The organism is Rickettsia sp. MAE-05 (genome assembly GCF_057319745.1).
The window spans coordinates 1-57,465 of record NZ_JBLTIO010000001.1 but is presented as its reverse complement, the minus strand read 5'-3'; the positions used below and the strand labels follow the sequence as shown (position 1 = coordinate 57,465).

Here is a 57,465-nt window from a genome sequence, read left to right as displayed (position 1 = left end):
ACTTGCTTAAAAAGCTTATGATCACCTTGATTATCTTCTAAGACATTGGTTAATATATAATTATTAAAAGGTTCTTGCACTATAAACTCAAAAACATTATCTCTAATACGCCCAATTGTATCCCAAGCAAATTCTGGAATCTTCTTAAAGCCGTCATACTGAAGCAATGCAAAAATAGGATTATTAATTGGTCATGCCTCCATATTGCAGTTACGCCTATTAAAAAGCTATACGTTCAATAAGAGTACCAATAACCTTATCATGAATATCCAATGACTTGGAAAAGCAGATTGTCTTACGTGCAAGCCTCTTGCATCTCGTTCTAAGGTTCAAGTTACTTCGTTCTATCCGTTGAGTGTATTTTTTACTGATAATATGCTTTTTAGGGTCTAATAACCTAGCATAACTCCCCCATCCATCTGTATAGTAAAAAGTCACCTTGAAATTCTCTAGTTTTTTCAGTAATGATTCTAATGTGCTATCACATCTTGTACCAAACGTATAAGCAACTACTTTTAACGAAATCTTATCCAAGGCATACCAAAGCCATCGTTGTCTGGATTTATTCTGTACATAAGACCATTGTTCATCTATCTCAGGAGCAATAATTACTTCTGTTGTACTGATAGAATGATTTATTGTTTTTAATACTAGATTTTTTTAAAACACGGATAACTGTATTGATACCCGCTTTTAATACTCTTACTGTATCTCTAACTCCAGAGCCGTTGATTGACATTTCTACTATTTGCTCCTTAACTCCAGGCTTAGATGCATTATTAATATACTCCAATTGAAAATATCGATTACACCGCTTGCATTGATATCTCTGTTGTTTTGAAATTGAATATCCTGACTTTATTACTTCTTCTGTGTTGTTACAATATCTACACTTAACATCTATTTTTGCCATAACTCCTTAACTATAATTCTCTCTTATTACTGTTTGAGGATTATAGACTATTTACTCTAAACTGCAATACGGAGGCACGACCTTATTATAAAAGTAAAAATGGAAATTAAAAAACTATAAATATGGGGTAATTAGTAGATGATAAGCTTTTTAAAAAGCTTTTAGACTTTATAAATTAACAGTTCGCCCGTTTTACGTTCTGAGATAATCATATAAGAATTTTTGGAGCAGGATACTGGTTGGAGCAGGATACTGGCGTAAAGGTAAGAGAATTTATGAGCAAGAGAATAAAATACACTGATGGGGAAATAGGGGAAGTAAAAATAGTAAAAAATTTCTTACCGCATCCTAGAGAGCTGTTATTAATAGAATTTTTTAAATCAGACCCAAGTGCGTTAACATTTCGAATGATGGTGCCAATATTTTTTATATTATCAGGGTTCTCAATTACGGCGATTAAGTTCTTGCACCTAAACTCTTTAATTTTATTAGCTCTTGTGCGAAGAGTCGGTTTAGACTTTTGTTTTTCTTCCATAATATATTAAATAGATTTATAAATATAAAAATTATAAAAGATGCTACTATATAATAACAAAAGAAATATCATTATGGCGGAGAGAGGGGGATTCGAACCCCCGACACGTTGCCGTGAACACGCTTTCCAGGCGTGCGCCTTAAACCGCTCGGCCATCTCTCCAAAATTTTTAGCATTGCCTGTATGGCTTTCTATGTTATTCTCACAAGGTATTTGCGTGGATCAATTTCACCTATGTCGTCATCCCGTGGCTTGACCATGGGATCCAGTTAAAAATATTAGTATTTTTTATTGTTTTTTTGGATCCCGTGGTCAAGCTACGTGATGACACCGAATGCGTTTTTCGTTCCACGCAACAATACCACTCGCAATGACAACTCGGTATCCATGCAGGTAATGCTAAGACTTATTCTTAGAAAAAATATTATTAGCTTCTTCTAGCTCATTTTTAGTATTAACACCAACAATTAAATCATGATCAGTAGATAATAAATATGAAACTTTTTCACCATGATTTTTACATATTTTTACTATTTCAGTTAAATAAACTTCCTTATTACCGTTAGTATTAGTAGCAAATAAAGGTAAGTATTTATTTAAAATTCCGCTACTGAAAGCCATAATACCTGAATTACAAAGTTTTATATTTTTCTCTTCTTCACTTGCGTTTTTATGTTCGATTATCTCTAAAAATCCGCCATTTTTATCAGTAGCTATTCTTCCATATTGAGCCGGATTTGCTCTCTCAAAGCTTAAAGTCACTAATGCAGAATTAGTAAGGCTTAAATAATCTATTAATTCATGTATAAGTTTTGGAGTAATAAGAGGATGATCACCGTATAAAACTAATATTGTTTTATTTTTATCAATTAAATCTATTGCTGCATGAGTAGCATGAGCTGTGCCTTTAGGTTCTTCTTGCAGTACAAAGCGACACATATTTTCATAGGGCGTTAAATGTTTTTTAAGTTCTTCTGAATAAACTATAATTACATCATTTGTGACGTTAAGCGAATTCTTTAATACCGTTTCAAGCATTGGAACTCCGCCGACTTTATGCATTACTTTCGGTAAATCGGACTCCATTCTAGTACCTTTACCGGCTGCTAAAATAATTATTTGATAATTTGCATCGTTATAAGTCATTCTTCTTCTTGTATTATTTCGTAAACATCATCAGATAATTCATAATTCCCGAAAACTCTTTGCACATCATCGCTTTCTTCTAAAATTTCCACAAGCTTTAGTAACTTTTCAGCTTTTTCCTTATCATCTATAATTATTGTATTTAATGGAATCCAGCCTATATAAGAGTCTTCAGGTATACCGTATTTGCCGGTTAAAAATTCTAGAACTTTAGAAAAATTTTCAATATCCGTATAGATTGTATGGAATATTTCATCAGATACGATATCATCCCCTCCGGCTTCTATTGCTGCCTCGAAAATATCTTCATTCGATGCTATGTTTGTTGGATACTGAATAACTCCGCAATGTTTGAATAAATAATTAACGCTACCTGTTTCACCTAAGCTGCCACCGTATTTGGTAAAACCGGAACGCACTTCAGCAGCAGTACGGTTTTTATTATCGGTTAAAGCTTCAACTATTATAGCAATACCATTCGGTGCATAACCTTCATATCTAATTTCCGTATAATTTTCGGTATTAGCATCGTCAGCACTATTAATAGCTTTGTCTATTCTTTCTTTTGGGAGATTTTGACTGCGTGCGGCGGTTAAAGCGTTTCTAAGACGCGGGTTATTTTCAGGGATATTAGAAGAACCAGTTTTAACTGCAGTAACTATTTCACGAATTAATTTAGTGAAAACTTTTGCTCTTTTTTTATCTTGAGCCCCTTTACGATGCTGAATATTCTTAAACTTTGAGTGACCGGCCATTTTGCTATTAATTATATTATGTATATTTTAGGAATTAGATTTTATTTTGATGGGTGAGTACACGGAGCGTACATTTTAGTACGTGAGTATACGAATCCCTGAAAAAATGAAACAATAATTCTTAAAATATACATAATATTAACCTTGTTTTGCTTTAAATCTTTTGTTCTTTTTATTTATCACAAAAATTTTGCCTCTTCTTTTAACGATTTGACAATCTTTATCACGTTTTTTTAGTGATTTTAATGAGCTAACGACTTTCATAAAATATACTTAATTACATTTAATTTGGACTAATAATAAACATTTTTATTTAATCAGTCAATTACCAATTTAAAGCATTTTTAAACAAAATACCATGTTTCGTGGTTTTTTATTGACATATATTAATAAAATAATGTATTATGTATTTATAAAAAGGTCAAATTATGAAAAAATATTCGCCATATGATTTTAATCAAGCAACTATAAATGAAATCAAACAAAATGGAAGAAAATGGAGTTTAGACAAACCATATTATGATGAATTTCTTGTTGAATTACCGAAATTAGTTCAAAAATTTGATCTATCTGAAATAATTACAAAAGTAGATTATCCAGATAAACATGTATCCATATTTAATGCAGTAGGGGAGCTAGCATCCTATGCTCAGCTTGCTAAATGGGCTGAGAATGCTATTAAAGATGAGCAGCAAGGTGAAAATGAAAAAGCTAATAATCAATGGAAAGCTATAAAAGCAGTGTTAGAGTATGCTAAAACATCAGGTATAGATTATTGTAGTTTAATAAGAGGTTGGGAAAATAATAAAGGAGCAGCACAAGGCGTTCAGATACTGAAACTACTAGAGAACAATTTACAAGAAACCAAAAACCATAAAATTAAATCAGAAATATTTAGTCTTATATTAGAAGAAGCAAATAAAGGAGAATATGGTTTATACGCTATTCCTAGTAATTATAAAAATAATGAAAATGTAAAACATGCAGCTGCAAAACATCAAGAATTTGTTAATGATGAGCTTGAAACATTAGCAGTATGTTGGGCTACTATAGAACCTACAGAAGTGTTATTTGAAGATGAATCTCTTGAAGAAGAATCAAATATTTCTCATAACGATTTTACTCCACCGCCGGAAATGCCGCAATATATAGACCTTCTTGCAGCATTATTTAGTCAAGCAACAGCTCTCGCTAATAAAGCAACTTCAACACCTGGAAATTATCAAGCATGGCAAAATCATGCCGGTTCAATATTAAATAATGCAGAATTAGGTGAACAACCTTCTACTAGTTCAAATACCGCTAGCTCTAATAGAGTAGAGTTTAATGTTAAAGAAAGTATTAATGAAATCAATAAGTTAATAAAAAATTACAAAATAGTAATCAGTGAAGAATATATAAATAGAGTCTTAGAAACCGAAGATGCAGAGATAATAGATCAAGCTTTAAATAAGCCTCACTTTATTAAACAAGAACTTCTCATAATAGTAGAAAATCTTACGAAATCATTAGGTAATCATTACGCTTCTCTGAATTTTGTAAGTAAATCTTTATTTGTAGAGTCAGATGAGTTTCAAAATTTAGCAGAATTTATAGAAGATTTACTACCTATATTAGATAAAAGTAAAGCTCTAAAAAATGAATATTGTAAAGTAATAACAGAAGGAACAAGTAATCCATTTACAAGTATTAGGTTCTATGTTTGGTGGAGAACCATTAAATCCATTAAAAACAGCAGCAGAAACATATATGCCAAAATGGTATGAAGAAAATTTTTCTAGAAGTGAAAATTTTGAAACTACCGAATAATTTAAACAACCATGGAAGTCGATTCTTTAGGCGATACTTTACAGGCTAGTCTTGATTTAAAATCAAAATCTCAAATCTTGAAAATATCACCTTTTTTTACTTCGCAAAGAGATTATGATACTTGCCGCTTTTTCTTAAAAATAATTAACAATTTCTACACATAAACCTTATATTTATTGACAAAATTTTACAAATTCTATATATTCCCGTTTTCAAAAATTCAGAATCCATATTCCATGGTTTTTTAAGATTTGAATTTAATTTAAATAAGGATATATTTTTGTGAAAGAGTCATTAGTTGAAAAATTAAAAAAAGATACAGTAAGACCACTAGAGACGACAGATTATTTGAGCATACTTATCGAAATTAAAAAGTTTATTGAAGCTAGTAATATTGATAATATAGCGTTAAAGGCAAGGCTTATTTGTCTAACCGACGAGTTTCAAAGAAAGCAAAAAATAATAATGAAGCTATTATAAAGGTAAGACATATTAGAGTTACTTGCTCAAATTTACCGGTAACTAAAAGCGATCCATTAAAAGCAAAATATTTCACATAATACTAAATGGGTCATGCCTCCATGTACGGTTACGCCTATTAAAAAGCTATACGTTCAATAAGAGTACCAATAACATCATGAATATCCAATGACTTGGAAAAGCAGATTGTCTTACGTGCAAGCCTCTTGCATCTCGTTCTAGTTCAAGTTACTTCGTTCTATCCGTTGGAGTGTATTTTTTTACTGATAATATGCTTTTAGGTCTAATAACCTAGCATAACTCATCCATCTGTATAGTAAAAAGTCACCTTGAAATTCTCTAGTTTTTCAGTAATGATTCTAATGTGCTATCACATCTTGTACCAAACGTATAAAACAGCTACTTTTAACGAAATCTTATCCAAGGCATACCAAAGCCATCGTTGTCTGGATTTATTCTGTACATAAGACCATTGTTCATCTATCTCAGGAGCAATAATTACTTTTTGTTGTACTGATAGAATGATTTGTTGTTTTTAATACTAGATTTTTTTAAAACACGGATAACTGTATTGATACCCACTTTTAATACTCTTACTGTATCTCTAACTCCAGAGCCGTTGATTGACATTTCTACTATTTGCTCCTTAACTCCAGGCTTAGATGCATTAATATACTCCGTTAAATATCGATTACACCGCTTGCATTGATATCTCTGTTGTTTTGAAATTGAATATCCTGACTTTATTACTTCTTCTGTGTTGTTACAATATCTACACTTAACATCTATTTTACCATAACTCCTTAACTATAATTCTCTTATTACTGTTTTGGGAATTATAGACTATTTACTCCTAAACTGCAATACGGAGGCACGACCACTAAATGATTGTAGTGATTATTATAGAAATAATGAAGATGTTAATAATACATATCAATGGCTTAAAGAAGTTGGCGTAAGATTTAGTGTAGTTAGAACTGCAAGTTTAAACGAAGAAACATTAACCTCAGAAAACTTTAACCTTAATAAAAAGTCAGCTGAGTTAGAGCCTGTAGTAATAGAACTTGAACAAATATTAGAAACATTAGGTATTACTAAAGATAATTTGGACGCTAATGATTTATAAGTAATCTTGTTTGTTTCTTATCTCATAACTTCCCTTGCTTCATAAGATAAGTTATGGTAGGCTAGTTTATCTTAATTAGTAACTCAAGTTTATTTTAGCGTTGCCGGTATGGCTCGAAAGAACATTATGTCATTCCCGCATATTATTGCGTGGATACCAAGTCGTCATTGCGAGCGACTAAAAGGAGCATGGCAATCTCATAAAATAATACTCCTGAGATTGCTTCGTCAATTACTTCGTAATTTTCCTCGCAATGACGTTAAAATCCTACTATGTTCCTTTTTCTTCTTTTCAAATCCGGCTATTGCTGATCCTGAAATCGCTGAATCCTTTAAATGTTCAAAACTTTTTCCTTACTTTGAAAAAAAATTTAACATCCCATCTAATACATTACATTCAATAGCTTTAAAAGAATCGGGAAAAAAACATACAATCCGTAAAATTAGAGTAGTATGGCCTTGGACGGTAAATGTTGAAGGAAAAGGCTATTATTTTAACACGAAAAGAGAAGCCGTAAGTTTTGTTAGAATAGAGCTTATAAGAGGGCGAGAGAGTATTGATGTCGGATGTATGCAGATTAACTTAAGACATCATTTAGGGGCTTTTAATTCCCTTGACCAAGCATTCGATCCAAATAATAACGTTCGTTACGGGGCAGAGTTTTTACGCTCAAAATATGACCAGTTAGGGAGTTGGCACAAAGCTATAGCACATTACCACTCAGCCACTCATTCTTTAGGGTTTAAATATAAGCAAGATGTAATTAAAATAGCAAGTAATATGGCTCTTTATAAAGCATCCTTACATAGTTATCTAAATAATAATGAAGGGGCTTTAGAAGATACAATTCCAGTAAATAATAACAAAATTCAAAAAAAATCACTTTTTAGTAGCAATAAAAGATACAGAAGTAGTATTATGGTACCGATTCCTGCTAAAATTAATTAAATTTTATGAGTATACTCGTTGAACTTAAAAAATTGGCTACGTCATCCTACAATTACTGCGGTACTGAACGTTTAAGTATACGCTGCATTCCTCGTCTTGTGGATTCCTTGCTCTTTTTCAAGTTGAACTTCGTATACCAGCTTTTCATTTACTTTTTAATATTAGTAAGTGCGGTAAAAGTAAATGCCGATTTTAACAATATTCAAGATAATTTTGAATATCAGGAAGAGCAGCTAACAATAGAATTACCTTGGAGCGACTGTACCGAAATTCATAAATTATTAGAGGAAAAATTATCTTTTTCAGAACAACAAATAAAAAAAGAAAATAAAATTCATGAGAAATATAAGCAATTTTATTTAAAACATAATAATCTTACTAATTTTTCTATGCAATTTCTTGAGAAAAAATCTGAGACTAATGGAGTAGAAACTTTAATATCAGGTTTTTTAAAATTTTGTGAAGATAATTTCCAAACTAGTAAAAGTAAATCTAATTCCCTAAATTATTACATTAAAAAACAACAAGATCAATGGTTTAATGATATAAGAAACGAGAATTACAAAATATATTATAGAAAAAAATACGAAGATAATATCTTTAGAAATAATTAATTTATTTCAGCACTTGATTCATATATTATTTAATTTATATTAACTATAATAATATACAAGGTTATTTATGTTAAAGAAATTTATATTAGTATTGTTGTGCATAAGTAGTTATAAATCTCTAGGAGAATCTAATAAGCCCGAGAACAATATTTCAGGGATAGAAAGAAAAAAAGTTTCTAGTAATGATAAACAACTAAAACCTGTCTACTTAGAGCATTTGGATCTAACTTCGGATTTAAATCTTTCAGAAAAAAGCCTGTTGAGTTTAGAACCTTTATCGCCTAATAATAAAAATACGAAACCTATAATTGTAGGTATTCAGGAGAATTTTGAAGGGCTAGATAGAGTTAAAGGGGATGATATTCGCACTGCAAGACAGAGAGAACTTGTTCAAAATAGTTGGTTAAGAGGAGATCTTATTTCTCGATTCCCGACTAACACTTTAGGTCAAAAGATAGAAGATAAATGGAAGGGATTATATATTCAACAGATTAAAGCTAAAAAATCACCGAAATAATGCTGTAAAGGGGATAAGTAACAGCTTATTTATCAAGCATGCAGCTAATGATATAATAAGTCGATTAGGGATGATTGATAAGGATTTTTCGGATATTCTAGAAATATCGGCTAAATGCGGTTACCTTACAAAGCTGTTAAAAACTACTTACCGAAATGCCAACATTACTGCAACGGATATGTCACCTTTATTGCTTGATTCATTTAAGCATGATCGTAAATTATTAATTAGACATCTTTCCAAACCAGCTTATAGAGAGGAATTTAAAGGAGACACGGAACGCAGCACCGCAGCGTACACGCTAGTACGTGAGGATGCGAGTACCGGATCGACGTCTAAATTACCTCTAGAAGCGAAGTTTGGAAAGATGTCTATTGATGATGAAGATTTAGAATTTCCAAACGACTCCTTTGATTTAATTATTTATTCATTAGGGTTACACTGGATAAATGATGTGCAGAGTTTTCTATCTAATATAAGAACATTTTTAAAGCCTGACGGTATTTTTATCGGTAATTTTGTCGGCGGAAATAGTTTAAAGAATTTACGTAAATCTTTAATAGATGCCGAAACAGCAAGTGGTTTTAAACACTCTCCTCATATTTCTCCCTTTATTCATTTTGACCATGTCCCAATGCTATTATCACAAGCAGGATTTGCCGAAGTAATTGTTGATTATGAAAATATAGAGCTAAAATTTGATAATCCTTTAGCTTTAATGAGAGAAATAAAAAATATCGGTGAGTCAAATTCACTAAATGCTAGTCACAATTACGCTATTTCTAAAAAGATGTTCTCTTTACTACAAAATTATACAAACGGCTTTGAAGATAATATTAATTTAATTAGTTTTATTGCTTCGCCAAATAAGAATAGTATAAGATTAAAGTTGTTATAAAGGTTATAGTGGTGTATTTTTAGCAGTATTACGTCATTGCGAGCGACTGAAAGGAGCGTGGCAATCTCAGGAATCTTACCTGAGATTGCTTCGTCAATTATTACATAATTTCCTCGCAATGACGATCCAACAATTTATTAAGGTCAAACAAATATGCAAGAATTTGATTTAGTGGTAATAGGTAGCGGTCCGGCCGGTTATACAGGCAGTATTAGAGCTGCTCAGCTTGGTATGAAAGTAGCGTGCATTGAGAAAAACGATACTCTCGGTGGCACTTGTTTAAATATAGGGTGCATACCGTCGAAAGCTTTACTTAATTCCTCCGAAAAATATGAAGAAGCTCTAAAGCATTTTGAGAGTATAGGTATTACTGCAGATGTAAAATTAGACTTACAAAAAATGCTAGCTAATAAAGATAAAGTAGTTTCTGACCTTACAAAAGGGATAGAAAGCTTATTTGCTAAGAATAAGATTACTAGGATAAAGGGCGAAGCTAAAATTATCTCTAGAGACATCATTGAGGTAAATAAAGAGCAAATTAAGGCCAAAAATATCCTAATTACTACAGGTTCCAGCGTCATAGAAATACCGAATATCAAAATAGATGAAGAGTTTATTGTTTCATCTACCGGAGCTTTAAAGCTTTCTAAAGTACCTGAGAACTTAATAGTAGTCGGGGGAGGGTATATAGGCTTAGAACTTGGTTCAGTTTGGCGTCGTTTAGGTGCTAAAGTAACGGTTATTGAGTATGCACCGAGCATTGTGCCGATGCTTGATAAGGAAATTGCCACGCAATTTATGAAGCTACAGCAAAAACAAGGTATAGAGTTTAAACTAAATACTAAAGTGCTGTCTGCTGAAGTAAAGTCAGGAAAAGTAAATCTGACAATAGAGGAGGGCGGTAAGAGTTCGGTAGTAACTAGCGATGTGGTATTAATGGCAGTAGGTAGAAAAGCCTATACCCAAAATCTAGGGCTTGAGTCTGTAGGTATTATTACAGATAAACAAGGTAGAATTGAGATTAATGACCATTTCCAAACAGCTGTTTCAAATATTTACGCAGTCGGTGATGTGGTAAAAGGAGCTATGCTTGCTCATAAAGCCGAAGAAGAGGCTGTAGCTGCCGTGGAAATTATGGCAGGGCAAGCAGGACATGTTAACTATAATCTAATTCCAAGCGTAATATATACTTATCCCGAAGTAGCAAGCGTCGGTGAAACGGAAGAACAGCTAAAAGGAAAAGGCATTAATTATAAAGTAGGTAAGTTTCCGTTTTTAGCAAATAGTAGAGCAAGAGCAATCGGTAGTACGGAAGGGATGGTTAAAATTCTTGCCGATAGTAAAACCGATAGGGTTTTAGGAGCTCATATTATAGGAGTTGATGCAGGTACGCTTATTGCCGAGCTTACCGCTTATATGGAATTCGGAGCAGCTTCGGAAGATATAGCAAGAACCTGCCACGCCCACCCGACTTTAAGCGAGGCTATAAAAGAAGCAGCTCTTAGTGTGGATAAGAGAACGATAAACATGTAATATACTCGGTGAATTTCAAAAATTGGCGTCGTCGTCTAGCAAGTTCTGTGGTGCTCACGTATTAAGTATACGCTTCGCTCCTCGCCTTGCAGACTCCTTGCTCTTTTTGAAATTGACCTTCGTATCACTATAAAACTACTTAATAATGAACAAACAAGAATTGCGGCTTTATTTCAAAGATCTTTTAATAAAAAACCAAGATAAGATTAATTCCGACTTAGTCAAAAACTCTCTAATAAATAAAATTAGCCGGTTATTAAAGGAGTTAAAAGTAAAGACAGTAGGACTTTACTATCCTCTAAAATACGAGATTAACTTACTTGAAATAACAAACTTACCTCCTGAAATAAGATTCTTCCTACCGAAAGTTATAAAAAATGAGATAAAATATTGTCCTTATCATTATAACGATCAGTTGGCTTTAGGGGCTTTTAAAACCTATGAACCTATAAATAATGATTGCGTTATTCCTGAATTAGTTATTATCCCAGGACTTGCGTTTAGTAAGGACGGTTATAGACTTGGATACGGCAAAGGACATTTTGACCGATATCTTAATAATAACCGAAATATATTGGCTGTCGGAGTTTGTTTAAAAGAGCAGTTAATAGATAATTTTCCGGTTGAATCTCATGATCGTAAACTTGATTTTATTATATGTCATTCCTGCGAAAGCAGGAATCCAGGGAAATAACTTCAATATTGATACAGAGGTTACATAATTTGATAAAATAAATATATAAAAAACTTGTTTTTATATATTTATTACTGGATTCCCGCCTCTGCGGGAATGACATACAACGAGCCACGCAACAAATACCACGCGAGAATGACATAGGATAAAATGGTTGATATAATAAAAAAAATTGTTGTATTGCTCGGTGTACCTTTTGCTTTTTTTGCACAAGCAGTTGGAGATTGGCTAGAAACAGGACAAGTATCCGGCGATACTCAGACTGGAGATATTTGCTTTCAATTAGCATTGATAGGAGTAGGGACACTTATCATCGATCAGGCATTTAGTAACTTGCCTGATGATGTATACAATGAATATGTCAAAATAGTACAAGATAGTGAGATACAAGTTACATTAATTGGCTAATTTTTTTCTATTCACATATAGGCTACAAATTATTTGATTTGTAGCTTTTTTCTTATAAGTTATTACACAAACTTATTATTTCATCTTTATATTTTTGTTTGTGTAAATATTTACTTTTTAAATTTAGATTTTTAAAATCCTTGTGATTCAATGGCGGGTATTTACTAAGCTTTATTAAATCTTCATCTAAAATAAAATGCTTACGAGGAATATTTATAGTTTGTGCATTCTCTTCACGATAAGCTGCAAGTGCTTGAATTTTACGGTTAAAACTCTCATCATCACTTCTATATTTTATTTTTTTCCACGCATTTTTCGGCTCAACCTTATAATTTCTAACGTCTAATAAAGAACTAAGAGTAGTTTGGTATTTATTAGTTAAATTATTTCTAATAATTATATTATTTAGCTCTTTATATATCTTATACAAATACTCCACATCTAACATTGCATAATTTAACATATCACTAGTGATAGGGCGTTTTAGCCAGTTAGATTTTTGGTGGGTTTTATCGATAGTAATACCAATTAACTTATAACAAAGGTCATCATAGCTTAGCTGTTTACCGAATCCGCAAATATTTGCTGCAATTTGTATATCAAAAACATTAGAAGGTAGGGTTTTAAATAAATTATAGAAAATCTCTAAATCTTCCCGAGGAGCATGAAATATTTTAGTAATATTATTATCTGCAAGTAACTTATTAAAAATATTCAGATCTAAATTGCTTAACGCATCAATTATTCCGCAATATTCTTCTGCTTTAACTTGAATTATACTAAGCTGAGCATAATAGGTATAGCGACGCTCAAATTCCGTATCTATGCTTAAGCATGTCTTATTTGCTAACCTGTTACAAAATTCTTCTAATGTTTTTTGATTATCGATAATTTGCATAGAAGCTATTTATAAAGCTCCGATAATTTTTAAGAAAAGATTAGTATGAGATAACGACAAGACAACTTCAAGACCGATTAAAATAATAATAATCCACTCAAGTTTGGTAGAATGTTTATAATTAAGGTCATTTGAAAGAATGTCTAAAAGCTCGTGAATCATATTAAGCCGATGATTCATTATATTTTGCCGTATTTCTATGTCTTGAAACTCTGCCGTCATCAGATATAGAGGCTCATAGCTCGGACGACGCCAAAAGAATTCCGGAGTATCGAATATATCGCTATGCAAACTGATTGAATAACGCTCGTTAAATAATATACCTATTTGCTGTAATATCTCCTTTTTTGAAAGCGATACGCTGCCGGTTCTAGCTAGTTCCTGCTGAATAGGAGTGGTCTGAACAATCAAGTTACTAACGGATTGCTCAAGAACGCTAAGTTTAACCGATTGTGCAAGAGCATGGGAAATAGAAAGTTTAACAAAGACTGATTTATCTGCTAAGATTATTTTATTTTTTTCTTCGTCAATAAATGTTTTCGGGGCTTCTGTATTATATTCAAAATAAATATAATCAGATACCGGCTCTTTGAGCTTATTTACTGTTACTAAATCAGTATCGCTTAAAACTATTTTTTCTTGAATTTCATCGCCGCCCCAAATAGTTACACAGCCAAACGGAAAGAAAAATATCTCTATAAAATCAGAATCTTTATTTATCTCTTTCCGAATATATAAAACATCGTCAAAATGCTGAGGCTCAAGACCAATCTTTTTTAAATTAGTAACTAGATCACTCATCTTATATTCGGAAGAAGTACAGTAAGATGAACATCTCATGATTATTAAGTTTAATTTATATAAATTTAGAGTATAGTAGTTAGGCACCTATAAAGTCAATAATATTATAATTATGTATGAAATATTAAGTAATAGAGAGATTATCAAAATAATAGGTTTAGATTCGGTAAAGTTCCTACAAAATCTCATTACTAACGATATTTGTAAGAGCAGCTACTGTTATACCTATTTGCTTAATAATCAAGGAAGATATTTATTTGATTTTTTCGTGTATGTTCATAACCTTGAGGAAATTTACCTTGATATTGATAAAAGTAATAAAGCTGCTTTGATAGAGCATTTAAACTTCTATAAATTTCGCTCAAAAATACAAATAATAGATTTTAGTGAAGAGTATAAAATTGTCTATTCACATCAAAAATTAGATATAGACACGCTAGTTACGTCTCGTGATCCGAGATATTCTATGCTTGGTTTTCGCTCAATCGTGTCATCTTTTTTGTCATTGCGAGAAGACGCCATGGGCGTCGACGAAGCAATCTCGGACAAAATTCCTGAGATTGCCACGCTCCCTATGGTCACTCGCAATGACGGTTTGGAGAACTACGCAACAACATCTCTCTGCGGAAGCGAGAATCCAGCGTCCTTATATCTAGAAGATAAATATAATTTCGCAATAATAGACGGTGTGGAAGATTTAATCACAGATAAATCCATTCCAAATATGTACGGTGCTGAGGAGTTAAAGGCAATTAGTTTTGACAAAGGCTGTTATGTCGGTCAGGAAGTTATTTCAAGGGCTAAATATCAAGGGGTTATAAGAAGAAAGATATATAAAATTACAGCAAATGAAGATTTATCCTCATTAGTTAAAGATGAAGAAATACTCACAGATAACGATAAAATCGGTGTAATATGTTCAAGTTACCGTAATAAAGCAATCGCCTTAATTAGAGAAGAAAAATATCTTGCCTGTAAAAAATCTGATATCACAGTTAAAGGAATTAAAATAAACTTATCTCTCGCACCTTGGTATTAACAATAGTTAATTTTTTAATAATTACTTGATGCTCATTAAGTTTTCACGTATTATATGTATTATAACTAGACGTAAACCATATTTCATGGTATTTTTTATAAAAAATTAATATAAATTGGATACTTTTATGACTACACCTTTTCAATTGTTAACTTCAGGAAATATACAAAACATACAATATATACCGCAGTTTTTAAATGGAACTAATGTTAATGAGCTTAACAACAGCCTTAATATTTTTGAAGCTCTTTGTAATTTAATACCTCAACAACAAGATCAGAACGTTAAAAATGCTTTAGAAAATACTGCTGTACAGATATTAAGCAAAATGATCTCCCTCCCTGAAACTAATTGGGGTAAGAAAGATGGAGCCGATAATACTATACTTGAATGGGGTATTTGGAGCGGTTCTTCTGAAATTATGAATGTATTTCATAAAAATCCATATACAACAACGAAGTTTATAGCAATTGAAAAAGCACAAATGCAAAATTTTACACGTGTTTTAAAATCAAACCATCTTGCCTCTACCTTCCAAAACGAGCAAATCGAAAAATTTAAACAAATAGGTCTTGATATTAATATTCCTGATACACGTACACCTTTTGAATTACTTAATACCGGACGTATACAAGATATAATGTCTGTACCAACGGCTTTAAATAAAGATAATGTCAATAATGTTAACAACAATCTTAATATTTTTGAAACTCTTTGTAATTTAATACCTCAAAAACAAGATCAGAACGTTAAAAATGCTTTAGAAAATACTGCTGTACAGATATTAAGCAAAATGATCTCCCTCCCTGAAACTAATTGGGGTAAGAAAGACGGAGCCGGTAATACTATACTTGTGTGGGGAATTTTGAGTAATAGCTCTAAGGTAATGGATGTATTTCATAATAATTCTCAAATAATGGATAAATTTGTTGCAGCTGAAAAAGCACAAATTCATAATTTTTTCCGTGTTGCTATGGAGCCGCATATTTCGGATGATTTCCGTAAAGACCAAACCGAAAAATTAAAGTCGTTAGGTTTAGATATTAACGATCTTGGTCAAGATAATCATACCGCTTTATATTCTGCAATAAATATTTATGTAAATACATATTTAAATAAATATCAGCTTATTACTAATAATCCGAGTAATCAAAATATAAGTTTATTTCAAACTCAAATGGATAAATATTATAAAATAGTTGAAAATTTGCTAAAATTTGGAACTAACCCTTCGCTTGAAGCAAATAATATATTAAATTTATTAGCTAACGGTACTTTACAAATACAAAATACAATATCTAAAATACCCGATAACGGTCATAAATATTTAGCTCAAGCAGGTTTTAAAACTTTAATAAAAAATGTAAAGGAATTAGCAGAAAAAACATTAGAAAATTGTAATCTTGAAAATTCTACCGGCGGTAATAATATGATTGCTACGCTTGGTAATATAATATGGTCTATTAAACAAGATATTTCAAAAGCATCCGGTCAAGAAAAAACATTGTTAATCAACAATTTTAAAGAGCTAAAATCTTTAGCGGAGCCTATAATAGAAAAAATAGTAAAACAACAAGGATTTAATCCTAACATTATGGATCAATTGAATTCTAATACAATAGCATGGATCGGTGAATTAGGAGCCGAATTCTTAGAAAAATGTATAAACAATATGTATACAACACCTGATGTAAATTTCTCTGATAAGAGTGGTAGAACACCACTTGATTGGTATAGTGACTATAACGCTACTAAAATCGTAGAAACTTTAATAAAAACCGGCGGTAATGTAAATAGTCAATGTACTCAAGATGCAGCGACGCCTAGCCATAGATTATTTTTAAATAATTCAAAAGTTAATGCTAGCACCCCAAAACTTCTGACTTTAAAAGTTTTATTAAATAAAGAAAACAAGCCGCCGTTTGATCCAAGTATCAAGATGGTGGGTAATAAAACTGCTGCAGATATATTAGAAGCGAAAAAAACAGCTATAGCTGATTATGATGCTTGTCACAATGCACTTGATGAGTACACAACTTGGTATAATAATGATTATACTGTAGCATCATTAGGTCAAGCAATAGAAGAATTTAATCCTTATGAATAAGAGATAATGTATTATCGTCTTGTTATTGCATTGTTTATGTCATTCCTGCGGAAGCAGGAATCCATCATAAAGCGAGATAGATCGAGCTTTTATTTGGATTCCTGCTTCCGCAGGAATGACATAAAACGAGCCATGCAACAATACTTCTTCTCAGGAATGACATACTTTTTTAACTACACAAAAATATTGTTTGTTTCTTTTTTTATCTTTATTATTATTTGCATAGAAAATCCCTATAACTTAACTCTATGCCAAATATAGATCTCCTCATTTTTACTAGCTTTTTAGCAATTAATTTGCTAGTTGGACTTCTAAATATCAAAAATATAAAAAATATTCGTGAATATGCGATAGGAAAAAGGAATTTTTCTACAGGTACGATAGTCGCAACTCTTATTGCTACTTGGATCGGTACTAGTACTTTTTTAATCGATAATTCAAGAATATATACGGACGGGCTATTTTACTTATTACCTAGTATATTCGGGAGCGTCGTTAGTTGGTTATTAATTAGTTACTTTATAGCTCCTCGTTTTGAGAATTTTTTGGGTAGCTTATCAGCAGCGGAAATAATAGGGGAGGCTTACGGTAACAAAGTTCGTATTCTTACGTCGATAGTTAGTATATTAATGTCTATAGGTAGGATTGCCATGCAATTCCACGCAGCAAGTTTAATATTACAGCTATTCTTTAATATTTCAAATTTTTACATAGATTTATGTATTGCCACCGTAATAATAAGCTATTCTGCTTTTGGCGGTGTAAAATCGGTTACTTTTACCGAAGCCGTACAGTTTTTTACCTATAGTGCAATTATTCCGGTAATAGGAATTGTCGTATGGAATGTTTTTAGCGATCCGCATATAGTTATAGACTCAAACGTACAGACCCGTCTAACTGATTTACAAGGATTGTTTCACTATACTAGTCCTAAATTTTGGATTTCTTTAAATATTTTTATATATTTTGCGATTCCGTCGCTTGGTCCTTCAATTTTTCAAAGAATATTGATGGCAAAAGACCCAAAGCAAATATCAAAAACATTTTTTATTTCGGCAATTATTTGTCTTTGTTTATCCGCCTTATTTATTTGGATTGTAATATTATTACTATCTCAAGATCCAAGTGTTAACACTAATGAATTGTTTTTACGGATTATTAAAAGTTATATAGGATTTAAGGGGTTAATTGTCGGTGTTATTATGGCAATGATAATCTCAAGTACCAACTCTTATATTAACGTTGCAGCGGTAACTTTTACTAATGACATAATTAAAAAGGCTTCTCTAAATAGTAATTATGTAACGGCAATCACTATAGGATTAATAGGTTTTATTATATCACTCTATACGAAAGATTTAATAAATCTATTTCTATTATTGACTAGTATCTATTTGCCGCTAATCACTTTGCCGTTAATTTTGTTAATATACGGTTTTAAATCAAGTGCCAAAAGTTTTTTTATCGGTATGATTGCTGCAATATTAACTATTATATTGTGGCAAGTATTTTCTTTAAGAGCGGTTTTAGGTATTTATCCGATATTGCCCGCAACTATAGTAAATTTACTCTTTTTCCTTGGAAGCCATTATATTTTAAAACAACCAGGAGGGTTTAATTCTTTAAAAGAGCCGCTAGCCGTTAAAATAATCAAGCAAGAGAGAAAAAGAAAATTTTTGACTTTATTTCGTGATCTTAAGAATTTTAACATCTTTAAATATTGGGAAAGCACCCTACCAAATCAAGAAATTACTTATAGTTATGTCGGTATATTTATTTTAATATCGATGTTCTCATCTTTATATACCACATCGGGTAGTAAAATAATGAACCATTTGGAGATATATAATATTATTTACCATACCACCCTTATCACTGCTGCAATATTAATCACTTATCCTTTATGGTCTTTAAAATTTAAAAAGAATTATATTATATCTTTATCTTGGTTTGTTGCTACTTTCGTTATATTAATATTTTTCGGTAGTTTACTTGTTATATCAAATAGTTTTGATCAGCTGCAATTAATGTGTTCGATAATTAACTTACTTATAATTGCAACGATATTCAGGTGGCAAGCTACTTTACTTATGACCGTTACAGGCGTGTTTGCTAGTATAGAGTTTTATAAATATTTTATGGATGAGAAGTTATTAATTAGCATAGATAGTTTTCAATTCAAAGTAATATATTTCCTAACCTTATTTAGTAGCCTTTTAATAGTATTCTTAAAACCAAGGCAGGAGCAAGAAAGATTAGTTAACCTAAAAAATACTCATTTAGGTAATAGAGTTAATTATAGAGAGCAGGAATTAGAAAAGTTACTTGATTTGAAACATGAGTTCTTACGTAATATAAACCATGAAATCAATACACCGCTAACCGGTATTATTAGCCTTGGTGAAACCTTATGGGCTAATTATGATAAATTTAATGAAGATCAGCGTCGTAGCGCTGTAGAGATTATAGCTAAAAGCTCTATTAGATTAAATAGCTTGATAAATAATATTCTAGATTTCTCAAAATTATCCAGTCTTAATTATGAATTAAATAAAAAAGATATAAACTTAAGCGAAGTGCTGCACGAAAGAATTCAAATATGTAAGAAACTATATCTAAATGGCAAAACCTTAAATTTTATATCTGATATTGAAGAGAATATAATATTTAACTGTGATCCTCATTATATTAAACACACATTCGATAATCTAATAATTAACGCTATTAGCTATTGTAGTGAGGGAATAATAAAAATTGATTTACAAAAGCAGAAAGACAGTATTGTATTCAGTATAAAAGACGATGGAGTAGGAGTGCTGAAAGAGGAATTGCAGAGTATATTCGGCGTATTTGTCGTAAGCTCTAAAACACGTACACCGGCAGGAGGTAGAGGAGTAGGGCTTGCTCTCTGTAAGAAAGTAATAGAACTACACGCCGGAAAAATTTGGGCAGAAAACGATAAACAGGGGAAGACCCAGTTTATTGTTACGATGCCTTTGTGATTTACCAACTCGTCATTGCGAGGAGCGAAGCGACGTGGCAATCTCATAAAGTAAGACTCCTGAGATTGCTTCGTCAAAATTTTCAATTTTTCCTCGCAATGACGCAAAATCAAGCCATAAATTAAAATCCTTATCTATGAAAAAGATTATTTTTAACAAACAACGAGATTTGATATCAATTATAGCACCGGCGTCAGGCTGTCTTGATGCTCGGGATAAATTAAAAGAAGCTATTAAAATACTAGCTTTGCATGGTTTTAAAACTTTAATAGATGATAAGATTTTTTTAGGTGATGAATTACCTTTTTTTGCTGCTCCTAAAGAGGAAAGGCTGAGGATGTTTAAAGAAGCTATGGAAAATGAGCAGGTTAAAATAATTTGGGCTTTTCGCAGTGGATATGGATGCAGTGAATTTGTAGAAGATTGTTTTAATATAAAGCAAAAAGGGGATAAAATCCTGATAGGCTATAGCGATATTACCGTTTTGCATTTATTACTAAATAACCATTACAATATCACAACTATTCACGGTTCAGTATTAACCTCATTACTACCGCCTACTAATCAGGCTATTATTCCTATAATAGATGTTCTTGAAGGGAAAAAGAGTGCAATACAACTTATACCTATAAATAAAATTAGTGAGGAAAATATAACCGGTAAAATAACAGGCGGCAATTTAACAGTTTTTAGCAAATTAATAGGAACTTCTATTGACTTAAAAAAGGGTAATATATTACTGCTTGAAGATATTAATGAAAAAGCCTATGCCGTGCATCGTAATCTAGTTCAATTAAAAAATGCCGGTACATTTGAATGTATAGAAGCAATAATTTTCGGTGATTTTACCGAAGGGGATGAGTTTGTAGAACAAGCTATAAAAAGTTTTTGTTTAAATCATATTCCGCATATAGAAGCTTATAAAGCTGACGGAATAGGGCATGGAGAGGTAAATCATCCGGTTATTATGAATCATGAAGTAATTATAAACAGTAATATTTTAAGTTTTACTAGCCCTTTTGAAATAGCAGAAAACAAATGATAAATTCTATCAGAATAGGTACAAGAAAAAGTCCACTTGCTTTAATACAAACTAATTTAGTTATTCAGCAAATCAAACAATTTTTTCCTGATATTAATTGCGAAATAGTACCCATTATTACTAGCGGTGATTTAATTCAAAATAAACCATTATACGATATAGGCGGTAAAGCTTTATTTTTAAAGGAAATAGAACAAGCCTTGCTTGACAAAAAAATTGACTTAGCGGTTCATTCTTTAAAAGACGTACCTGGTAGAATACCCGAAGAGCTAGTAATAGCTGCTGTTTTAGAGCGTGAAGACCCTAGAGACGTGTTTGTTTGTTTAAATTATAAATCCATAGAAGAACTGCCGCAAAATTCCGTAATAGGTAGCTCGGCAGTGCGAAGAAAAGCATTTATCCAAAAAATAAGACCGGATTTAAAGGTAACAATTTTTAGAGGGAATGTTGATTCAAGAATAAAAAAGCTAATGACCGGCGAAGTTGATGCAACAATTTTAGCATATGCGGGTCTGAAAAGGCTTGGAGCGTTTAATCCGGAATATTGCCATTTGATAGAATATTCGCAGATGTTACCGTGTGTAGGGCAGGGAGTCATTGCAATTGAGATACGACAGGATGATAATGCTATGCTTGAGATATGTAGCCGCATTAATCATCTTCCTACCTTTGAACTAATAAAACCCGAAAGAGCATTTTTAGAATATCTAGATGCTAATTGCCGTACACCGATTGCTGCTTATTCAAAATATCTAGATGCGGATAATATACAAACCGATTTCATGCTCGGTAATCTCGCCGGCAGTAAAATAATCTTCCACACCGAAGTCACCGATATAAATACCTCAAAAGAAGTGGGCATAAAAGTTGCTAAAATGATGTTGGATGAATTGGATTGATTAGTATTTTTATTGGTATTGCTAAGTAACGACTGATTGGTTAATAAATTAACGTCATTGCGAGAAAATTACAAAGTAATTGACGAAGCAATCTAGTTTTATTATTTTTATGGATTGCCGCAGCCACTTCGTGGCTTCGCAATGACGATATCTGTTGTTAGTTAGCAATACCTTTTTATTCAATAAACTAATAATTGCAATAAGTAGAATTTAGTGATATATAATTTTATTATTAAAAAAGATAATTGGTATGTAAATCTTATGTATCTTAAATTTTTACTTTCTGCTTTATTATTGATTTTTCCGCTGATAAGTAAAGCCAAAGCATATGATATAAGTGATACTTTTATAGAGTATTATAAACAGGGTGCAAAGTACTATCATGCTGGGCAATATGATTTAGCACTAAAATCATATAATAGGTCATGCCTCCATATTGCAGTTACGCCTATTAAAAAGCTATACGTTCAATAAAATACCAATAACCTTATCATGAATATCCAATGACTTGGAAAAGCAGATTGTCTTACGTGCAAGCCTCTTGCATCTCGTTCTAAGGTTCAAGTTACTTCGTTCTATCCGTTGAGTGTATTTTTTACTTATCACATCTTGTACCAAACGTATAAGCAACTACTTTTAACGAAATCTTATCCAAGGCATACCAAAGCCATCGTTGTCTGGATTTATTCTGTACATAAGACCATTGTTCATCTATCTCAGGAGCAATAATTACTTTTGTTGTACTGATAGAATGATTTATTGTTTTTAATACTAGATTTTTTAAAACACGGATAACTGTATTGATACCCACTTTTAATACTCTTACTGTATCTCTAACTCCAGAGCCGTTGATTGACATTTCTACTATTTGCTCCTTAACTCCAGGCTTAGATGCATTATTAATATACTCCAATTGAAAATATCGATTACACCGCTTGCATTGATATCTCTGTTGTTTTGAAATTGAATATCCTGACTTTATTACTTCTTCTGTGTTGTTACAATATCTACACTTAACATCTATTTTTGCCATAACTCCTTAACTATAATTCTCTCTTATTACTGTTTGAGGATTATAGACTATTTACTCTAAACTGCACGACCTATATAATAAAGCTCTAAAATTAAATCCTAACTTTGCAGAATTATATGCAGAGAAGGGTTTAACTTTAAGTAATTTAAAGCAATTTGAATTAGCTACTGAATGCTTTAGTAAAGCTTTAAAATTAAAACCTAAAGATTCAGGTTTATATCTCTTTAAAGGTTTAGGTTTATTAAATTTAAATAAGCCAGAGTTAGCACTTGAGGCATTAAATAAAGCGATAGAATTAAACCCTAATGAAATTGAGGCTTATAAATATAGAGGCATAGCTTTGCTCGCATTAAATAAGCCAAACTTAGCACTTGAGTCCTGTAATAAAGCAAAAGAAATAAAAATTAACGATAGCACTTTATATAACTGCAAATATACAGCTTTAAGTATATTAAAAAAATATGATTTAGCACTTGAAGCTTGCGATCAAGCTATTGAATTGAACTCTAATGATTCATATGCATACTATATTAAAGGTTCAATTTACAATGATTTAAGAAAGACTGATTTAGCTTTAGAAGCTTATAACAAAGCTATAGAGAGAAACCCTAGTAATTGGGAGTTTTATTTTAGTCAAAGTATGGCATTACATAGTCTTGAAAGATATGAACTAGCACTTCAAGCAGCCAATAATGCTATTAAATTAAATAATACTAATGCTGATTTATTTGTTTTTCAAGGTATGATTTTAAATAACCTAAAGAGATATAGTTTAGCAGTGGAAAGCTTTGATAAGGCTATAGAATTAGCACCTAGTGAGGCAAATGCTTACGCAGATAAAGCAGTAGTTTTATCACATATGGGTAAGTATGATTTAGCACTTGAAACAATAAACAAGGCACTAGAGTTAAATCCTGAAGACACTATAAACCAAGACGTCAAACAAACTATATTAAAAAACCAAGAAATGAAAGAATCTTTACTAAAAAAGTTAGGTAAATAACTAATATAAAATATCTAATGCTGGCTGGGAGCGTGGTACGTTATGCCGAACCTTTAACCGGTTTAGATTAGCCTTGATTCAGGCTTTCATTAAACCCCTTGTTATGTCTTAGTTAAAATCTGCTAGCCTAAAATATGGTTTATTACCCATATAAATATATGGACATTTATTATAAAACAAACTATTATTAAATTAATGATTATAGGTTAAAAATGTCTTGCTCTTTTGAATGGGATGAAGAAAAAAATAAAATTAATATAAGGAAGCATAATGTAAGTTTTTATGAAGCCCAAGAAGCTTTTCTAGATATGAATAGGATAATTTTAGAAGATATAGACCATAGTATTACAGAAAAAAGATATTTTTGTTTAGGTCAAGTTGATGGTAATATTTTAACAGTCCGTTTTATGTTTCGAGGTAATCATATAAGAATTTTTGGAGCAGGATACTGGCGTAAAGGTAAGAGAATTTATGAGCAAGAGAGTAAAATACACTGATGGGGAAATAGGGGAAGTAAAAATAGTAAAAGATTTCTTACCACATCCTAGAGAACTGTTGTTAAAAGACGATTGTGTAAAAGTAACCATTTCTTTAAGTAAAGAGAGCATAGAATTCTTTAAATCAGAAGCAGCAACTGCACATATTCCTTATCAAAAAATGATCAGAATGTTACTAGATAAATATACTAAGCATTATAAAGAAAATAAAAGAGCATAGAGCTGGCGGATAGGGTGGGATTCGAACCCACGGTACGGTTGCCCGTACGCCAGTTTTCAAGACTAGTGCCTTAAACCGCTCGGCCACCTATCCAAGAAGATTCATACCAAATAATCTTATATATTTCAAGGGAAATCTTGAAAAATGTTCTAGTTGTCATACCGTGGCTTGTCCACGGTATCCAGTAAAGCAACTAAAAATACTAATAATATTAGTATTTTTAACTGGATCCCGTGAATAAATCACGGGAGGACAGCGGTGGAATTGATCCACACAACAATGCCTCCACGGGATGACAGTGATTAAATTTAAATTACAAATCCGAATTGTTCTTTCACTTCGTTAACCGTTTCAGAGGCTCTAATTCTTGCTTTTTCTGCTCCAATGCGTAGTATTTTTAATAAATATTCTTTATCATTCATTAATTCTAAATATTTATCACGTATTGGTTGTAGATTTGTAATAATAATTTCTGCTAAATCCTCTTTAAATTTTGAAAAACCTTGGTTCTGATAATTATTGATTATTTTTTCTAAACTTTCTTCGGATAAACTTCTATAAATATCTAATAAATTACTAATTTCCGGCCTTGTTTCTTTATCATAGCTAACAAAGCTTAAATGATCAGTTTTGGCTTTTTTTATTTTTTGATGAATAAGATCATTATCGTCTTTTAAATTGATACGGGAAAAATCCGAAATATCAGATTTACTCATTTTCTTTAATCCATCCCGTAAGCTCATGATTCTTATACCTATTTCACTAATTAAAACCTCAGGAACTTTTAGAATTTCTTTATCAAATCTCCTATTTATCACCCCTGCAATATCTCTTGTTAGTTCTAGATGCTGTTTTTGGTCTTCACCCACAGGTACTATATCGGCTTTATATATCAATATATCCGCTGCCATAAGAACCGGATAGGAAAATAACCCAAGGCAAGCTTTCTCTTGATCGCTTCCGGCTTTATCTTTAAATTGGGTCATTCGCTTTAACCATCCAAGCGGTGTAACACAGTTTAGTAGCCAAGCAAGTTCTGCATGCTCTTTTACCATACTCTGGGCAAAAATCGTTACTTTGTCGGGGTTAAGCCCTGCCGCTAAATAAACGGCAAGAACCCCCATAATTGAATTATTAAGTTCTGAGGGCTTAATATCAACCGTGATAGCATGCAAATCCGCTAAGAAGAAAAAACAATTATATTCTTCCTGCATTTTAACCCAGTTTCTAATTGAACCTAAATAGTTACCGAGATGTAAAGAACCGGTTGCTTGCACACCGGAAAGAACAGTTTTTTTCATTATAATACCTTATTTATTTTACTTGTTGTAAAATTATGTTATATATACTCGATGAACTTGAAAAATTGGCAACAAAGTTTTTCATTTTTAATCCTCACGTAGATTTAACTACGCTGCGGTTAAAAATCTCAAAACGCCTTGCTCTTTTTCAAGTTGATCTTCGTATACTAAATTATATTAATTTTTTGTTAAATTATGCTTTGGCGTTTAAGGATTTTATCATTTTACGGATTATTATCGTTATTTACATTTATTTTTTTTCTTATATGTTACATACCCGTAACATTTTTCAATGTCAACTATCAAATAAGATACAGAATTGCCATTATTTTTTCTTATGCTTTTGTGTGGCTTGCAAAAATTTGTTGCGGTTTAAAATATGAAGTAGAGGGGCTTGAGAAATTACCGAAAACAATCTCAATAGTCGTGTCTAATCATCAATCCTTTTGGGATCAAATGTTTATGCAACTGATTATTCCTAAACATTCTTGGGTATTAAAGCGTGAATTATTTAATATACCCTTGCTTGGTTGGGGGCTTCGGATGGTTAAACCTATTGCGGTTGACCGTGGTACTAATAGCTCGGTTGCTCAGATTTTAAGAGAAGGTCAGGAAAAAATAAAAGAAGGGCTATGGTTAATAATATTTCCGGAATCAACCAAAGTCCCACCTGATAGAACAGTGAAATTTAAGCCAAGTGCCGTAAAGCTTGCTTCAATTACTAAAGTTCCAATTGTAATGATGGCTCATAATGCCGGTTTATTTTGGCCTAGAGGTTTTTGGTTCAAGCGACCTGGGACTATAAAGGTAAAAATTATTGGAGTAATAGAAAAAGAAGAAGTGGAGCAAACAGACGTACGTATTCTTAATGATAAGGTTGAAGAAATAATTAATAGTGAAAAGCAAAAATTATTAGGTTTTAAAAATAATTAGTATTATCATCAAATCACAACTTAGTTCTTATGGAGGTATTTATGGCAAGTACAGCACCGTTAAAATTAATTGCAGTTATCGATAGTAAGCAAATGATGCTTTACGACGCATTGGGGATTAAAATTACTACTAATAAACCTTTAAAATTATCTTTAGATTTAGAGGAACATCATCACCATAGAGAAAAAAGACAAAGCCTTTACCAGAATAAATCTACCCCAGGATCACTTTTTGAGCCGCATACTTCGCTAAAAGACATAGAACATAAAGAAGCAGCAAGGAGCGTTATTAAACATTTAGAGAAAGTAACTACTGCTGATCAAGCTAAATATAAGGAATTGATTATTGTAGCAGAACCGCAGATGCTTGGATGTGTTAGACAAGAACTTAAAAATGGTCTAAAAAAGATGGTTACTAAAGAAATCGCTAAGGATTTAGTACAACATAGTACAGATGCAGTCGAGCGAGCAGTATTTTCTTAGACCAAATAGTATTAACGTCATTGCGAGGAAAAATTGTAAATTTTGACGAAGCAATCTCAGGATATTTGACGAGATTGCCACGCAACCTACGGCTGCTCGCAATGACGACTACTTAGCTATATCTTCCAAAAATTTTTCAAATTGTTTTAAGTTATAGCTTTCAAACTCACCGTTTTCTGCCTGCTTAAATGATTCTAATGTTTCTTTATTAGGAATCTTAATATATTTACTTTTCATTTATTAGAAGCCTCATCCGCTATTTTAGTATATATGGCGGCATGCGTCAATACAATCATATTTTAATTAAGAATAGTTGCACTAATAAGAAAAAGTGGTAAAATATCATATCGAACAAATTAAATATTATGAATAATTATGCCGCAAATTTATTTTAACGGTCCGGAAGGACGAATTGAAGGAAGATATGCAAAAGCTACCTCGCCTAATGCCCCTATTGCATTAGTTCTTCATCCTCATCCTTTATATGAGGGTAATATGAATAATAAAGTAGTTTATAATGCCTATAAAATTTTAGCAGATAACGGTTATACCGTCTTACGTATTAATTTTAGAGGAGTAGGGGGATCGCAAGGTAAATTTGATAACGGAGTCGGTGAAGTTGTTGATGCTGGGGCAGCTCTCGACTGGTTACAGCAGAATAACCCAAATGCTCAGTCCAACCTGATATTAGGATTTTCTTTCGGAGCGTGGATAGCTATGCAGCTCGTAATGAGACGTCCGGAAATAAATCATTTTATTACTATTTCGCCGCCGGTTAATACAATTCATAAATATGACTTCTCTTTCCTTTCACCTTGTCCCATCCCAGGGTTTATATTACAGGGAGATAATGATAGTATAGTATCGGCGGATGATGTAAAAGACCTAGCAAATAGATTATCTAAGCAACAATCCCATATTAAAGTTGATTATAAAATTATCAATGGGGCTGACCATTTCTTTCGTTATAAAACTGAAGAATTTTCTAAAGCAATAAGTGATTATTTAATAACGATCCAATCTAATTATCATCACCATAATAACAATGTAAATGAAGAAATTAGTAAGAGCCAAAAGAAACTATTTTTATATTAGGTTTTATCTTATCCGTCATTGCGAGTAGGCATTGTTGCGTAGATACCAAAACTGTCATTGCGAGGAGCGAAGCGACGTGGCAATCTAGAAAATAATTAAAAAAATTCTGTAAATCAGAATTTTTAACTGGATTGCTTCGTCAATTACTACGTAATTCTTCTCGCAATGACGGAAAACGGTCCACGCAACAATGCCGTAGCGAAGTGCTTTATTGCATGGCTTGTTTTATGTCATTCCTACGAAAGCGGGAATCCAGTAAAACCTATAAAAAACTTGTTTTTTTAGGTTTGTTTTGCCAATATTAAGACTATTTTTTCTGGATTCCTGCTTTTAGCTAAGAATGACATGATACAACAACACCTATAATTCTAAATAAGCTTCTATTGCCAAAATTAATATTTCATCTTTTTTAGCATCTAATTGTTGAGTTAATTCTTCGTAAATTTGCCTATCTGATAGAGAAGTAAATTTTTTAAATAGCTGCACTAATTTTAAAGAAGGGATAATACGAAAAGCATCTTTTAATATTTTGGTCTTTTTATTAACATTAAGCTTATCATTTAAATTAAAGTAAAATTCTAGTAATTCATCGTTATAAAAATTTAAATCTATAGCTGTTTCCAAATAATCTATAGCATTAGCCGTATTATTACTTTCTACTTCTTGCTTTGCTGCTAATAAATAATACTCAGCAATTTCCGGCATAGACTCATGTTTATGAAATTTTGCGAGCTTATTTGTTATAAAAATAAATTTCGTCCATAGAGAAAGTCTAGCATAACAACGCATTAAAGTAATTAAATTGTCACTATCAAGTTCATTGAAATTATAAGCCTTTGTTGCGTAATTTTCTGCTTTCTCATACAAGGATTTATCATAATAAAGTTTTGCTAGGTTTTTGCTACTGAAAAAAGCGAATTCTTTAGATGCAATAAGTTTTTGAAAATAGGAAATTTTTCTATCTACATCCTCTTCAGTTACGGCTAAGATTAAATTATGGAATTCTTGTGAATCTTTTAGATCTTCAGAAGATAAATTTTTGCGGGCAATAGAAGCAGATTTAGCTTTATTACTCATAATATATTCGGCAAAAGCTAAAATTAAAGTATATCTATCATGATTAACTTTTCGTTTATTAAAAATATTATGTATTTTAGACGGTAAATCGATAATTAATATTAGAAATCTAATGACAATAAAACAAGAAATTAGTAATAATAACCCTAAAATAAGACTAAAGAACAAAGTAGTCTCAATATTATAATCGTATAAACTAATAAAAACTTTTGAATCAAAGCTCTCTATTAAAGTGAACCCAAAATAAAGTAGTAAAAAAGTAGCACATATTAATAATAACCTAAACATCTTTATTTACAAACTCCTGCATAAATTTTTCTGAATAAAGAAAATCGATTAGATAGTTTAATTTCTCTAAAATTAGAGCTTTATCTTGTTCTTTTATTATCATAGCAGAAGGTTTTTTCTCAATTTTGATAAATTTCTCCAGCCATTTATGGTTGGTAGGAAAAATTACTTCCGTATTACTTGATTTCGAGAAAAGATAATTATTATTATATGCTTCTAGGCTAGTTAAAATATTCTTTATATCTTGAGGCAGCAGGCGGGATTTTACTATTCTTAACTCCTTACTATAGTCTTTATCCTGCATGAAATTATATACTAATAGATTTACATTTAATAAGTAATTAATATAATCCACTGAATATTGTTTAATAGGAGCTTCTACATTATTATCCCGTAGCTTGACCGAGGAATCCGGTTCCGGTGCTTCAGGGAACTTTAAAGAACTTACGTAATTTAAAAGCGATTTAGTAGATAATAGAGGGGCTGCTTCCTTTTCTTCTGCGGTATTTTCTTTATTTTCTACTGCTTGATCAGGAATTTGACTTAAATCTTTATTTTCACTTTTAAACAGTTTTAAAATATCGGCTCTATTATGATAAAAAGTAAAAGAAGATAAGACAAATATTACTATTGCTATAAAAAAGATATTTTTGCTTTTAAATAAACTATCAAATTTTTGCATTTTCGGATAATAACTTGATTATATCGTTAGGATTTTGATCATCACAATAAACCACATTTTTTATAAAAGGTCTAACTATATTTGCAACTTTCAAACTTATAGCTACAACTAAACTATCTTGTAAATATTCTAGTAAATTATTTTGAAGTAATAATCTTAAAAAAGTTTTAGCACTATTCTGAGAATAAAGAAGTACAAAGTCAATATTACTTTTAAATTCTTTTACAACAGATAACGGCAGCTCATTCAAATATTCTACATTATAAATGATATGTCTAGCTATTTTATTAGGCAAATCTTTAGTAATTTCATTTGAAGATAAATATATAGTCTGCTCATATAAATCAGGAGGAAAATGCTTAATCAAATCTTCCACGTTTTTAGCAGTATAAATTACTTTCTTGCCTAATAATCGTTTTGACTTACTACCTACTACCCAAATATCTTGTTTTAAGTTATGACCGGCTAAGATATTTGCTGCGTATTTACTAGTAATTATTATATTTGAGTAATTATCTAAAATATCAATATTAAAATCTAGAGTTTCATATTTAATTAAAGGACAATGAATATAATGCAAATCTAAATTATATTTACTTATTTCTTTTATAGTTTCATTATTTTCTTCAATATTTCTAGTTAATAAAACCGATTTCATACAATATTTGTACTCCAATATAAAAAGCAACTGCCCAAATAATAATAGCAGCTATTTTATTAATTATGGTTAAAATCGTACTACTTTTATTTAGCTTTCTGATATTATAACCTGCAACTGCTAAAGAAAAAAACCATATCCAAGATATAAATATACAAGTTAAGGTAAATATAATTTTTGCAATACCGTTATACTTTAAAGCACTAGTACCTATTACTATAATCGTATCCATAATAGCATGAGGATTTAATATTGACACCGATATAGCAAATAAAATTTGTTTTTTAGCTGAAAAAGCCCCGGAATTCATTGTAAGATCAATAGGCGGCTGATTCCAAGTATTATATCCCATATAAATTAAAAAAATAAATCCAACAATAAATATAGATAATTTTAACCAAGAAATTTCAAGAATTAATAAAGATACCCCAAGAACTGCCATACATATAAGAATAGTATCACATATTGAGGCTGCAATTATGCTAGGTAAAGCCTTACTAAACTTTGGCTGTTTTGCTCCTTGATTAAATATAAAAATATTCTGTACTCCGAGCGGCACTATTAAACCAAGAGCTAAAACAATACCATGTAAAAAAGCACTTAATATATCATTCATTATTGTAATTTAGTTTTTATCTTTAATAATATTAACAAAGAGGGGATAGTTATAATAGTAGTAAATAAAAAGAAATTTTGCCAACCGAAATTTACTACCATATAGCCTGAAATTATAGGAAAAATTGAGCGTGAAATTCCCATCATCGACGAAAGAAAAGAATATTGAGTAGCTCGAAATTTACCTTGGCATAGCGAAGAAATAAAAGCTATATAAGCAGTCATCGTCATACCACCAGTAATACTTTCTATTCCTATCGTGATAAATAATAATAAAGAATTTTTACCGTTTATTTCAAGAAAAATAAACAAAATATGTCCTAAAGCATGAATAATCCCAAATAAAAATATACTATTTAATATATTTTTATGTTTCATAATAAAGCCACCAAGTAGTCCGCCGATTATCGCTCCTACAACACCCCAAAACTTTCCGACGCTTGCTATCTCAAAAGCATCATATCCAAGATGAAGCAAAAACGGATTAATCATAGCGTTAATTAAGTTATCCGGTAATCTATATAATACTAGGAAAATTAATATAAGAATAATGAAGTATGCGAGGCTGATGTCATTCCCGCTTTCTATGTCATTCCCGCGAAAGCGGGAATCCAGAAAGATCTTTAAGAAATTAGAATAATAACGTTTTATAAAAAATTCATTGTTTGGATTCCCGCTTCCGCAGGAATGACATAAAAAGGAGGGGGAATGACATATTCTTTCTTCAACGAGACCAAAAGAATTAGTATATCTAGCAGCTACAATCAATAAAATTAAATAAATAAATACTAAGCCGGCAAAGATTTTATATATTTCATTAAATGTAAAATAAATAGATAAATAAATAGCTCCGGAACCGGCTAAAAGCATCCCGATTCGATAACCGAATATATATATTCCTGAAGTAAACCCAAGCGATTCTTTAGGTACTATTTCCGTTCTTAAAGCACTTAATATAGTATCTTGGGCTGCACTAAAAAAGAAATAATTAAAGCCGTAAAGGTAAATAATACTAGATTAGTACGAGGATCTAGAAAGCTGAAAATATATATAAGAAATATTAACGCAGTACTAGTTAAGCAAATCCAAGATAATCTATGACCGAATATTTTGTTTAAATATTTAATTTGCACTGCATCAAAAATCGGTGCTAACAAGAAATTAATAGAGTAGGGAAGCGTTATGAATGATAATATACCGATTGTTTGCAGTGCTATATCCTCTTTAGCAAGCCAATAATTTAAAGTATTACCGGTAATCATTAGATTAAAACCGCTAATAAGCCCAAACAACCAAATAATAAGTAAATGAGAGTTATTTAACATGAATTTTATATATGTATTAATTTTATGATGTGGGTCTTATTGCATGATTCGGAAAACCTACTCGATGTCATTCCCGCGTAGGCAGGGATCCAAAAAAATAACTTCAATAAGTTTTTTATAGATTTTACTGGATTCCCACCTACACGGGAATGACATAAAATGAGCCATATAACAAAGCTTATGATGTGCGACCATGATAATTGTTGTGACACTGTCACAACAATTTCTTGATAAGGATATAATTTAGAAAATTTAACCATACGTGAAAGGTTAGCAAAATCAAAACCATTGCCATATAGTAGGGTTAACCTTTTAGCTATTTGAGATAATATTTGCTATCCATATTCAGCCCGTTTATTGTTTAGAATTTCTTGATTAATAAGAGAACCAATATGCCAATATAACATTACTAAAGTACTATTAGTGTAACTTGCTACTTGCGATTTAGCTGATTCAATTTGATAAATTATATTACTTACAAGAGTAGTAGGTAATTCGTAAATATTATTATTAGGGATGAGCTGCTTTTTAGAAGGCATTTTTATCTGATAAAGTTAAAATGAATAGTTTAAATTATATACGATTTAAGTTAAGAAGAGAAAGAAAAAATAGTTATAATCTTTTTAGAAATCTTCACAGAGCCTAATAATTATTGCTCTTTTGTTATTAATTGTTAAAATCCGTGCATTAATTTTTTATAAATATAAATGTCTCGTACGAATTTAATATTATCCTTTTTTATTTTTCTACTGATAATAGTTATTACTACTTTTTTCATAAGTAATTACAGAATGCATAAAAATACAAGTTGTATTATGGATATTGGAACTTATAGTTATAAAAAGTTCTATAGTACCATACGTGAAGATCAATTAAATTTTGATCTAGTACTTGAGCAATTAGAAGATAGCGAATCTTTAAACTCAAGAGATAAAGCAAGGTTAGAAAAAATTTGCTCTTTTCAAGTAGAAGAAGGAATGGTACGTTTAGAGGTAGCAAAGGGTTATGATTGCTTACTACGTCTTTATCTAGACAAAAATGCTCCTTTAGTTCAGCAATATAAAGCGATTAAAAACGGTAGCTACGGTTTAGATACTTTATATACTAAAAAAGCTGCGATTAATTTAGCTAAACTCATTATTTTAGGTCACGAAGGAAAAGTAAAAGAAATATTAGAAATAAAAAATGATGATGATTTCCTAAAATATTATAGCGGTTATACAGCGGATGAGATTCCTTTTTTAAATAGTTTAATCTCTCTTAATATACCGGAACTTACTGCTAGATGTTTATATAGGCTTAGCTTAATTCATTTACTAGGCAGGTCATCTTTTAATGAAAAAACTATACAAACTGATTATAAGCTTGCCATAGAAGAAATACAAAATGTAATTAAGTTAACCGGTATAAGGCAAAATAACATACTCGATATAGCATTAACTATTAATGATAAGTTTGCTATTCATGCCAGTACAGTAATAGCCTCTAGTTTACTAAATAGCGATTTAGATAGTTTCTATAGATTTCATATTGTTATGGATTCTAATGACCCTGTTAGTCAAGAATCAATGGAAAAACTAGCTTCCATGAAATATATCAGAGATTATTCTATAGATTTTATTACTTTTCCTGAAAATATATTAAATCAAGCTTTAAAAGATAAGAAAATAAAATTTACGTATAATTGGCCTAGTTTAGTAATGTATAGGTTATATTTTGATCAAATCTTTCCTCATCTAGACTCTATATTATATCTTGATGCGGATATTGTAGTGTTGCATGATTTGAATTCTCTTAAAAAAATAGATATGAGTAATTATATTGCCGCAGGTAGCATAGATACAGGTATTACATATTGTAATCATAAATTGATAAAAGAATGTAAAAGAAATATGGATCATTCTTACAAAAATAGCGGGATAGTATTTTTAAACTTAAAAAATATGCGAGAAAAACAAACTGAATCTACGATATTAGAAACTATAAAAAAATCAGAATGTGACTTTTCGTTTCCTGATCAAGATGTGTTAAATATAGCTTTTCATGATTACATTTATCCTTTGTCGATGAGATGGAACTTTTTGACATATTTTGAGGATCAAAGCCCTTATTTTTCTTACTTCATTTTACACTATGCAGGACCTAAGCCATGGACTACCGATAAGCATGAACTATGGAAGACAAATCAGGACAAATTAGATAAAATCACAAAATATTACTGGCGATATAGAGAAATAACACCTTGGAGTAATATAAATTAATTATTTTAATTGACTTTAGCACTTAAGAGATTTAAAAGTTAACTTTAATATGTAAGGTTACAATAAAAATGTTACCGCCTAAAATTTTCTTTGAAAAAGTTAAAGAAATAATTTGGCCTATAGAAAGGAAAGAATTTAAGCTATTTATACCTATGGCTTTAATGATGTTATGTATCCTTTTTAATTTTGGGGCTTTAAGATCTATCAAAGATAGTTTAGTAGTACCCTCTATGGGGGCCGAAATTATTAGTTTCTTAAAATTATGGTTAGTATTACCCTCGTGCGTAATTTTTACCGTACTTTATGTTAAGCTTAGTAATAAATTAAATTTTGAATATATTTTCTACATTATAGTCGGCAGTTTTTTACTATTTTTCTTATTATTTGCCTATATTATTTATCCCAATCAAGATATTTATCATCCTAACGATGAAATGATAAATAATTTAATTGCTTCATACCCTAATTTTAAATGGTTCATTAAAATAGGTAGTAAATGGAGTTATGCACTGATGTATATTTTCTCAGAATTATGGAGTGCAGTAGTCATAAACTTAATGTTTTGGCAGTTTGCCAATCACATTTTTGATACTTCTAAAGCTAAAAGATTCTATCCAGTTCTTGGAATGGTCGGTAATATAGGTCTTATAATAGCAGGCAGCGTACTTGTCTTTTTCTCAAGCGGGCAGGATGTCATTGATTCAGAATTATTACCGGATTCTTTTAATTCATCTGCCGGAAATGCTATAATGCTTCAGCCAATCATGTCAATTATTGTTGCTGCAGGAATAGTTGCTATGCTTCTATTTAGAATAATAAATAGATTTATTTTAACGGATTCCATAAATGTTTTAGATACAAAAAAAGTTACGGCTAAAACGAAAACAAAACTTTCGGTAATTGAAAGTATCAAATTAGTAATTCACTCAAAATATATAGGTCGTATTGCTTTACTAATAATTTGTTATGGATTATTAATAAATATAGTCGAAGGACCTTGGAAAGCAAAAATAAAAGAATTACATCCAAACACTATAGACTATGTTAACTTTATGGGCAGGTTTAATATTTGGATGGGGATATCATGCGTTACTTTCATGGTAATAGGCAGCAATATCCTTAGAAGGCTCGGTTGGCTCATTTCTGCATTATTAACTCCTATTATGTTGTCTATTACCGGCTTGATGTTTTTTATCTTTATAATTTTTATTGAAGAAATAGGAGCATGTTTCGGTGATTTTAATCTTCTATATGCAGCGATTATTGTTGGAGCTATTCAGAACATACTTAGTAAATCGTCCAAATACTCATTATTCGATTCAACAAAAGAAATGGCGTATATTCCTTTATCTTTAGAGCTTAGAACTAAGGGAAAAGCTGCCGTAGAGGTAATAGGTACTAAATTCGGTAAATCGCTTGGAGCATTTATACAGTCTTTGATATTTATTATTATTCCGACTGCTACCTTTGATTCTATTATAATATATTTATTAGTAATTTTTATAGTTATGATGAGTTTATGGATTTGGAACGTTATAAAATTAAATAAGGAATATATAGAGCTGTGTAAGTAGATTGGGTTTTAAATACTTTTTATTATATTAGTTGCTAAATTGTACCAATTATGGTACATTATTATAATGCTTAATACATCAAAAACTCTTACTGTAAAATTTTACCGTTCTATAACTAAAAAAGAACCGGTACGCGATTGGTTACTTGAATTAGACCCTAAAGATTGTAAAATCATTGGTACAGACATTAAAGTCATAGAATATTTTTGACCAATTGGAATGCCTGTATGTAAATCTTTAGGTAAAGGAATGTATGAAGTAAGATCAAATTTAACAGATGGCAAAATAGGAAGAGTATTTTTTTGTGTAGCAGATAATAAAATGATTCTATTGCATGGGTTTTTAAAAAAATCTCAAAAAACTCCTGATAAAGAATTAGACTTAGCATTTAAAAGAAAAAAAGAGGTAGAATTATGAATAAACTTAATCAAAAGTATATTGGTTCTAATTTTGATGATTTTCTTAATGAAATAGGAATATTAGAAGAGGTAACAGCAGTAGCTCATAAGCGTATTATTGCACAGCAAATAAAACAGATTATGGAACAAAAACACATAACAAAATCAGAAATGGCTGAAAAAATGGAAACAAGTAGATCAGCTGTAAATAGACTTCTAAACCCTAACAACCCTAATGTTACTATTGATACTCTTGATCGTGCCGCTATTGCTCTAGGAATGAAATTAAATATTTCTTTAATTTGATTTCTTATTTAAATTAAAAGAAATGAAAAAAATTCTTAAAATAATATTATTTATAACTATCTTTATTATACTCGCATATAGTGGGCTATGGTTTACTATTATGTTCTCTTTATCACACTCTATAAATCAAAAATATGCCGGTACCAACCTTAATATAGAAGAGACTGATAATAATCCTAATCAACAATATCTTATTAAATTTTCTAAAGTTCAGCCATATGGTTTTCCTTTTAAATTAGGTATTTCGGTAATTAATTGGCAAGAAGAGAGTATTAATAGAGTAATTGAATTTACCACACCGATAAATATCGGTTATGATTTACTTAAGCAGAAATTATTTATAAATTTTTCCGGAGAAGCATTCGGAAAATTTAAGCCGGTTCAAAGAGGCTTTGGAGTAAGGTTTTATAATGAGCACTGTATATTATCAACAAAAATACCGTTAAATTTTAAATTATTTGAAATAGTACGATCAAAAAAAGATTTATTTGAAGTTATAAATTTAATAGAAAATATTAAATTTACTTCCGGTAAAACAGAAATTTTTGACTTAGTCGATAATCAAAAATTATATGAAGAAGCTCATACTATACTTACTATGTTATTTGACAAAAGTAAGTATTATATAAGTAAACAGGATTTCCTTGATAATATACCGCAAAAATTAGAAATTTATTATGAAACCGAAATAGTAAAAAGTAACCTTGAAGATAGAATAATACCTGCCGGCTTATTATTATATAGACCCGCTTGGAATAATAATTTCAAATTTTCCGGTAATTTCTTGATTAGTACTAGTAGTTTGCATTTTAAAGATATTGCTAAAGATTTAACAATTGAAGTTACTAATGCAAAAATAAATAGTAATAACTTTGAAAATAATATTAATTTATTATATAAAGGTAAGTTAAACGATTTCGGCAATAATAATATTGATCTTTTAATAGATTCGCAATTTAAGCTAAAACCTGGTTTTATAATAGGTTCATTAGAATTTATAAAGAAATATTACGATAGGCAAACCTATCTGTTTAAACTTTCCGATAATAATCTATATAAAGATTTTAATAATGAACTAAGCTATATTTTAAATAATAATAAACAATATAATTTTAGTATTTTTGAAGATAGGCAATATAATTTTAATTTAAATATTAATTTAGTTACTGAATTAAATAAATTAACTAGAGCACAGATAAATGCTTTAAGTCTATATTCAAACGCATCGGGATTTAATATAACAAATGAAACTATCGTAAATGCTCTTAAAGATTCTTACAGTAAAGGTACGATAGTAATTAATGATTACTCTAAAATAATAGATATTTTAAGTCTATATGTATATGGGGTAGGGGATTTTAAAAACTTATCCAAAGAGAGCAAAGAAGTATATGGAGATGCTCTAAAATCATTTTTAAAAACCATTTCCGATCACCCGAACTCATCTAATTTAATTGACGCTAGCATTGAGTATGAGTTTGATTTATCCGATTTAAACAAAGCTAAAATAGGTAATATAGATGATATAAATAAACTTATACCTTTATATTATTTATCTTTATACCAAGCAGCAGTAAAAAAAGTGAAACCCGGTGAAAATGTAAAAGAAAAAATTATGGAGTTAATTCCGAGTGTTAATCAAAAAATATTAGAGGAATGTATAATTGATGAACCTCGTTAGTCGTCATAAGCTAAGCGGTCGAAGACCGCATGGCAATCTCGTGAAAATAGTACAAAATTTCTAAGATTGCCACGTCGAGACTTCGCCTCTCCTCGCAATGACAGAAAAATTTAAAAAAATACCATGAATATTATAGTAAAAATACAGCAAGATTTAAAAGATGAAGTAACTAAGTTAAACGATTTAATCATTAGCTGTTTAAAAAGTGATGAAGAATTAATAGAAACAATAGGTAAATATTTACTAGAGGCGGGTGGTAAAAGAATTCGTCCGCTTTTAACTATAATAACCGCTAAAATGTTTGATTATAAAGGCGATAATCATATAAAGCTCGCAAGTGCCGTTGAATTCATTCATACCGCCACATTGCTTCATGATGATGTCGTAGATGACAGCACTTTAAGAAGATTCAAACCTACCGCTAACGTTATTTGGGGAAGTAAAACAAGTATTTTAGTGGGTGATTTCCTCTTTAGTCAGTCTTTTAAGTTAATGGTAGCTTCCGGCTCTATTAAAGCTATGAATGTTCTAGCTAAAGCTTCAGCAATTATTTCCGAAGGGGAGGTAGTACAGCTAGTTAAGCTAAATGAGCGACGCATTATAACTATAGACGAATATCAGCAAATAGTTAAATCTAAAACCGCCGAACTATTTGGAGCTTCTTGTGAAGTTGGAGCTATTATAGCAGAGCAGGTAGACCATATTTCTAAAGATATGCGGGACTTTGGGAAATTACTCGGAACGATATTTCAGGTTATAGATGATCTACTTGATTATTTGGGTAATGATAAACAGGTAGGCAAAAATATCGGCGATGATTTCTTAGAAGGAAAAGTTACATTACCGCTGATTTTTTTATATAATAAGCTAGAGCAAGATAAGCAGCTCTGGCTTGAAAATATAATTAAATGCGATAAGCGTACTAATGATGAGTTTATTAAAGTACGTGATTTGATGATTGAACATGAAATTCATAATGAAACAGTTAGTTATTTGAGTAACTTAGAAAATGAAGCAAATAAGTTATTAAATAAAATTCCGGTTCAGAATAGTTATAAAGATTATTTGTTTTCGATTATTAGATTTATTTTGGACCGTTCTTATTAATTATTGTTTTTTCCGTCATTGCTAGGAAATTACGTAAGTAATTGACGAAGCAATCTCAGGAGTGCTGCTTTATGAGATTGCCACGCAGCCTCCTCCGGCTGCTCGCAATGACGTGGCGGTATCCCCACGCAACAATGACAACATCCGCATTCGTAGCTCAGCTGGATAGAGCATTGCCCTCCGAAGGCAAAGGTCGTTGGTTCAAATCCAATCGAATGCACCATCACTAAATCAACTCAATATAACGGTCATTTAGAGGTATATCTTCTTCGTTTATTAGAAGAATCTACAATTTGCAAGAATTCTTGATTTACCCAATCAGCACAAAGTTTAGCACTTGTTCGTGGTTTAAAGCCGAAAAGTTCCTCGATTTGGTTACTTTATTATGCAGATAATATACAGATAAAACAAGTAATATATGTATAAAATAAATTTATCCTTGCATATTGTAACAAATGCTTTTAATATACAAGGATGATAAAATGGTGCATATATAAACTTATACAAACGGCACTATCTAGACAAGCTGCCGTAGGATTAATCGGACCAAGGCAAGTAGGTAAAACTACGTTAGCTCTTGAAATAGCTAAAGAATTTCAAGCATTATATTTGGACCTTGAATCACGTAGTGATCGTGACAAGCTATATGATCCCGAATTATTTTTGAGAGAATATGAAGATAGATTAGTTATATTCGATGAAATTCATAGATTTCCTGAATTATTTCAAAGCTTACGTAGTCTTATTGATCAGGGCAGGCGTAACGATAGACGGTCATGCCTCCATATTGCAGTTACGCCTATTAAAAAGCTATACGTTCAATAAGAGTACCAATAACCTTATCATGAATATCCAATGACTTGGAAAAGCAGATTGTCTTACGTGCAAGCCTCTTGCATCTCGTTCTAAGGTTCAAGTTACTTCGTTCTATCCGTTGAGTGTATTTTTTACTGATAATATGCTTTTTAGGGTCTAATAACCTAGCATAACTCCCCCATCCATCTGTATAGTAAAAAGTCACCTTGAAATTCTCTAGTTTTTTCAGTAATGATTCTAATGTGCTATCACATCTTGTACCAAACGTATAAGCAACTACTTTTAACGAAATCTTATCCAAGGCATACCAAAGCCATCGTTGTCTGGATTTATTCTGTACATAAAACCATTGTTCATCTATCTCAGGAGCAATAATTACTTTTGTTGATAGACGTACGGGACGATTTTTAATTCTAGGTTCGGCTTCAATTGATCTTTTAAGACAATCAAGCGAAAGTTTAGCAGGGCGGATAGAGTATATAAATTTGAACCCTTTAGATTTATTAGAAATTCCCGAAAAAGAAAATAGTCTTATACCTCTATGGCTAAGAGGCGGTTTTCCTGATAGTTTTTTAGCAAAAAATGATTTAGATAGCTTTGTTTTTAGAGAAAATTTTATTCAAACTTATTTAGAAAGAGATGTCCCGCAGTTTGGACTACGTATTCCGGCAGAAACCAAGCAAGCTTTTATCGTACAAGAGCAGGCGGAGAAATAGATTTACTCTTAGAACTACCGAATAATAATGGGTTATGGGCTATTGAAATTAAGCGAGGACTTGCCGCAAGACCAACAAAAGGATTTTACACGGCAATAGAGGATTTAAAGCCTGATAAGGCATTTGTAGTTTACTCAGAAGAAAGTCAGTATCCAATAAATAAAGATGTTGAGGCTATAGGGTTATATCAACTTATATCTATATTAGAGAAAATATAGTTATTCATTTTCCATAATATAGATTATAGAACAATTATTTAATTCTTAATTATAATTTATACCAATGCTCCAATAATTCATGAAAATAAGCATCATCTATTATTTAAAGACTCAAGCAAAAAAGGTGTTATCGAGGCTTTGTATTGCTTTTCTTTTTCCCATCGTAATACGACTTCAGGATCAGGTGGAGCATTAATAATTTCTAAAGCTTTAAGAGATTTAGGTCCTAAATATTTACTATATGCCTCAAATGAAAAAGTATAATATTTATCAGGTAAGTAAGGTAATCCTTCTAAAAATATAGTCCATGCAGCGTTATCTGCATCTTCATTATTGCAATCAAGTAAATTCTCAATTAAGTTAAAAATAAATCGTAAATTTGATTAATATTTTGTGAATGTAAGTTAGTATTGGGTATTTGTAAAAATATTGAAAATTGACGAATGGCTGGGACGGGAGGATTCGAACCTCCGAATGACGATACCAAAAACCGTTGCCTTACCACTTGGCGACGTCCCAATGTAGAAAATAATGAAGAGTTGATGACGAAGTTTAATTTGGAAAAGAGCAAGGCATCTTGAAGCTGATAAACGCAGCGTACATACTAGTACGTGAGGATTATCAGCAAAAGATAACGTAGCCAATTTTTCAAATTAAACGAGTATATGGACTTTATACCAATAAATAGCGGAAACGTCAATTACAATAATTATTGTAAAAATAAATTTATTTCGTTATTAAGCCAATTCCTTGCTTGCGTGGATAATAAATCATAAATTTTAGCTCTAATTTTGTTATAATATTCCTTGATATAGCTTATTTCATCAATATTAAGTAGTTTCGTATCAATCAATTTACTAGCATAAGGTACTAGGCTTAAGGTTTCAAATTCAAGCCATCTGCTATTTTCTTTTACATACATTAAATTTTCTATTCTAATTCCGTATTTTCCAGAAATATAAAAACCTGGTTCATTAGATAAGATCATACCTGCTTTAAGTATTGTTTTATTACGAAGATTTATGCTTTGCGGTCCTTCATGAACGCTTAAGAAGCTCCCTACCCCATGCCCTGTACCGTGCGGATAATCTAACATTTCTTGCCATAAATATTGCCGAGCTAGTATATCAAGATTAGCTCCTGCGATGATATTTTTTGGGAATTTGGCGTTAGCTAAAGCAATATGTCCTTTAAGTACTTGCGTATAACGCTTTTTTTGCTCATCAGTCGGCGTGCCTATCACGATTGTCCTTGTTATATCGGTAGTAGCCCCTTGGTACTGACCACCGGAATCAATCAGTAATATCCCCTGCCCTATAATTTTTTTAGCATTTTCAGGAGCAGCTCTATAATGAATAATGGCACTATTTTCCTGAAATCCGCAAATAGCAGGAAAACTATCAGAAACATAGCCCTCTTGTTTGGCTCGTTGCTCCGTAAGCTTTAAACCTATAGAATGTTCGTCATTGCGAGCAGTCGAAGACTGTGTGGCAATCTCATCATATTCTCCTGAGATTGCTTCGTCGATGCTTTGCATCTTCTCGCAATGACGAGTACTTTCCTCTAACTCAGCAAAAAACTCACATAAAGCTACTGCATCTTTAATATGAAAATCGATTGCATGCTTAATTTCTACATCGTTCTTACAAGCTTTAAGCACTAAGCATGGATCGGTAATTTTTTGTACTTTTTTATCAGCTATTAAGTCCATTATATGCACAGAGGCTATAATATCATCAATCAAAATATCGTCATGACTCTTTAAAATATTTTCAAATTCTTCTTCCGGTAAAATTGTTATTTCAGGACGTGCATTAATAATTTCGGCATCAATTCTTGTAGGATCGATAAATAGATATAATTTTGTAGACGTAATGATTACTTTTGCAAACATTAAAGGTGTATAAGCAACGTCACTAGCCCGCAAATTTAGTAACCAACATATGGAAGAGCTATCGAGAATAACTAAGGCACATTGCTCATTATAATTACTAGATCCCGCGGTCAAGCCGCGGGATGACAATGCAACTTCACGACATTTATTTATTTTATCATTATGACTAACACCAGCAAATTTAATATCATGTGAATAAACTTTAGAGTTTGGCTCTGATGGCTGATTATGCCAAATTTTATCAATTAAATTTCCGTTAATCTTCTGAAAATTGAAGTTTAAATTTGATATGGCGGGATAAGTAAATAATTCAGGATCGTAACCTATTTTTATATCTTTACCAAACTTAGATATCTCTTTTAAGTCAAAAATCTGAAATATTGTAGGATCAAGTTCTCTTGCTGCCTGCTCTAAATAACGTCCGTCGGTAAAAAACAATGCTGTATCTTTACATATAATAGCCATACCGTTTGAACCGGTAAAACCTGTTATATATTCAAGCCTTTTGGCATACTCAGGTACATATTCGCTCATATATTTATCGTTAGACGGAATTATATAACCGTCTATATCACATTCTGTGAATAAGCTTCTAAGTAGATTAATGCGGGTTTTTGTCATGTTTATAGCCCTTATGTCATTCCTAGTTCGATGTCATTCCCGCCTACGCGGGAATCCAGTAATTAAAATGTGCATATACAACAAGTTTTTAAAATTAAAAGCTCGATTTATCTCGCTTTTTTCTAGATTCCCGCTTTCGCGGGAATGACATAAACAAGCTATGCAATGCCACCGCTCATAGACGGGAATGACGTTTATACCATCCATAATATAAAGGTATCCCTGCCACCGTAAAAGAACTAGCTATAACCAGAGTTTTAATAGGTGTTTCATAGATAACCCAAGCACAAAAGATAATCGATATTATGGCTATAAGTAAATAATAATAAGAAAAATTTTCTTTTGAGCTAAAAATTACCTTTAAGAAAGCTAAGCTACAAATTAAATAGACGAATAAGAATGTTATCGCCGAGAAATCTATTATTTGCGTAATTTGTGCAGCAAAATTATCATTTGCCGTAAAGATTAATAACGGCACAATTCCAAGGCAGCTTACAATAATTCCGTTAGTTGGAGCGTTGTTGCTATTTTTCTTAGCAAAGAATTTCGGTAATAATCCGTCTTCTGCAAGCCCAAGAGCTATCTGTCCGCTAGTTAGCACCCAAGCATTGAGCGTACCTATACATATAATCGAGGCTATAATCGTGATTACGCTTGACCATTTACCGCCGAATAATAATGCAGCGGCATCGGCATAAGGAGCTTTAGAGCTAATAAGTTCAGAAGCAGGGATTAATCCCATTATACCTATGCTATTGATAATATATAACACCGCCACGCAGAAAGTTCCAACTATTATGGCTTTTGGAATGGTTTTTGCCGGATCTTTTACCGCTCCTGCCGTGGTAGTTGCACACTCAACACCGATAAATCCCCAAAAAGTAAGAAGTGCAACTCTTCCCATAATGGTTGGAATGCTTAAACTTTCTACTTCTTCAGCTATAGTTATATTATCTATATTAAAATGAGATAATGCACATAAGCCCACTACAAGCAACGGAACGAATTTTAAGAGAGTCAAATAAAACTCTGCTTTTCCTGCTACTTCAGGACCTTTTAAATTTAAAACCGTAATAGCACCTAATAATATTATCTGTAATATTAAATCTAAAATCGCTTGTGATTGAAAAAAAGGCGTTAGATAACCTATTGCCGAAATGACAACTATACTTGTACTGACAAAGGATATAACCCAGTAAGTGAAGCCGGTGAAGAAGGCTATTTTATCCCCGAAACTCTCTCGTACATAAACGTGCGGACCGCCTGTTTTAGGAAATTTTGCACATAAGGATGAGAATACAAGGGCTATACTCATAGCACCGAATAATGAAAGCACCCAGCCCCAAATGCTATATATACCGAACGGTGCTAAACTTAGCGGTAATATAAAAACGCTAGTACCGATTTGACTGCCGGTTACTAAGGCAAAAACTGCCCAGAAACCTAATTTTTGCGACATAATAATTTGATTTAAAGAAATAGGCTTTAAAATATCTGAAATAATGATTTTTAGCAATAGTTAAAACTACTATAACTATTTTACTCTTGATTTCTAAACAAAAGATTGATAGCTTTTTTAAGCTATCAGAAATAATCTTAGGAGTTAATATGCCAAATCGCACCGCTAAAATTTATACAGTGAAATCAGGAGACACTTTATCACATATTGCTACAAAAAATGGTCTAACAGTTAATCAATTGCTAACTATTCCAAGTAATGAACAATTTAAAGCTAATCCTGATAAGATTTATCCAGGGAATAAAGTAAAGGTAAGCTATACAGTAAAATCAGGAGATACTTTATCAAAAATTTCACAAAATTACGGTACTTCTGTTCAGGATTTAGTTAAATATAATAGTATAAGTGATCCTAATCATATCGAGGTAGACTGGGAGATTTCATTTTCCGGTGATTTGCATGATTTTTCTTAAAATAAATAGCCTTAGATGTCATCCCTGCGAGAGCAGGGATCCAGTAAGACATTTTGAGGTCTAAAATATTAATAGAATAACATGCAGTGAGATTCATAATCTACCCTATCATGCAATCCATTAATTTACCTAATATATCTGGCTGATTACCTAAAAAACAATTACCATTAGGATTTTCATAGAATACAACTTCATTATCCTGAAACTTGTCTAAATGTCCGGTTGTATTCGTATTATTAACATATCCATAATGTCCACTAGTATCTTTTCCTCCTACAATATGACTATTTTTTAAATCATATATTTTCATAGAAAAACAAAAGTACGAAAACATTTTTGCGAATATCTCTTGAAAAGTAGAGGCTGCTCTTAAATCAAAACCTATATTTTCTACATTCTCTGCGATAATAGAGAAATGGACCCCTTGATTATTAAATTTAAGATTTCCTCCAACAACGGCAATTTTTTTGTCAGAATCCAAGCTTTTAATATTACTGACATTTAAAAAATATTCAGCAGATTCTAATCCATCAACTTTAATATTATAAACCGAATATCCATATTCTTGCTCAATCTTTATCCCCTCCACATTATCAAGATCATGTATTTTATTACCTTGAATTATTTTGATTCCATGCTCATTTTTATTAAATAATATAAACCGTCCTTGGTGAAATTTAGACAAGATTAAAAACATCCGAAGTAGCAAATCAGAAGAAAAGTTAGAAAACATCATATTACCTAAATGGATCTGTTTATAATGTTGAAGATCAAGCAGAATGTAAGGGTCATTTAGTTTAACGTCTTGTAACGATTTTATTATTGCTTCTAGAATAGATTGTTTATCATCTTCGATATCACTATCTCTCATCAGTCTAATTTTAGCCCTTCCTTCCTGTTCTTCTTTATTAAGCGGAGGAAAGAGTTCGATTCTTTTTTCTAGTTCTTTTTGTAAGCTTTCAATGTTAGGTGAAGGATAAGAGAATATTTTATTATAAATCCAGTTAAACATATTTTAAATTATATTAAATGTTACACGTTAAAAGATTTGCCGCAGCCACAGCCCGCTTTTTACGGGTGTGCCGTAATTGCTAGAATAGTGATGTTATCTTTATTTGGTCCGTAATGCCAAAAAATTCTATAAGCAGCAGGAGTATTATTTTCAGCATAAGCTTCAAATATTTCTTCTCCGTTATTTCCTTTAACAGATTTATATTTATGGGTATTTAAACTAGGATGACGAGGATTCATTTGTAAATATGCTAGTGTTTTTCTTACTGCTTTTAAACGCTTTTCTAATCCTTTATTATTTTCAAGTTCTTCCAAATCTTTACTAGCTTGAATAGTAAAAAAAATTTTAAAAGTCATCATCTAAATATTTACTGAAATCTTCTATAAATTTAACTCGTCCTTTAGCAGAATCTTTAATACCGTTATTTAATTGCACTAAAGCCTTTTTGTTATTAAATAGCCAACTTTCTTTTAAAGGTATTTCCGTATATGGCTCTAGAATAATTTGTCCTTTTTTACTATTCACAATGACGTGAAAACTACTTACCCCTTTAGCTAATTTACCAAGTGTTATTCTTCCTTTCGTATCTGGTTTTAATATACATGCTTGGGTCATACAAATTACTTTTTATATTATAACTTATAGAATAATATATAGTGGGTAATTAATCAAGTGGGATTAACATTATTACACACTAAAGGATTTGCCGCAGCCGCAATTAGCTTTTTCGTTGGGATTGGTGAAAGTGAATTGGGATTTGAATTTAGTCTCTACATAGTCCATTTCAGAACCTAGAATATATATTAATGCCTTTGGGTCGATTAGTATCCGTACGCCCTTTTCTTCTACTACTTCATCGAATTGATTTTTACTATCTGCATATTCAACGTAATAAGTCTGACCGGCACAACCGCCTGACTTAACCCCTACCCTAATACCAAAGGTAGGCTTGGCTCGTTTTTCTATTAGCAATTTTACTTGCTTTGCAGCAGAATCGGTTAATAAAATAACATTTTTCATGTTTTAAGAGTCTTTTTTGCTTTCTTTTTTCTGTTTGTAATCGGCAATAGCTGCTTTTATTGCATCTTCAGCAAGTAGTGAGCAATGAAGTTTTACAGGCGGGAGCGATAATTCTTTTGCTATTTCAGTATTTTTAATCTCTTCGGCATCGTTTATCGATCTTCCTTTAACCCATTCCGTTACTAAAGAACTTGAAGCAATAGCTGAACCGCAGCCGAATGTTTTAAATTTAGCATCTGTAATAATCCCGTCATCATCAACTTCGATTTGTAACTTCATCACGTCACCGCAAGCAGGAGCTCCAACGAGTCCCGTACCAACGTTTTTTTTCTCTTTATCAAGTGACCCGACATTACGAGGATTCTCATAATGATCTATCACTTTTTTGCTATAAGCCATTGTTATTCTCTAAAATTTGGTTTTATTTGTTTCAACGTCATTGCGAGGAGATGCGTAGCAGCGACGCGGCAATCTCAGGAATTTTATACTACTTAATGAGATTGCCGCGTCGGCACTATGTGCCTCCTCGCAATGACGATTTTTAGTGAGTAGCCCATTTAATCTTCTTTAAATCAATCCCCTCTTGCATCATTTCCCAAAGAGGGCTTAATTCCCTTAATTTATCGATTTTTGAACATATTAAATCTACTGCGTAATCAACTTCCTGCTCGGTAGTAAATCTACCTATGCCGAACCTAATCGAAGTATGGGCAAGCTCTTCACCTATTCCCATGGAACGTAAAACATATGACGGCTCTAAAGAGGCAGAAGTACAAGCAGAACCAGAAGAAACCGCTAAATCTTTAATGGCAAGGATAATTGATTCTCCCTCTACTCCGGCAAAGCTTAGATTTAGATTGCCTTTATATCTTTGATTTTTATCACCGTTTAAATAAACTTCCGAAATTCGGTTATGTATATTATTTAAAAATCTGTCGAATAAGTAATTTACGTGCTTAGTATCTTTTTCCATCTCACTATACGCTATTTCAGCAGCCATGCCAAGCCCTACGATTAAAGGAGTCGGTAGCGTACCCGAACGCATACCTCTCTCCTGTCCACCACCGTTTATGAGTGGCGTAACACGCACACGAGGTTTTTTCCTTACATATAACGCCCCTATTCCTTTCGGACCGTAAATTTTATGCCCTGAGATACTAGCAAGATCAATATTAAACTCGTTAACGTCAATTGGAATTTTACCGAATCCTTGAGCAATATCAGAATGAAAAAAAACGCCTCTTTCACGGCAAATTTTTCCTATTTCCTTTAAAGGCTGAACAACACCTATTTCATTATTAACCGCCATAACTGAAACTAACATAGTCTGATCAGTAATAGCATTTTTTAGAGTTTCTAAATCGATTATTCCATTTGGTTTAATTGGTAAGTATGTGATTTTTATACCTTCCTGCTCTAAATGCCTACAAGCGTCAAGTACGCATTTATGTTCACTGACTATAGTAATAATATGATTTTTCTTATTGCCGTAAAATTTTGCTATTCCCTTTATTGCAAGGTTATTAGATTCGGTTGCACCGGAGGTAAAAATAATTTCTTTAGTATCTGCTCCTATTAACCTTGCTACTCTACTCCTTGCCTCTTCAACGGCGTTTTCTGCTTCCCAGCCGAAAGAATGGCTACGTGAATGAGGATTCCCGAATTTGGTAGTAAAATATGGCAACATTGCCTCCATTACTCTTGGATCAAGCGGCGTTGTTGCCTGATAATCCATATATATAGGTAAGGTTAAATTGTTTAATTGTGGGTTCATATGGTTTTTAAATTAATTTTTTGTATATAAAGCCTAAAAATAGACGAAGTTTAATTTGGAAAAGAGCAAGGCGTTTCATATTTTTTGACCGCAGCGTACAACTAGTACGTGAGGATCAAAAAATATGAAACAACGACGCCAATTTTTCAAATTAAACGAGTATATTATAAACCTCCTCAAAAGCCTCTATAAAAGCCTTTATATCACTTACCGTATTAGTATGGCTTAAAGATACCCTAATCGAAGATTTGGCCTCTTTTTCACTCATACCCATATTGGTTAATACATGCGATTTAGATATTTTTCCTGATGAGCAAGCAGAGCCAGAGCTTACGCAAATATTACGTAAATCAAAACCTATTAATTTCACTTGTGCATCTGTATTTTGTACAGTAAATAAAGTAGTATTAGGTAACCTAGCTACGTTATTACTAATAATATTTACGTTTGGATATTCTTTTAATTCTTTCTCTAATATTCCTTGTAAGCTTTTGATTTTTATATAATTCTCTATTATATTTTTTCTCATTAATTCAGCCGCTAAACCAAAACCTGCAATTGCTATAATATTCTCTGTACCTGAACGCACATTTTTTTCTTGCCCACCACCTATAATTATCGGAGTAAGCTGAAAGCGAGAAGTAGAAATTAAAGCAGCTCCTCCCTGCCCACCTCCTATTTTATGTCCTGAGATTGTAGCAAAATCTAATCCTAACTCTTTGATATTTATAGATATTCTGCCAAAACCTTGCACTAAATCACTATGAAATTTTGCATCATATTTTTTAGCTATTTCACTTATTTTGGTTATATCTTGCAGCACCCCGCTTTCATTATTAGCCATAATTATAGATACTAATTTTTTTGTAGCACTACTTTGTGACAATAATTCTTCTAGATGCTCTAGATCAAGCAAACCTTGATTATCAACTTTTATAACTTTAATATTTGGAGCGTAGTTTATATGGTTATAGATCGATAAATGTTCAATAGCCGATATGAAAATATCACCGTCATAAAAATTTTTCATTATTAAATTATTACTCTCCGTTCCGGATGAAGTAAAAGTAATATTATATTCCCTAGAGGACGCCTCAAGAGCTGCAGCTAATTGAAAACGTGCTTCTTCTACAATATTCCTAGCAAATACACCTGATCTATGTATTGATGAAGGGTTAAGCTCCTTGTCCATCAAACTTATTATGAATTCCTTAACTCTAGGATTGATAGAAGTAGTAGCATTATGGTCTAAATATATCATATATTTAAATAATACTTAGCTCTAAAGCATCTTTAATTGAGATATTTTCAAAATAATCTCTAATATGCTTACCAAGACCTTTCCATAATTTATGCGAATTACATTTTATTGTATCAGGTACACAAGTTTTAACTGACTTCTTATAGCAAGTAGTCATTATAAAATTTTCGTTAACAGCATCCATAATATCGGAAATTTTTATTTCTTCTAGGTTACCTATTAAAACATATCCCCCTTTTGAGCCTCTAATAGCCTTAACTAGATCAGCTTTTTTAAGTCTAGAAAATATCTGCTCTAAATAGTTAAGCGATATATTTTGTTTTACGGAAATTTCATTCAAAGTGACCGGTTCAGCACTTGATTTTGCAGCCATTTCAAGTATTGCCATTACGGCATATCTTCCTTTCGTCGTCAGCATCATATAACCAACCTATTAAAACTTAAAATTGTTTTATATCTACAATACCCAAGTAATTTAGTCAAGTATATAATTATATCATTTAATAAAAAATTAGCTTGTTAATATAAACTAAAATTTAATTGCGTAGAATCTGTTAGAAGTGAGAAAGAAAGAGAGAATATTATAAATAAGCGATTAATACAGCATTAACTAGGGATATTGTTGCATGATTCGGTTTTCATTCCGCGAGCTTGTAGCGGGATCCAGTTAAAAATACTAAAATTATTAGTATTTTTTATTGTTTTTATGGACCTAGTTAGCAAGCGAACTAGGTGACGCAGTAGGTTTTACCGGTCTACGCAACAATGCCTCGCGGGAATGACATCATTATTTACCCACGCCGGTCGTGCCTCCGTATTGCAGTTTAGAGTAAATAGTCTATAATCCTCAAACAGTAATAAGAGAGAATTATAGTTAAGGAGTTATGGCAAAAATAGATGTTAAGTGTAGATATTGTAACAACACAGAAGAAGTAATAAAGTCAGGATATTCAATTTCAAAACAACAGAGATATCAATGCAAGCGGTGTAATCGATATTTTCAATTGGAGTATATTAATAATGCATCTAAGCCTGGAGTTAAGGAGCAAATAGTAGAAATGTCAATCAACGGCTCTGGAGTTAGAGATACAGTAAGAGGGTCATGCCTCCATATTGCAGTTACGCCTATTAAAAAGCTATACGTTCAATAAAAGTACCAATAATGCATCTCGTTCTAAGGTTCAAGTTACTTCGTTCTATCCGTTGAGTGTATTTTTTACTGATAATATGCTTTTTAGGGTCTAATAACCTAGCATAACTCCCCCATCCATCTGTATAGTAAAAAGTCACCTTGAAATTCTCTAGTTTTTTCAGTAATGATTCTAATGTGCTATCACATCTTGTACCAAACGTATAAGCAACTACTTTTAACGAAATCTTATCCAAGGCATACCAAAGCCATCGTTGTCTGGATTTATTCTGTACATAAGACCATTGTTCATCTATCTCAGGAGCAATAATTACTTCTGTTGTACTGATAGAATGATTTATTGTTTTTAATACTAGATTTTTTTAAAACACGGATAACTGTATTGATACCCACTTTTAATACTCTTACTGTATCTCTAACTCCAGAGCCGTTGATTGACATTTCTACTATTTGCTCCTTAACTCCAGGCTTAGATGCATTATTAATATACTCCAATTGAAAATATCGATTACACCGCTTGCAATTATTAATAAATTGACCGTTATCCTTTAATATTCCTTGTATATCGCCGGTAGTATAAGTAAATTCTTCTTTGATTGTTTTTGTATCCTTTATAAGACCTACTGCAACGAAAATTTGTTGAAAGAAATTTAGATTTCTCTTTACTTCAACATTTTTTACTCCAGTAAGCTTCTCTTTCATGAATTACCAATTGATCCGGCTTTAAGTAGCCGCTTTTATCATAAATATTAATTACTCTTCCTCTTATAAGTTCTACTTCTGTTGCTTCTTTATCTTGTGAAAATTCCTTAACTTGCGGCTCTTCTGCAAACCTTACTTTCTTTTTTTTTCTTTACCCATTTAAATTACCTAAATTTATAAACAAATAATTTTAGGTTTCATTTTAACAATAAAAACTTTTATTTTTTTAATAATTTTTTAATAATAGGATATTTTTTTAGTAAATTGAGGATTTAAAATCACATATTATATAATAACCGATTTTTCTTATATATAACTCGACAGGCTCTTGTTAATTTGCCAAATAGCGACAAATACTAAACAAGTTGTAAACATTTGTAGTAGCTGTAATAATATGCTTAATTCCGGTATTAATATAATAATAACCGGTTGTAATATTATCGGGACTCCGCTTGAAAACATTACTAACCTTATAGAAGTTTGTATTGAAGTTTTAGTAGTAAGTAAATTAGCTAAGCTATATACTAACAAAACTATAATACTTCTCTCTAATAAGAATGTTACAAACCAAAATAATATAATAGCCGGCATACCGAAATAAATAAATAAATTTGGTGCATATAATAAATTATCGGCAAAATATTTTTTTATTATTTCAGGAGTTAAAATTACTTCATTTTGTTTGAATATCTCAGAATAGTTAACGGTACTTGGGAAATTTTTCTTAGTATTGGCTACAATTAAATTTATCTTCAGCTTATTCTCTTCAAGTACAAACGGTATTTTGCTTTTTTCTTTGTTAGAAACTTGATTTTTTGTATCAATGACAACTATTTTATTGTTATTCTTGCTATATAAATATATAGGCTCTACTTCTTCAACTGAAATTTTTGAATTATTATATTTAATTTCCGGTAATTGATTGATAATATATTCAATATTGTCTGTAACTTTTGACGATTGTATTCCGTTAAAATAATCTTTTAAAGTTATTATGTAATTTAATATAAAAATACAATAAATTATTGATGGGATAAAAGATAAGGTAAATAAATATCTTATTCCGTACCCTTGATAGTTTTTATATACGTCTTTATAAAACTCTATAGAGCTAATTGATAAACGTAATTGACGGAGTAAGGCATTTAATCCTCCTAATATAAATGATAATAAATACATGTATAAGTAATTTATTTAAGTTTCTCACCCTCTTCCTTCTTTAATCCGGTTGAGGTTAGCTATTAAGTCAGTTCTTGCACAGGCTTTGATTAAATTTTTGGCTATATTAATTATGATTTAAGTATTTTTTCTATTTCTATTATATCATTTTGACCAAATTTGGTCAAAGTGCAGAATAAAATTAACCCTATTTTGTATGCCATTATAAAACACTAAAGGATATATGAAAGGAAATTTTTTGTTTTTTATTACTTTTATATGATATTCATAAATATTTAACATATACCTAAATAACCGAAAAGCCATATAATAGTGTGTGACACGAGGTTATATCAAAGAGTTATTTCCGCTAGGCAGGAAACCATCCATGTCACTAGATGAATCTAAGGGTACGAAAAAGAGCTACCCTGACAATGTGATGAAATACCGTTAAGCATAGGAAAAATCTCGTGAGAGTAATTCCTTTCTGATAATCATGATAAAGATATCTGATCCTTATGCACGATTCTTAGGAGATGGGCAATTGCTGCTTACCTGATTTTGCATTGATTGGGTATCAGAAGAGATTAACATTAGATAATATTACTATTTTCACCCTTTTCATCCTGCACGTAAAGATCATTTTTTTTATTCAATATATCATCACGGTTTGTATATAAAGATTCGATAAATAAAATAGAATCTTTTAAAGCTAGCTGCACCGCTAAATTATCCATGTCATGTCTTTTTAAAGCTTTAGGAAACACAAATTCTTTAAACACATTACCTAATTTTTCTATTTTAGTTTGAGGTTTCGGAGAATTTGATACAGGTGTTTGTGGGAGATTTATTATTTCGTTTTTACGTTCTTGCGTTTTAATAATAGCTATTTTCTTTAAGCTATCGTCTAAATCTTCCATTCCAATTGTATTGCGAATAATATTACCAATACTAGTTATTTCATTCCCACGCTTTCTCTCACGCCTTGCTTCTACTATACTGCAAGCCAAATCTGTTAATATATCTATCAAAAGATTTTGCGTTATTAAACCTATACCTTTTGCTAACATTTCTATTATAGCCTCTTTCTCATTAATATTATTTTTAAATATTTTAGTTTCAGCAATTTGAATAGCATTTATAGTATTTTTAATGTAATAATAAAGTGCATTACAGTAATCGTATAATAATGGGCTTTCTTGTGCTAAACTTTCAGCCTCTCTGAAAATTTCTGCTTTTTGTATTGTTCTACTATCTTTTAGTATTTTATTATGGCTATCTATCTTAATTTCATGGGCATCTAATCTTTTATTTGCTCCAGCATCTAGTAATTTAAAATTACTGATTTTCAACCTTATTTTCGCATCATGAATTATTTTGGTTGCAAACTTTAGTTTGTTAGGGCATTTAAATATTTGTTTTTCTTCTTCAGGCTTAAGCTTTTCATTCTTAATAAAGCAATTAAATTGTTCTTGGGATTCTAATTCGTTAAATAGTTGCCCTCTTAGTTCTTTGCTAATTTCTGCTGGATAAATAGTGGCTATTTTCTTTAAATTATCCTCACCAAATTTATATATTAGATGTTCACCGAAAATACTTCTCTTTTCTAACAACATTACGAACTTATCTTTATTATTACCTGCATAAGATAAAAGATATTTTTCAGTAGAAAGTTTTTCATTTTCATTTGCAATACTACTTATGTACTTAATATCACTTGCCGCTATTTTAAGAGCGAGTCCTTTATTCTGAAATAACGGATTATGCGTTTTATATTGTTCTGCTAACGGATCATCTGTTTCCGCAAGTAATTTAGTTGCAAACTCTTCTAAATTTACTATTTTGTTTGCTGAATTATCAGTTGTAAATATTTCATAGCTTCTATCTTCAAATATTATCTTGCCTTCTATTCCTGATTCTTTACTAACCGATACCGTAAAAGTAAAACTATATTTCTGTACACAATTTAAAATAAACTTACTTTCCGACTCATTTATAATCCCACCTTTTAATATGCTTTTACATATTTCTTTTAAAAAGATTCGTGTTTCGCTTATATTCGGTAATTCGTTAAAACATTTATTAAACCATTCTATTACTTCAGGATTTTTACCTTTCTCATATTCTTGAGTTATATGATTGGTTATTTTGTGTAGGACGATTTTGGCGTCTATTTCTATATACAACTCTTTATCAAAATTTTGAGTTCTATTTAGAGCAATTATGTTTATCAACCTATTAACTTGTTTATAACTAGCTTTATCAAATGATTTTACATTTATTATATTAATTAAACTTATAGCAGCTGCATATTTGACATCTTCATTGTAGTAAGGGTTATTAAGAAGTAGCCCTTTTAAAACACTATATGCTCTTTCTTCTAGATGAGGTATTACTTCCACTATTCCTGCTAAATTCATAACAGCCTCATACCTAATATAATTATCAATGTTAGAATTTATAATCAACTCTTTTATCCCTATAAATACTT

General features: G+C 31.3%; 60 protein-coding genes, 4 tRNA genes and 11 pseudogenes. 36 read left to right on the top strand and 39 right to left on the bottom strand.

Annotated elements, in window-relative coordinates:
• Nucleotides 1-219: 219 nt before the first annotated feature.
• A pseudogene (locus ACNFN7_RS00375) lies at nt 220-913 on the bottom strand (IS1 family transposase).
• A gap of 275 nt (nt 914-1,188) precedes the next feature.
• Between ACNFN7_RS00375 and ACNFN7_RS00370 the strand changes: the two are divergent.
• Nucleotides 1,189-1,458, top strand: a complete 270-nt coding sequence (locus ACNFN7_RS00370) for a hypothetical protein (RefSeq protein ID WP_485440416.1) — start codon at nt 1,189-1,191, stop codon at nt 1,456-1,458.
• A gap of 64 nt (nt 1,459-1,522) precedes the next feature.
• Here the strand turns inward: ACNFN7_RS00370 and ACNFN7_RS00365 are convergent.
• The 5 genes and pseudogenes from ACNFN7_RS00365 to ykgO all read right to left on the bottom strand — a co-directional run bounded on the left by ACNFN7_RS00365 (nt 1,523) and on the right by ykgO (nt 3,613).
• Nucleotides 1,523-1,610: transfer RNA gene (locus tag ACNFN7_RS00365), tRNA-Ser, on the bottom strand.
• Between the two features lie 76 nt (nt 1,611-1,686).
• Nucleotides 1,687-1,782 (bottom strand): annotated as a pseudogene (locus tag ACNFN7_RS00360) (proline/betaine transporter); the annotation flags it as partial.
• 65 nt (nt 1,783-1,847) lie between these two features.
• Entirely contained in the window at nt 1,848-2,594 is a 747-nt protein-coding gene (locus ACNFN7_RS00355) for a sugar phosphate nucleotidyltransferase (protein ID WP_485440415.1), read from the bottom strand.
• A complete protein-coding gene (locus ACNFN7_RS00350) occupies nt 2,591-3,349 on the bottom strand; it encodes a YebC/PmpR family DNA-binding transcriptional regulator (RefSeq protein ID WP_485440414.1) in 759 nt (252 codons plus the stop codon). The genes ACNFN7_RS00355 and ACNFN7_RS00350 overlap by 4 nt, the downstream gene beginning before the upstream one ends.
• Before the next feature lie 138 nt (nt 3,350-3,487).
• Entirely contained in the window at nt 3,488-3,613 is a 126-nt protein-coding gene (gene ykgO, locus ACNFN7_RS00345) for a type B 50S ribosomal protein L36 (protein ID WP_004998227.1), read from the bottom strand.
• A gap of 164 nt (nt 3,614-3,777) precedes the next feature.
• On the opposite strand from ykgO, the gene ACNFN7_RS00340 reads away from it, so the two are divergent.
• Both ACNFN7_RS00340 and ACNFN7_RS00335 read left to right on the top strand, forming a co-directional pair.
• Nucleotides 3,778-5,115 carry a hypothetical protein gene (locus ACNFN7_RS00340; RefSeq protein WP_485440888.1) on the top strand — a complete coding sequence of 446 codons (1,338 nt, stop codon included), beginning with the start codon at nt 3,778-3,780 and terminating at the stop codon, nt 5,113-5,115.
• Nucleotides 5,116-5,440: 325 nt separating this feature from the next.
• Nucleotides 5,441-5,638, top strand: coding sequence for a hypothetical protein (locus ACNFN7_RS00335; protein ID WP_485440413.1), 198 nt, complete (start codon nt 5,441-5,443; stop codon nt 5,636-5,638).
• Nucleotides 5,639-5,756: 118 nt separating this feature from the next.
• Here ACNFN7_RS00335 and ACNFN7_RS00330 read toward each other — a convergent pair.
• The 3 genes and pseudogenes from ACNFN7_RS00330 to ACNFN7_RS00320 form a co-directional block, all read right to left on the bottom strand.
• Nucleotides 5,757-5,846, bottom strand: a pseudogene (locus ACNFN7_RS00330) (IS1 family transposase); the annotation flags it as partial.
• Between the two features lie 162 nt (nt 5,847-6,008).
• A complete protein-coding gene (locus ACNFN7_RS00325) occupies nt 6,009-6,122 on the bottom strand; it encodes an IS1 family transposase (RefSeq protein WP_485440851.1) in 114 nt (37 codons plus the stop codon).
• Between the two features lie 14 nt (nt 6,123-6,136).
• Complete coding sequence (locus ACNFN7_RS00320; protein WP_485440850.1) at nt 6,137-6,310, bottom strand: IS1-like element transposase; 174 nt, start codon at nt 6,308-6,310, stop codon at nt 6,137-6,139.
• Between the two features lie 157 nt (nt 6,311-6,467).
• Between ACNFN7_RS00320 and ACNFN7_RS00315 the strand changes: the two genes are divergently transcribed.
• From ACNFN7_RS00315 to ACNFN7_RS00280, 8 genes are all read left to right on the top strand, one after another.
• Nucleotides 6,468-6,764 (top strand): hypothetical protein, encoded by a 297-nt coding sequence (locus ACNFN7_RS00315; protein ID WP_485440412.1) that lies wholly within the window; start codon nt 6,468-6,470, stop codon nt 6,762-6,764.
• A gap of 126 nt (nt 6,765-6,890) precedes the next feature.
• Nucleotides 6,891-7,712 (top strand): lytic transglycosylase domain-containing protein, encoded by an 822-nt coding sequence (locus ACNFN7_RS00310; RefSeq protein WP_485440411.1) that lies wholly within the window; start codon nt 6,891-6,893, stop codon nt 7,710-7,712.
• A gap of 122 nt (nt 7,713-7,834) precedes the next feature.
• Nucleotides 7,835-8,326, top strand: coding sequence for a DUF2532 domain-containing protein (locus ACNFN7_RS00305; RefSeq protein WP_485440410.1), 492 nt, complete (start codon nt 7,835-7,837; stop codon nt 8,324-8,326).
• Nucleotides 8,327-8,393: 67 nt separating this feature from the next.
• Nucleotides 8,394-8,843 carry a hypothetical protein gene (locus ACNFN7_RS00300; RefSeq protein ID WP_485440409.1) on the top strand — a complete coding sequence of 150 codons (450 nt, stop codon included), beginning with the start codon at nt 8,394-8,396 and terminating at the stop codon, nt 8,841-8,843.
• A gap of 31 nt (nt 8,844-8,874) precedes the next feature.
• Nucleotides 8,875-9,741 carry a palindromic element RPE1 domain-containing protein gene (locus ACNFN7_RS00295; protein WP_485440849.1) on the top strand — a complete coding sequence of 289 codons (867 nt, stop codon included), beginning with the start codon at nt 8,875-8,877 and terminating at the stop codon, nt 9,739-9,741.
• A 153-nt stretch (nt 9,742-9,894) separates the two neighbouring features.
• The gene (lpdA, locus tag ACNFN7_RS00290; RefSeq protein WP_485440408.1) at nt 9,895-11,274 is read left to right on the top strand and encodes a dihydrolipoyl dehydrogenase; all 1,380 of its coding nucleotides are present in this window, start codon (nt 9,895-9,897) and stop codon (nt 11,272-11,274) included.
• A gap of 145 nt (nt 11,275-11,419) precedes the next feature.
• Nucleotides 11,420-11,968: a 5-formyltetrahydrofolate cyclo-ligase gene (locus tag ACNFN7_RS00285; RefSeq protein ID WP_485440407.1), complete on the top strand. Its 549-nt coding sequence runs from the start codon at nt 11,420-11,422 to the stop codon at nt 11,966-11,968.
• Between the two features lie 150 nt (nt 11,969-12,118).
• Nucleotides 12,119-12,376: a hypothetical protein gene (locus ACNFN7_RS00280; protein WP_474465308.1), complete on the top strand. Its 258-nt coding sequence runs from the start codon at nt 12,119-12,121 to the stop codon at nt 12,374-12,376.
• Between the two features lie 52 nt (nt 12,377-12,428).
• Here the strand turns inward: ACNFN7_RS00280 and ACNFN7_RS00275 are convergent, their stop codons facing one another.
• Nucleotides 12,429-13,274: a ribonuclease D gene (locus ACNFN7_RS00275; RefSeq protein WP_485440406.1), complete on the bottom strand. Its 846-nt coding sequence runs from the start codon at nt 13,272-13,274 to the stop codon at nt 12,429-12,431.
• Nucleotides 13,275-13,283: 9 nt separating this feature from the next.
• Entirely contained in the window at nt 13,284-14,075 is a 792-nt protein-coding gene (locus ACNFN7_RS00270; protein WP_485440405.1) for an RMD1 family protein, read from the bottom strand.
• A gap of 112 nt (nt 14,076-14,187) precedes the next feature.
• Between ACNFN7_RS00270 and ygfZ the strand changes: the two genes are divergently transcribed.
• From ygfZ to ACNFN7_RS00240, 6 genes are all read left to right on the top strand, one after another.
• Entirely contained in the window at nt 14,188-15,114 is a 927-nt protein-coding gene (ygfZ, locus tag ACNFN7_RS00265) for a CAF17-like 4Fe-4S cluster assembly/insertion protein YgfZ (protein WP_485440404.1), read from the top strand.
• 127 nt (nt 15,115-15,241) lie between these two features.
• Nucleotides 15,242-17,221: a hypothetical protein gene (locus ACNFN7_RS00260; RefSeq protein ID WP_485440403.1), complete on the top strand. Its 1,980-nt coding sequence runs from the start codon at nt 15,242-15,244 to the stop codon at nt 17,219-17,221.
• Nucleotides 17,222-17,469: 248 nt separating this feature from the next.
• Nucleotides 17,470-20,223 carry a sodium:solute symporter family transporter gene (locus tag ACNFN7_RS00255; RefSeq protein ID WP_485440402.1) on the top strand — a complete coding sequence of 918 codons (2,754 nt, stop codon included), beginning with the start codon at nt 17,470-17,472 and terminating at the stop codon, nt 20,221-20,223.
• Nucleotides 20,224-20,359: 136 nt separating this feature from the next.
• Complete coding sequence (locus tag ACNFN7_RS00250; RefSeq protein WP_485440401.1) at nt 20,360-21,265, top strand: LD-carboxypeptidase; 906 nt, start codon at nt 20,360-20,362, stop codon at nt 21,263-21,265.
• The gene (hemC, locus tag ACNFN7_RS00245; RefSeq protein ID WP_485440400.1) at nt 21,262-22,164 is read left to right on the top strand and encodes a hydroxymethylbilane synthase; all 903 of its coding nucleotides are present in this window, start codon (nt 21,262-21,264) and stop codon (nt 22,162-22,164) included. The genes ACNFN7_RS00250 and hemC overlap by 4 nt, the downstream gene beginning before the upstream one ends.
• Nucleotides 22,165-22,377: 213 nt before the next feature.
• A complete protein-coding gene (locus ACNFN7_RS00240) occupies nt 22,378-22,638 on the top strand; it encodes a hypothetical protein (RefSeq protein WP_485440399.1) in 261 nt (86 codons plus the stop codon).
• Here ACNFN7_RS00240 and ACNFN7_RS00235 read toward each other — a convergent pair.
• Nucleotides 22,624-23,197 (bottom strand): annotated as a pseudogene (locus ACNFN7_RS00235) (IS1 family transposase). The gene ACNFN7_RS00240 and the pseudogene ACNFN7_RS00235 overlap by 15 nt on opposite strands.
• Nucleotides 23,198-23,246: 49 nt before the next feature.
• Between ACNFN7_RS00235 and ACNFN7_RS00230 the strand changes: the two are divergent.
• The 3 genes from ACNFN7_RS00230 (at nt 23,247) to ACNFN7_RS00220 (ending at nt 24,917) form a co-directional block, all read left to right on the top strand.
• Complete coding sequence (locus ACNFN7_RS00230; protein WP_485440848.1) at nt 23,247-24,200, top strand: tetratricopeptide repeat protein; 954 nt, start codon at nt 23,247-23,249, stop codon at nt 24,198-24,200.
• A 212-nt stretch (nt 24,201-24,412) separates the two neighbouring features.
• A complete protein-coding gene (locus tag ACNFN7_RS00225) occupies nt 24,413-24,697 on the top strand; it encodes a BrnT family toxin (RefSeq protein ID WP_485440398.1) in 285 nt (94 codons plus the stop codon).
• A complete protein-coding gene (locus ACNFN7_RS00220) occupies nt 24,672-24,917 on the top strand; it encodes a CopG family transcriptional regulator (RefSeq protein ID WP_485440397.1) in 246 nt (81 codons plus the stop codon). Before ACNFN7_RS00225 ends, ACNFN7_RS00220 begins: the two co-directional genes overlap by 26 nt.
• 3 nt (nt 24,918-24,920) lie before the next feature.
• On the opposite strand, the gene ACNFN7_RS00215 is transcribed toward ACNFN7_RS00220, so the two are convergent.
• Together ACNFN7_RS00215 and trpS are read right to left on the bottom strand one after the other, a co-directional pair.
• Nucleotides 24,921-25,010, bottom strand: a tRNA-Ser gene (locus ACNFN7_RS00215).
• Between the two features lie 215 nt (nt 25,011-25,225).
• Nucleotides 25,226-26,218 (bottom strand): tryptophan--tRNA ligase, encoded by a 993-nt coding sequence (trpS, locus tag ACNFN7_RS00210; protein ID WP_485440396.1) that lies wholly within the window; start codon nt 26,216-26,218, stop codon nt 25,226-25,228.
• Nucleotides 26,219-26,413: 195 nt separating this feature from the next.
• Between trpS and ACNFN7_RS00205 the strand changes: the two genes are divergently transcribed.
• Nucleotides 26,414-27,151 (top strand): lysophospholipid acyltransferase family protein, encoded by a 738-nt coding sequence (locus tag ACNFN7_RS00205; protein ID WP_485440395.1) that lies wholly within the window; start codon nt 26,414-26,416, stop codon nt 27,149-27,151.
• A gap of 41 nt (nt 27,152-27,192) precedes the next feature.
• Nucleotides 27,193-27,633, top strand: a complete 441-nt coding sequence (locus ACNFN7_RS00200) for a host attachment protein (RefSeq protein WP_485440394.1) — start codon at nt 27,193-27,195, stop codon at nt 27,631-27,633.
• 108 nt (nt 27,634-27,741) lie between these two features.
• Here ACNFN7_RS00200 and ACNFN7_RS00195 read toward each other — a convergent pair whose 3' ends face one another.
• Entirely contained in the window at nt 27,742-27,870 is a 129-nt protein-coding gene (locus ACNFN7_RS00195; protein ID WP_485440393.1) for a hypothetical protein, read from the bottom strand.
• Between the two features lie 138 nt (nt 27,871-28,008).
• Between ACNFN7_RS00195 and ACNFN7_RS00190 the strand changes: the two genes are divergently transcribed.
• On the top strand, nt 28,009-28,728 hold the full coding sequence (locus ACNFN7_RS00190) for an alpha/beta hydrolase (protein WP_485440392.1): 720 nt from the start codon (nt 28,009-28,011) through the stop codon (nt 28,726-28,728).
• A 31-nt stretch (nt 28,729-28,759) separates the two neighbouring features.
• Nucleotides 28,760-28,904 (top strand): annotated as a pseudogene (locus tag ACNFN7_RS00185) (zinc ABC transporter substrate-binding protein); the annotation flags it as partial.
• 184 nt (nt 28,905-29,088) lie between these two features.
• Here the strand turns inward: ACNFN7_RS00185 and ACNFN7_RS00180 are convergent.
• The 7 genes and pseudogenes from ACNFN7_RS00180 to ACNFN7_RS00150 form a co-directional block, all read right to left on the bottom strand.
• Nucleotides 29,089-30,093: a tetratricopeptide repeat protein gene (locus tag ACNFN7_RS00180; protein ID WP_485440391.1), complete on the bottom strand. Its 1,005-nt coding sequence runs from the start codon at nt 30,091-30,093 to the stop codon at nt 29,089-29,091.
• Nucleotides 30,086-30,451: pseudogene (locus ACNFN7_RS00175) on the bottom strand (hypothetical protein); the annotation flags it as partial. The pseudogene ACNFN7_RS00175 and the gene ACNFN7_RS00180, both read right to left, overlap by 8 nt.
• Nucleotides 30,452-30,514: 63 nt before the next feature.
• Nucleotides 30,515-30,775, bottom strand: a pseudogene (locus ACNFN7_RS00170) (hypothetical protein); the annotation flags it as partial.
• Nucleotides 30,762-31,433: a uroporphyrinogen-III synthase gene (locus tag ACNFN7_RS00165; protein WP_485440390.1), complete on the bottom strand. Its 672-nt coding sequence runs from the start codon at nt 31,431-31,433 to the stop codon at nt 30,762-30,764. The pseudogene ACNFN7_RS00170 and the gene ACNFN7_RS00165, both read right to left, overlap by 14 nt.
• Entirely contained in the window at nt 31,411-32,052 is a 642-nt protein-coding gene (locus ACNFN7_RS00160) for a LysE/ArgO family amino acid transporter (protein ID WP_485440847.1), read from the bottom strand. Before ACNFN7_RS00160 ends, ACNFN7_RS00165 begins: the two co-directional genes overlap by 23 nt.
• A pseudogene (locus ACNFN7_RS00155) lies at nt 32,049-33,373 on the bottom strand (AmpG family muropeptide MFS transporter). Before ACNFN7_RS00155 ends, ACNFN7_RS00160 begins: the two are co-directional and overlap by 4 nt.
• Before the next feature lie 5 nt (nt 33,374-33,378).
• Nucleotides 33,379-33,912 (bottom strand): annotated as a pseudogene (locus ACNFN7_RS00150) (DUF1016 N-terminal domain-containing protein).
• A 252-nt stretch (nt 33,913-34,164) separates the two neighbouring features.
• Here ACNFN7_RS00150 and ACNFN7_RS00145 point away from each other — a divergent pair.
• The 9 genes from ACNFN7_RS00145 (at nt 34,165) to ACNFN7_RS00105 (ending at nt 41,525) form a co-directional block, all read left to right on the top strand.
• A complete protein-coding gene (locus tag ACNFN7_RS00145; RefSeq protein ID WP_485440389.1) occupies nt 34,165-35,634 on the top strand; it encodes a glycosyltransferase family 8 protein in 1,470 nt (489 codons plus the stop codon).
• Nucleotides 35,635-35,702: 68 nt separating this feature from the next.
• A complete protein-coding gene (tlc3, locus tag ACNFN7_RS00140; protein ID WP_485440388.1) occupies nt 35,703-37,208 on the top strand; it encodes a nucleotide exchange transporter Tlc3 in 1,506 nt (501 codons plus the stop codon).
• A 66-nt stretch (nt 37,209-37,274) separates the two neighbouring features.
• Nucleotides 37,275-37,418 (top strand): hypothetical protein, encoded by a 144-nt coding sequence (locus ACNFN7_RS00135; RefSeq protein ID WP_485440387.1) that lies wholly within the window; start codon nt 37,275-37,277, stop codon nt 37,416-37,418.
• A 9-nt stretch (nt 37,419-37,427) separates the two neighbouring features.
• Nucleotides 37,428-37,625, top strand: coding sequence for a type II toxin-antitoxin system RelE/ParE family toxin (locus ACNFN7_RS00130; protein WP_485440386.1), 198 nt, complete (start codon nt 37,428-37,430; stop codon nt 37,623-37,625).
• On the top strand, nt 37,622-37,912 hold the full coding sequence (locus ACNFN7_RS00125) for a helix-turn-helix domain-containing protein (RefSeq protein WP_485440385.1): 291 nt from the start codon (nt 37,622-37,624) through the stop codon (nt 37,910-37,912). Before ACNFN7_RS00130 ends, ACNFN7_RS00125 begins: the two co-directional genes overlap by 4 nt.
• Before the next feature lie 22 nt (nt 37,913-37,934).
• Nucleotides 37,935-39,593 (top strand): hypothetical protein, encoded by a 1,659-nt coding sequence (locus ACNFN7_RS00120; RefSeq protein ID WP_485440384.1) that lies wholly within the window; start codon nt 37,935-37,937, stop codon nt 39,591-39,593.
• Between the two features lie 123 nt (nt 39,594-39,716).
• A complete protein-coding gene (locus tag ACNFN7_RS00115) occupies nt 39,717-40,700 on the top strand; it encodes a polyprenyl synthetase family protein (RefSeq protein WP_485440383.1) in 984 nt (327 codons plus the stop codon).
• Nucleotides 40,701-40,846: 146 nt separating this feature from the next.
• Nucleotides 40,847-40,923, top strand: a tRNA-Arg gene (locus ACNFN7_RS00110).
• Nucleotides 40,924-41,174: 251 nt separating this feature from the next.
• The gene (locus ACNFN7_RS00105) at nt 41,175-41,525 is read left to right on the top strand and encodes an AAA family ATPase (protein ID WP_485440382.1); all 351 of its coding nucleotides are present in this window, start codon (nt 41,175-41,177) and stop codon (nt 41,523-41,525) included.
• Here ACNFN7_RS00105 and ACNFN7_RS00100 read toward each other — a convergent pair.
• Nucleotides 41,503-41,928, bottom strand: a complete 426-nt coding sequence (locus tag ACNFN7_RS00100; protein WP_485440846.1) for an IS1 family transposase — start codon at nt 41,926-41,928, stop codon at nt 41,503-41,505. The genes ACNFN7_RS00105 and ACNFN7_RS00100 overlap by 23 nt on opposite strands.
• Here ACNFN7_RS00100 and ACNFN7_RS00095 point away from each other — a divergent pair.
• Nucleotides 41,876-42,232, top strand: a complete 357-nt coding sequence (locus ACNFN7_RS00095; RefSeq protein ID WP_485440845.1) for an AAA family ATPase — start codon at nt 41,876-41,878, stop codon at nt 42,230-42,232. The genes ACNFN7_RS00100 and ACNFN7_RS00095 overlap by 53 nt on opposite strands.
• Before the next feature lie 662 nt (nt 42,233-42,894).
• On the opposite strand, the gene ACNFN7_RS00090 is transcribed toward ACNFN7_RS00095, so the two are convergent.
• From ACNFN7_RS00090 to ACNFN7_RS00080, 3 genes are all read right to left on the bottom strand, one after another.
• Nucleotides 42,895-42,969: transfer RNA gene (locus tag ACNFN7_RS00090), tRNA-Gln, on the bottom strand.
• Between the two features lie 190 nt (nt 42,970-43,159).
• Nucleotides 43,160-44,965 (bottom strand): aminopeptidase P family protein, encoded by a 1,806-nt coding sequence (locus tag ACNFN7_RS00085; protein ID WP_485440381.1) that lies wholly within the window; start codon nt 44,963-44,965, stop codon nt 43,160-43,162.
• 175 nt (nt 44,966-45,140) lie between these two features.
• A complete protein-coding gene (locus tag ACNFN7_RS00080) occupies nt 45,141-46,424 on the bottom strand; it encodes an APC family permease (RefSeq protein ID WP_485440380.1) in 1,284 nt (427 codons plus the stop codon).
• A 287-nt stretch (nt 46,425-46,711) separates the two neighbouring features.
• Between ACNFN7_RS00080 and ACNFN7_RS00075 the strand changes: the two genes are divergently transcribed.
• On the top strand, nt 46,712-46,897 hold the full coding sequence (locus tag ACNFN7_RS00075; RefSeq protein WP_485440844.1) for a LysM peptidoglycan-binding domain-containing protein: 186 nt from the start codon (nt 46,712-46,714) through the stop codon (nt 46,895-46,897).
• A gap of 100 nt (nt 46,898-46,997) precedes the next feature.
• On the opposite strand, the gene ACNFN7_RS00070 is transcribed toward ACNFN7_RS00075, so the two are convergent.
• The 8 genes from ACNFN7_RS00070 to ACNFN7_RS00035 form a co-directional block, all read right to left on the bottom strand.
• Entirely contained in the window at nt 46,998-47,909 is a 912-nt protein-coding gene (locus ACNFN7_RS00070) for a hypothetical protein (protein ID WP_485440379.1), read from the bottom strand.
• A gap of 59 nt (nt 47,910-47,968) precedes the next feature.
• The gene (locus tag ACNFN7_RS00065) at nt 47,969-48,265 is read right to left on the bottom strand and encodes a hypothetical protein (protein ID WP_485440887.1); all 297 of its coding nucleotides are present in this window, start codon (nt 48,263-48,265) and stop codon (nt 47,969-47,971) included.
• On the bottom strand, nt 48,255-48,524 hold the full coding sequence (locus ACNFN7_RS00060) for a hypothetical protein (protein ID WP_485440378.1): 270 nt from the start codon (nt 48,522-48,524) through the stop codon (nt 48,255-48,257). The genes ACNFN7_RS00065 and ACNFN7_RS00060 overlap by 11 nt, the downstream gene beginning before the upstream one ends.
• A gap of 72 nt (nt 48,525-48,596) precedes the next feature.
• Nucleotides 48,597-48,929, bottom strand: coding sequence for an iron-sulfur cluster assembly accessory protein (locus tag ACNFN7_RS00055; protein WP_485440377.1), 333 nt, complete (start codon nt 48,927-48,929; stop codon nt 48,597-48,599).
• Between the two features lie 3 nt (nt 48,930-48,932).
• Nucleotides 48,933-49,328: a Fe-S cluster assembly scaffold IscU gene (gene iscU / locus ACNFN7_RS00050; protein WP_485440376.1), complete on the bottom strand. Its 396-nt coding sequence runs from the start codon at nt 49,326-49,328 to the stop codon at nt 48,933-48,935.
• A gap of 142 nt (nt 49,329-49,470) precedes the next feature.
• Nucleotides 49,471-50,703, bottom strand: a complete 1,233-nt coding sequence (locus ACNFN7_RS00045; RefSeq protein WP_485440375.1) for an IscS subfamily cysteine desulfurase — start codon at nt 50,701-50,703, stop codon at nt 49,471-49,473.
• A gap of 151 nt (nt 50,704-50,854) precedes the next feature.
• Nucleotides 50,855-51,964: a cysteine desulfurase family protein gene (locus ACNFN7_RS00040; RefSeq protein WP_485440374.1), complete on the bottom strand. Its 1,110-nt coding sequence runs from the start codon at nt 51,962-51,964 to the stop codon at nt 50,855-50,857.
• A 4-nt stretch (nt 51,965-51,968) separates the two neighbouring features.
• Nucleotides 51,969-52,385 carry an Rrf2 family transcriptional regulator gene (locus ACNFN7_RS00035; RefSeq protein ID WP_485440373.1) on the bottom strand — a complete coding sequence of 139 codons (417 nt, stop codon included), beginning with the start codon at nt 52,383-52,385 and terminating at the stop codon, nt 51,969-51,971.
• Nucleotides 52,386-52,848: 463 nt separating this feature from the next.
• On the opposite strand from ACNFN7_RS00035, the gene ACNFN7_RS00030 reads away from it, so the two are divergent.
• On the top strand, nt 52,849-53,115 hold the full coding sequence (locus ACNFN7_RS00030) for an IS1-like element transposase (RefSeq protein WP_485440372.1): 267 nt from the start codon (nt 52,849-52,851) through the stop codon (nt 53,113-53,115).
• On the opposite strand, the gene ACNFN7_RS00025 is transcribed toward ACNFN7_RS00030, so the two are convergent.
• The 5 genes and pseudogenes from ACNFN7_RS00025 to ACNFN7_RS00005 form a co-directional block, all read right to left on the bottom strand.
• Nucleotides 53,093-53,410 (bottom strand): IS1 family transposase, encoded by a 318-nt coding sequence (locus ACNFN7_RS00025; RefSeq protein ID WP_485440843.1) that lies wholly within the window; start codon nt 53,408-53,410, stop codon nt 53,093-53,095. The two genes, ACNFN7_RS00030 and ACNFN7_RS00025, sit on opposite strands and share 23 nt — an antisense overlap.
• 1 nt (nt 53,411) lies before the next feature.
• Complete coding sequence (locus ACNFN7_RS00020) at nt 53,412-53,816, bottom strand: IS1-like element transposase (protein WP_485440371.1); 405 nt, start codon at nt 53,814-53,816, stop codon at nt 53,412-53,414.
• A gap of 306 nt (nt 53,817-54,122) precedes the next feature.
• Complete coding sequence (locus tag ACNFN7_RS00015; protein ID WP_040255842.1) at nt 54,123-54,995, bottom strand: DUF1189 family protein; 873 nt, start codon at nt 54,993-54,995, stop codon at nt 54,123-54,125.
• Nucleotides 54,996-55,193: 198 nt separating this feature from the next.
• Nucleotides 55,194-55,307: pseudogene (locus ACNFN7_RS00010) on the bottom strand (Rpn family recombination-promoting nuclease/putative transposase); the annotation flags it as partial.
• A gap of 1,829 nt (nt 55,308-57,136) precedes the next feature.
• A pseudogene (locus tag ACNFN7_RS00005) lies at nt 57,137-57,465 on the bottom strand (hypothetical protein); the annotation flags it as partial.

Excerpts from the sequence above, each read along its gene's own strand:
- ACNFN7_RS00340 (WP_485440888.1), top strand. The coding sequence starts at position 3,778 with ATGAAAAAATATTCGCCATATGATTTTAATCAAGCAACTATAAATGAA.
- ACNFN7_RS00035 (WP_485440373.1), bottom strand. The coding sequence starts at position 52,385 with ATGATGCTGACGACGAAAGGAAGATATGCCGTAATGGCAATACTTGAA.
- ACNFN7_RS00180 (WP_485440391.1), bottom strand. The coding sequence starts at position 30,093 with ATGTTTAGGTTATTATTAATATGTGCTACTTTTTTACTACTTTATTTT.
- ACNFN7_RS00105 (WP_485440382.1), top strand. The coding sequence starts at position 41,175 with ATGATAAAATGGTGCATATATAAACTTATACAAACGGCACTATCTAGA.
- ACNFN7_RS00190 (WP_485440392.1), top strand. The coding sequence starts at position 28,009 with ATGCCGCAAATTTATTTTAACGGTCCGGAAGGACGAATTGAAGGAAGA.
- ACNFN7_RS00270 (WP_485440405.1), bottom strand. The coding sequence starts at position 14,075 with ATGAGTGATCTAGTTACTAATTTAAAAAAGATTGGTCTTGAGCCTCAG.
- ygfZ (WP_485440404.1), top strand. The coding sequence starts at position 14,188 with ATGTATGAAATATTAAGTAATAGAGAGATTATCAAAATAATAGGTTTA.
- ACNFN7_RS00130 (WP_485440386.1), top strand. The coding sequence starts at position 37,428 with ATGCCTGTATGTAAATCTTTAGGTAAAGGAATGTATGAAGTAAGATCA.
- ACNFN7_RS00145 (WP_485440389.1), top strand. The coding sequence starts at position 34,165 with ATGCATAAAAATACAAGTTGTATTATGGATATTGGAACTTATAGTTAT.
- ACNFN7_RS00040 (WP_485440374.1), bottom strand. The coding sequence starts at position 51,964 with ATGATATATTTAGACCATAATGCTACTACTTCTATCAATCCTAGAGTT.
- ACNFN7_RS00030 (WP_485440372.1), top strand. The coding sequence starts at position 52,849 with ATGGCAAAAATAGATGTTAAGTGTAGATATTGTAACAACACAGAAGAA.
- ACNFN7_RS00165 (WP_485440390.1), bottom strand. The coding sequence starts at position 31,433 with ATGAAATCGGTTTTATTAACTAGAAATATTGAAGAAAATAATGAAACT.
- ACNFN7_RS00015 (WP_040255842.1), bottom strand. The coding sequence starts at position 54,995 with ATGTATTTATTATCATTTATATTAGGAGGATTAAATGCCTTACTCCGT.
- ACNFN7_RS00195 (WP_485440393.1), bottom strand. The coding sequence starts at position 27,870 with ATGAAAAGTAAATATATTAAGATTCCTAATAAAGAAACATTAGAATCA.
- ACNFN7_RS00060 (WP_485440378.1), bottom strand. The coding sequence starts at position 48,524 with ATGACCCAAGCATGTATATTAAAACCAGATACGAAAGGAAGAATAACA.
- ACNFN7_RS00135 (WP_485440387.1), top strand. The coding sequence starts at position 37,275 with ATGCTTAATACATCAAAAACTCTTACTGTAAAATTTTACCGTTCTATA.
- ACNFN7_RS00085 (WP_485440381.1), bottom strand. The coding sequence starts at position 44,965 with ATGACAAAAACCCGCATTAATCTACTTAGAAGCTTATTCACAGAATGT.
- ACNFN7_RS00225 (WP_485440398.1), top strand. The coding sequence starts at position 24,413 with ATGTCTTGCTCTTTTGAATGGGATGAAGAAAAAAATAAAATTAATATA.
- ACNFN7_RS00350 (WP_485440414.1), bottom strand. The coding sequence starts at position 3,349 with ATGGCCGGTCACTCAAAGTTTAAGAATATTCAGCATCGTAAAGGGGCT.
- ACNFN7_RS00370 (WP_485440416.1), top strand. The coding sequence starts at position 1,189 with ATGAGCAAGAGAATAAAATACACTGATGGGGAAATAGGGGAAGTAAAA.
- ACNFN7_RS00055 (WP_485440377.1), bottom strand. The coding sequence starts at position 48,929 with ATGAAAAATGTTATTTTATTAACCGATTCTGCTGCAAAGCAAGTAAAA.
- ACNFN7_RS00045 (WP_485440375.1), bottom strand. The coding sequence starts at position 50,703 with ATGAACCCACAATTAAACAATTTAACCTTACCTATATATATGGATTAT.
- ACNFN7_RS00080 (WP_485440380.1), bottom strand. The coding sequence starts at position 46,424 with ATGTCGCAAAAATTAGGTTTCTGGGCAGTTTTTGCCTTAGTAACCGGC.
- ACNFN7_RS00280 (WP_474465308.1), top strand. The coding sequence starts at position 12,119 with ATGGTTGATATAATAAAAAAAATTGTTGTATTGCTCGGTGTACCTTTT.
- ykgO (WP_004998227.1), bottom strand. The coding sequence starts at position 3,613 with ATGAAAGTCGTTAGCTCATTAAAATCACTAAAAAAACGTGATAAAGAT.
- hemC (WP_485440400.1), top strand. The coding sequence starts at position 21,262 with ATGATAAATTCTATCAGAATAGGTACAAGAAAAAGTCCACTTGCTTTA.
- ACNFN7_RS00250 (WP_485440401.1), top strand. The coding sequence starts at position 20,360 with ATGAAAAAGATTATTTTTAACAAACAACGAGATTTGATATCAATTATA.
- ACNFN7_RS00355 (WP_485440415.1), bottom strand. The coding sequence starts at position 2,594 with ATGACTTATAACGATGCAAATTATCAAATAATTATTTTAGCAGCCGGT.
- ACNFN7_RS00115 (WP_485440383.1), top strand. The coding sequence starts at position 39,717 with ATGAATATTATAGTAAAAATACAGCAAGATTTAAAAGATGAAGTAACT.
- lpdA (WP_485440408.1), top strand. The coding sequence starts at position 9,895 with ATGCAAGAATTTGATTTAGTGGTAATAGGTAGCGGTCCGGCCGGTTAT.
- iscU (WP_485440376.1), bottom strand. The coding sequence starts at position 49,328 with ATGGCTTATAGCAAAAAAGTGATAGATCATTATGAGAATCCTCGTAAT.
- ACNFN7_RS00020 (WP_485440371.1), bottom strand. The coding sequence starts at position 53,816 with ATGAAAGAGAAGCTTACTGGAGTAAAAAATGTTGAAGTAAAGAGAAAT.
- trpS (WP_485440396.1), bottom strand. The coding sequence starts at position 26,218 with ATGAAAAAAACTGTTCTTTCCGGTGTGCAAGCAACCGGTTCTTTACAT.
- ACNFN7_RS00220 (WP_485440397.1), top strand. The coding sequence starts at position 24,672 with ATGAGCAAGAGAGTAAAATACACTGATGGGGAAATAGGGGAAGTAAAA.
- ACNFN7_RS00300 (WP_485440409.1), top strand. The coding sequence starts at position 8,394 with ATGTTAAAGAAATTTATATTAGTATTGTTGTGCATAAGTAGTTATAAA.
- ACNFN7_RS00120 (WP_485440384.1), top strand. The coding sequence starts at position 37,935 with ATGAAAAAAATTCTTAAAATAATATTATTTATAACTATCTTTATTATA.
- ACNFN7_RS00310 (WP_485440411.1), top strand. The coding sequence starts at position 6,891 with ATGTCATTCCCGCATATTATTGCGTGGATACCAAGTCGTCATTGCGAG.
- ACNFN7_RS00275 (WP_485440406.1), bottom strand. The coding sequence starts at position 13,274 with ATGCAAATTATCGATAATCAAAAAACATTAGAAGAATTTTGTAACAGG.
- ACNFN7_RS00285 (WP_485440407.1), top strand. The coding sequence starts at position 11,420 with ATGAACAAACAAGAATTGCGGCTTTATTTCAAAGATCTTTTAATAAAA.
- ACNFN7_RS00125 (WP_485440385.1), top strand. The coding sequence starts at position 37,622 with ATGAATAAACTTAATCAAAAGTATATTGGTTCTAATTTTGATGATTTT.
- tlc3 (WP_485440388.1), top strand. The coding sequence starts at position 35,703 with ATGTTACCGCCTAAAATTTTCTTTGAAAAAGTTAAAGAAATAATTTGG.
- ACNFN7_RS00065 (WP_485440887.1), bottom strand. The coding sequence starts at position 48,265 with ATGACTTTTAAAATTTTTTTTACTATTCAAGCTAGTAAAGATTTGGAA.
- ACNFN7_RS00205 (WP_485440395.1), top strand. The coding sequence starts at position 26,414 with ATGCTTTGGCGTTTAAGGATTTTATCATTTTACGGATTATTATCGTTA.
- ACNFN7_RS00200 (WP_485440394.1), top strand. The coding sequence starts at position 27,193 with ATGGCAAGTACAGCACCGTTAAAATTAATTGCAGTTATCGATAGTAAG.
- ACNFN7_RS00070 (WP_485440379.1), bottom strand. The coding sequence starts at position 47,909 with ATGTTTAACTGGATTTATAATAAAATATTCTCTTATCCTTCACCTAAC.
- ACNFN7_RS00255 (WP_485440402.1), top strand. The coding sequence starts at position 17,470 with ATGCCAAATATAGATCTCCTCATTTTTACTAGCTTTTTAGCAATTAAT.
- ACNFN7_RS00260 (WP_485440403.1), top strand. The coding sequence starts at position 15,242 with ATGACTACACCTTTTCAATTGTTAACTTCAGGAAATATACAAAACATA.